Below are 54,199 nucleotides of genomic sequence, written 5' to 3'. Positions count from 1 at the left end.
CCAAGGCGGCCGGGCTGCACGTCATGGCGCACGCCCAGGCCACGGCCGGCATCAAGGCCGCGATCCGCAACGGCGTCCGCTCCATCGAGCACGGGATCTACCTCGACGACGAGGCCATCGACATGATGCTCTCGGAAGGGACCTACCTGGTGCCCACGCTGTCGGCGCCACGGGCGGTCCTGGAGCAGGCCGAGGCCGGCGCGGTCATCTCCGACCGGGTGATCGAGAAGGCCCGCATGGTCTCCGAGGTCCACGACGACAGCTTCCGACGGGCCGTCGAGGCCGGGGTCCGGGTGGCGATGGGCACCGACTCCGGGGTGGGGCTGCACGGCACCAACCTGGAGGAGGTGCGGCTCATGGCCGAGCTCGGGATGAGCCCGCTGAAGGCCTGGGAGGCCACCAGCCGTCAGGCCGCGCGCCTGCTCGGTGTCGACCCCGACCACGGCACGCTCGAGGAGGGCAAGGTCGGCGACGTCGTCGTGCTCGACGGCGCCCACGACGACCTCACCGACCTGCGCGAGCGCGTCCGCTCGGTGCACCTGGCCGGCGAGCAGGTTTTCGCCCGCCCCGCCTGACCGCCCTCCCGTCAGCCGAAGGCCGCGGCCAGCCCCCGCTCGAGATCCTCGCGGAGGTCCTCGACGTCCTCCAGCCCCACCGAGAGCCGGATCGTCCCGTCGCTGATGCCGCACGCCAGCCGCGCCTCCTCCGGCAGCCGCCGGTGCGTGGTGGTCGCCGGGTGGGTGGTCAGCGACTTGGAGTCGCCCAGGTTGTTGGAGATGTCGACCACGCGCAGGGCGTTCATGAACCGGAAGGCAGCATCCTTGTCACCGTCCAGGGTGAAGGTCAGGATCGTCCCGCCCCCGCTCATCTGACGCCGCGCCAGCTCGTGCTGGGGGTGCGAGGGGAGCCAGGGGTGGAAGACCCGGGTGATGCGGGGGTCGGTCTCCAGCTGCTGGGCCAGGGTCAGTGTCGTGTCGGCCATCCGCTCGACCCGCAGGCTCAGCGTCTCAAGGCCCTTGAGGGTCACCCAGGCGTTGAAGGGTGACATCGACGGTCCCGTGTGCCGCAGCAGCGTCCGGATCGGCCCCTCCACGTGCTCGGCGGCGCCCACGATCGCCCCACCCATGACCCGCCCCTGCCCGTCCATGTGCTTGGTCGTGGAGTAGACGACGATGTCGGCCCCCAGGTCCAGCGGCCGCGAGAAGACCGGCGTCCCGAAGACGTTGTCCACCACCACGACCGCCCCCGCCGCGTGCGCCAGCTCGCTGACCGCCGCGATGTCGACCAGCTCCTGGGTGGGATTGCTCGGCGTCTCGAAGAAGACCGCGGTGGCCGGGGTCGAGAGCGCCTCCGCCCAGGCGTCCAGGTCGGTGCCGTCCACGAAGGTGCTGTCCACACCCCAACGACGCAGCACCTCGTCGACGATGACGAAGCAGGAGCCGAAGAGTGCCCGCGCAGCCACGATCCGACCACCCTGTCCGCACAGCCCGCCCAGGGCCGTGAAGACCGCGGACATCCCGGAGGCGGTGGACTGACAGGCCTCTGCGCCGTGCATGAGCCGGATGCGCTCCTCGAGCATGGCCACGGTCGGGTTGCCGTAGCGGCTGTAGACGAAGCGGTCGATCTCCTCGGCGAAGGCGGACTCCGCCTCCTCGGCGCTGCCGTAGACGTAGCCGGAGGTCGAATAGAGCGCCTCGGACGTCTCGTCGAAGGAGCTGCGCATCAGCCCGCCGCGGACGGCGAGGGTGTCTGGGCGCAGGTCGACGTGAGTGCTCATGAGGTGGAACTCTAAGCGCACCACCCGAGATTTTCCGAATGATCATCTGTAGTGTCGACGTGCTGTGCAGCATAGTCGAAGAATCCGTGACCTAAGTCTATTCCTTGGTGGATCATGCGGTGCAAGACCCTCGTTGTCGAACCGTACCCCCCTGGCGTGCCCGGCCAGGGAACGAAGAAGGGGCGGGTCCAGATAGACCCGCCCCTCCTCATACCTGATCCTCAGCGGGGTGCCGAGGGTGAGGTGAGATGCGTGCTCAGGCGTCCGGCTCCAGGAAGACCGGCAGCTGCGCCTCGAAGCGCTCGTAGAGCTCGTCCAGGCTCAGGACGTGGCCCTGCTTCTGCGCAGCGATGGCCAGGTCGGCGCCCCAGGCGGCAGCGGCGAGACGCTGATTGGGGGTGCCGTGGTGGCCGGGGCTCTCGAAGCTGCAGTCGCCGACGTTGTAGAAGGACTCCTGGACCTGCAGGATGACGTCCTTGCGCAGGTTCAGGCCCTTGCGGTGCGCAGCGAAGTAGGACGCGTAGGCGTCGGCCATCAGCTCGGTGCGGCGGGTGGCCTCGTTCTCGGGCAGGTCGGAGTCGAAGAGGCCCTCCTCGAACTGCACGTGGTGGGCGAACTCGTGCGCCAGGATCGCCTGGGCGCCCGTGCTGCCCAGACCCATCCACTCGGTGGCCTTGATGATGCCGTCGCCCATGACGATCTTGTCCGGGATGGTGGAGATCAGCGGGTCCGTGGAGCCGTCGGCGCTGAACGCGAAGGCGTTGAGGCTCAGGATCGGGTGGTTGCCGCCATCCATGGCCGGGTCGTCCAGCACGACCTCGGCGATCAGCTCGGCGAGATCGTCAGCACTTGCCTCGTCATAGCCGAAGACCGTCTCGAGGGTGCGCGACGAACGGTCGATGTCGACGATGGTCTCGCCGTACATGCCGATCAGCTGGATGTCGCTGGAATCGATGTCCCAGAACTTCTGCGCCTTGCTGAAGGCCTTGTTCAGCCCCTTGGCGTCGCCCGGGAGGGCGTAGTCGGGGTCGCCCTCGGTGCCGTAGACCAGGGCGTCGTAGGTCGGGATGTCCAGCCCGCCGGTGAGGCTCAGGATGAGGATCGTGAGGAAGTCGACGTCCTCCAGGATCTCGTCGACGTAGGCGTCCAGCGGCGTCGCCCCGCACTCGTAGTCGTCCGGGTTGATCGCGCGGTTGAGGGCGTCACGCAGAGCTGCCTCACCGGGCCGGTCCAGAGCCGGGTCCGCCAGGCGCTCACGCCACTGCGGGTCGATCGCGTCCAGCTGCTCGAACACGGCCTCGGCGCGAGGGTCGTCGGTGGTGAGGTTGAACAGGTCGTAGGTGTAGTCGTCCTGCGACTCCTCAGACTCCGACGCGACTGCTGGTGACGCGAGGCTCATCCCCGCCACCATCCCCAGACCGCACACCGCTGACACGAACTTCTTCATCACATTCCTTTTGATCGTCCGGGGACTGCCCTCCGCAGCCCCCTGGTCCGACCAATCCTGCGTCAGGCTCCTCCCGGCAGCCAGGGGTGGCGCGCAGACTTTAAGCAAACGTTATGTCACGGTCGAGCGCCCCGTCCCGAGGGTGCCTCAGTAGGACTTGGGCAGCCCCAGGACCTTGGTCGCGACGAAGGACCGGATCATGTTGCTGCTCACCGGCGCGATGCCGTAGACGCGGGTCTCGCGGAACTTCCGCTCCACGTCGTAGGTGTCCACGAAGCCGAAGCCGCCGTAGGTGTCCAGGCACATGTTGGCAGCCTGCCAGCTTGCCTCGGCCGCGAGCCACTTGGCCATGTTGGCCTCCGCGCCGCACGCCTCTCCCGCGTCGAAGAGGGCGCAGGCCTCCCACCGGACACCGTCGGCAGCGCGCATCCGCATGTAGGCGTCCGCGATCGGGAACTGGATCCCCTGGTTGACCGCGATCGGGCGGTCGAAGACGACGCGCTCCTTCGAGTAGCTGACAGCGCGCTCCACGAACCACCGGGAGTCACCGATGGCCTCGGCCGCCAGCAGGATTCGCTCGGCGTTCCAGCCGTCGATGACGTGCCGGAAGCCCTTGCCGACCTCGCCCAGGACGGCGCTGCCCGGCACGCGGAGGCCGTGGTACTTCACCTGGTTGGTGGCGTAGTTGAACATGGTGCGCACCGGGATGACCTCGAGCTGCTCGGGGTGGGAGGCCCGGACCTCACGCAGGTCGACGAGGAAGAGCGTCATGCCCTCGGTGGGCCGCTCGCCGCGCGGTGAGGTGCGGGCCAGCACCAGAGCCAGATCGGACTCGCCGATCCGGCTCGTCCAGGTCTTGTGGCCCGTGATGACGTAGTCGTCGCCGTCCCGCTCGGCGACCGTCTCGATCCGGGAGGTGTCCGAGCCGGACGACTCGGTGATGGAGAAGGCCTGCAGCCGCAGGTCGCCGGAGGCGATGGCGGGCAGGTAGCGCTCCTTCTGCTCCTGGGTCCCGTGTCGCAGGACCGCGCCCATCGTGTACATCTGCGCGTGGCAGGCGGCGCTGTGACCGCCGCTGGCGTTGATCTCCTCCATGACGGCGGAGGCGGCTCCGATGCCCCAGCCCAGCCCGCCGTGGACTTCGGGGATCATCGCGGCGAGCAGCCCGGAGGCGCCCATCGCGTCGACGAACTCCTGGGGGTAGCGACGCTCGAGGTCTGCAGCGCGCCAGTAGTCGTCGTCGAACTGCGAGGTCACCTCGCGGGTGCGGGTGCGGGCCTCCTGGACGGTGGGGGAGGTGCTCATCGGCAGGTTCCTTCGTCGGTATGCGGTAGGTCAGGTGGAGGGGACCCAGTCGGGGGAGCGCTTCTCGGCGAAGGCGGTCAGACCTTCGCGTGCCTGCGGGGACTGGCGTCCGTCGCTGTGCTCGCGCACCAGCTCTGCGAAGTCCTCGTCGCCCACGCCGGACCACGACAGGCCTCGGGCCAGTCGTTTGGTGGTGGCGACCGCCGCGGGGCCGGACGCGAGGATGGCCCCGACGATCTGCTCGCCGCGGGTCTCCAGCTCCTCGCGGGGCACGACCTCGTGGACCAGGCCGATCCGCTGCGCCTCCGTCGCGTCGAAGCGCTCGCCGGTGAGGGCGTAGCGCCGCACCTGGCGTGGTCCAATGGCGTCGGCCAGCTGGGGCAGGATGATCGAGGCGTGCAGCCCCCAGCGCACCTCGGCGATGGAGAAGACGGAGTCCTCCCCGCAGACGACGACGTCGGCGGCCGCCAGCACCCCCGTGCCGCCACCGAAGCAGGCGCCCTGGACGAGCGCGACCACGGGGACGTCGAGCTGGGTCAGCCGGCGCACGGCGCTGCCGGTGAGCTCGGAGGCCGCGAGGTTGTCCTCCGGCGTCCCCGTCCGCACGGACCCCAACCACCCGAGGTCGGCCCCGGCCTGGAAGTGACGGCCGTTGGCGCGGATGACGACGCACCGGACCGGTGCCTCCGTCTCCTGGGAGGCGAGCGCCGCGTCCACGGCGGCGTGCAGCCCGCGCAGCATCGCCTCGTCGTAGGCGTTGTTGACCTCGGGCCGGTTGAGCGTGACCGTGGCCACGCCGCGGCCGTCGGCCTCCAGGAGGACCTCGTCAGCCACCGTGGCTCGCCTCTCGGGCCGCCGCGGCCTCGGGCGCCTCGGTGAGGGTGCTGACCGCGCAGATCGCGCCGGCCTCGGAGCGGGACTCGGCGCCGTGATCCAGACCCTCCTGGCCGGGCACGATGGTCAGGGTCTGGGGCTTGGTCATGGGCGAGACGAAGCGGTAGCCGTAGGTCTTGCCGACCAGGTCGACGCCCTCGCGGCGCAGGTGGTCGCCCATGAGCAGCGCCTGCAGCGGGCCGTGGATGACCAGCCCGTCGTAGCCCTCGTGCGCGGCCCAGCCCAGGTCGTAGTGGATCCGGTGCCCGTTGTAGGTGAGCGCGCTGAAGCGGAACAGCATCGGCTCGTCGACGTGCAGGCTCAGCGTCGGACCGGCCGGCGGCGCGGGTGGCTCCGGGGCCGGCGGCAGGGCACCGGTGCCCGGCGCGCGGTAGACGATGTCCTGCTCCTCGCGGATCGCGAGCTCGCCGTCCTGGCTGATCTCCAGCAGCACGGTGACGAAGGTCAGCGGGCCGGTGCGGCCCTCCTTCTCGACGGTCCGGGCGATCGAGGTCACCCGGGTGGCCTCGCGGCCGATGACGAGGGGGCGGTATGTGGTCACGCGCCCGCCAGCGAACATGCGCCTGCGTCCTGGGCCGGGTGGGGCGGGGATGCCGCTGGCCGGGTGGCCGTCGTCGCCGAGCTCGCTCTGGCGGCGGCGGTCCAGCAGGTACATCCAGTGCCACAGCGGCGGGACCGGGTCGCCGATCCCGAACGGGACGTCGATGTCGAGCATGGCGGCCAGCGCCTCGACGGGCTCGGCGGCGATGATCTCGGTCCGGTTCGTGGTTGCTGTGCTCATCGGGACTGCCTCCTGAGGATCTCTTCTGCGCGGGCGACGACGGGGGCGTCGACCATGGCGCCGTCGACGCGGACGGCTCCGCCGCCGGAGGTGCGGGCGGCGGACACGACCTTGTGCGCCCACGCCAGCTCTGCCTCGGACGGGCGGTAGGCGGCCAGGGTGGGGCCCACCTGCTTCGGGTGGATCAGCAGCTTGCCGCCCATGCCCAGCTCATCGGCGTGGGCCAGGTCGTCGGCCAGCTCGGTGGGGTCGTCCAGCGCCGTGGTCACACCGTCCACAGGCCCGGGGAGCCCGGCCGCGCGAGAGGCCATGACGAGGGTGGACCTCCCGTGGGTCATCGCCACGCGCGTGCTCTCGGAGCCGAGGTCGGCCGCGTAGTCGAGGTGGCCGAAGGCCAGCCGTGCCACACCTTCGGCACGCGCCAGCTCGACCGCGTTGACCATGCCGGCGGCGGACTCGACGAGGGCGATGACCGGCGCGCCGACCCGTGAGGCGATGGCGCTGACCGTGCCGGGGTCGGCGGCCTTGGGCACGACGACGCCGACCAGACCGGCGTGCTCGCCGGTCCCCGCTCCGGTGCCGGCACCGGGGCGCAGGCCCTCGAGGGCCTCCAGATCGGCGGCGTGCTCGGGGGAGTCGACCGCGTTGATCCGGACGGCGGCCCGGTGGCCGTCGGCGAGCCAGCCCACGACCGCCTCCCGGGCCGTGCCCTTGTGGTCGGGGCCGACGGCGTCCTCCAGGTCGAGGATCACCACGTCGGCACCGGCCGCGGCCGCCTTGGCGAAGCGGTCCGGACGGTCACCGGGCACGAAGAGGAACGAGCGCGCCGACCGGAGCTGCTCCATACCTGCCGCGTCGGCTCCGCCCGAGGTGACGTGCGAGGGGTCGGTGGGTGGCGTCATACCGGGTTCACGTTCCCGCGCTTGACCAGCTGACGTGCGATGACGTTCATCTGGATCTCGTTGGTGCCCTCGCCGACGATCATCAGCGGCGCGTCACGGAAGTAGCGCTCGACGTCGAACTCGGTCGAGTAGCCGTAGCCGCCGTGGATCCGGATGGCGTCCAGGGCGATCTCCATGCCGACCTCGGAGGAGAAGAGCTTGGCCATCCCCGCCTCCATGTCGGCGCGCTGACCGGCGTCGAAGGCGCGCGCGGCGTGCAGGGTGAGCTGGCGGGCGGCGGTCAGCTTGGTCGCCATCTGGGCCAGGTAGTTGCCGATCGACTGGTGCTTCCAGATCGGCACGCCGAAGGACTCGCGCTCCTGGGCGTAGCGCAGGGAGTCCTCCAGCGCCGCGCGGCCCACACCGAGAGCACGGCTGGCGACCTGCAGACGACCGACCTCCAGGCCCTTCATCATCTGCGCGAAGCCCTTGCCCTCCTCCTGCCCGAGCAGCGCCGAGCGCGGGACGCGCATCCCGTCGAAGGCGATCTCGCAGGACTCCACGCCCTTGTAGCCCAGCTTGGGCAGGTCGCGCGACAGGTGGAAGCCGTCCAGACCGTCCTCGCCGTCCTTCTCCACGAGCAGGATCGAGACACCCTTGTGCCGAGGCTCGGCCTGCGGGTCGGTCTTGACCATCAGCGCGATCAGCTCGGCCTTGCGGGCGTTGGTGATCCACGTCTTGGAGCCGTTGACGACATAGTCGTCGCCGTCCTGACGGGCGGTGGTGCGCATCGCCTGCAGGTCGGAGCCGCCGCCGGGCTCGGTCAGCGCCATCGTGGCGCGCAGCTCGCCGGTGGCCATCCGCGGCAGGTAGCGGTCCTTCTGTTCCTGGGTGCCGAAGGACAGGATCAGCTTGGCCACGACCGTGTGACCACCCATCGCCCCGGCCAGGCTCATCCAGCCACGCGCGAGCTCCTCGGTGACGAGGCAGTAGGCCGGCAGGCTGACCTGCGCCTCGCCCCACGGCTCGGGGATCGCCAGCCCGAAAATCCCCATCTGCTTCATCATCTCGATGAGGTCCTCGGGGTAGGTGTTGGCGTGCTCGAGCTCGCTGGCGACGGGCTTGACCTGCTCGTCGACGAACTCGCGGACCAGGCGGACGATCTCAACCTCGTCCTCGGAGAGCATCTCGGTGGTCATGGCGTTCCTCTCGGTTCTTCTTCGGTATGTGGCGTGCTCGGGTCAGCGCGACTCGGCGCCGAGGTGGGTGGTCAGCAGCTCTGCTCCGCGGGCCCAGGTGAGGTCGTCGGGGGTGAGGTCCTGGATGCCGCCCAGGTCCAGGCAGTCGCGGACCTTGGCGTCCATCTCCTGGGGCGTGGGCGGCTTGCCCGGCGAGCCAGGAGGGAGGTCGAGCGAACCGGCGCGGGTGCTGCCGTCGGCGAGGTCCACCTCGACCTCGACCGCGCCGTCGAGCAGCCCGTCGCCCGTGCCGTCGGTCAGCGTGATCGCGGTGAGGTCGACCAGCCGCTCGGCCTCCGGGCGCTGGACGGCCTCGTCGTCGAAGGCCCAGAAGCCGGAGTGGTCGTCCAGGAGGGCGGTGGCGGCGGCGTACTCGAGGCTGAACTTGCCCTCGAGCCCTGTCCTGGGGTTGTGGTGGACCAGCGGGGTCACGGTGCCGAGCGGGGTGGTGAGCCGGATGGCGCGGACCTCGTCGGCGGACACGGTCCGGCCCACGGTCTCCCGGAGCGCGCCGATGGGGCGCTGCAGGGCGTAGCAGGCCGGGTAGACCTTGATGGCCAGACCGCCGGGGACGGTCGCGGCGTCGCTGGATGGGTCGGTGACGAGGGGGTGGGCGGGGTCGCCCCCGAGCAGGCGCAACCACTCCTCGACCACGCCGGGGTCCGCGGTCGCGCCTGCGGCGGCCAGGCGGGCGGCGCGCACACCCGCGGCCGCCGCCATCCCGACCTGGAGGCTCTTGGCGTCGGTGCCGAAGGCTCGCTGTACACCCCCGGCAGCGGGGATGCTCAGCGCGATCGCGGTCGCGAGCTGCTCGGCGTCCAGACCGAGCGCGACGCCGGCCGTGACCGCGGCAGCAGGTGCCCCGGAGGTGGTGGTGGCGTGCCACCCGGCGGTGTAGTGCCCCCAGCCCAGGGCCATGCCGAGGCGGGCCATGACGCCGGCGCCGGCGAGGTAGGCGTGCCGCGCCCGGTCGGGGTCGGTGTGACCGGTGGTGGCCAGAGCGACCGGCACGCAGACCGTGGAGATGTGGGTCGTCGAGGGCAGGTGCAGGTCGTCAAAGTCGATGACGTGGGCGAGCAGTGCCCACCGGGCGGCGTCAGCCTCGGGTCCCTGTGGCTCGGGGGAGAGGGCGTCGGCGATGGGCCGGATCGGGTGGGTCGCGGCGGCCAGCGCGACGGCCATGGTGTCCAGCAGGCTCCGGTCGGCCAGGGCCAGGTCGTCCTGCGAGGGGGCCAGGTCGGCGGCCCACCGGGCCAGGGTGAGGGCGATCGTCATACCTCTGCTCCAGGGGTGGGGGTGAGGCCGAGCTCGGCCAGGATGGCGTCGGTGTGCTGTCCGACGGTGGGGATGGGTCCCATGACGGGGGTGCCGCCGACAGGGGTAGCCGGTGGCAAGAGGGCCCGTAGGGTCCCGACGGGGGAGTCGTAGTCGACCCAGCGCTCCCGGGCCTTGAGCTGGGGGTGGTCCGCGAAGGCGTGCATGTCGCGCAGGAGGGCGTTGGCGATGCCGACCTCCTCCAGGCGGTCGGCGGCCTGCTCGGCGGTGAGGTCGGCGAAGGCGGCTTCGATCTCGGTGGTGAGCTCGGACTCGTTGACGACGCGGAGGGAGTTGCGCTCGAAGCGTGGGTCGGTGGCCAGGTGTGGCAGGTCGAGGACCTGCTCGCAGAACTTCGCCCATTCGCGCTCGTTCTGGATCCCGAGGAAGACCTGCTTGCCGTCCCCGCACGTGAAAGGGCCGTAGGGCCCGATGGCAGCGTGCCGGGCACCGGAGCGCGGCGGGGGAGTGCCGCCATACATCGCGTAGTTGAGCGGGAAGCCCATCCACTCCCCGAGGGCCTCGAGCATGGAGATCTCCAGGGTCGCGCCCTCGCCGGTGCGGCCGCGCTGGATGAGGGCGGTGAGGATGCCGGTGTAGGCGTACATCCCGGCGGCGATGTCGGCCGCGGAGATGCCCACCTTGGAGGGCTCCTCGGGAGTCCCCGTAATCGACACGAGGCCGGCCTCGCACTGCACGAGCAGGTCGTAGGCCTTCTTGGTCGTGTAGGGACCGCCGGGGCCGTAGCCGGAGATCGACACATGGATCAGGCCCGGGTTGGCAGCACGCAGCTCCTCGGCGCCCAGGCCCAGCCGCTCGGCGGCACCCGGTGCGAAGTTCTGGACGAAGACGTCGACGCGGGCGGCGAGCTCCTTGATCGCGGCTTGGCCCTGCTCGCTCTTGAGGTCCAGGGCGATCGACTCCTTCGAACGGTTCAGCCAGACGAAGTGGCTGGCCATGCCCTTCACCGTCTCGTCGTAGCCTCGGGCGAAGTCACCCGGGCCCGGCCGCTCGACCTTGATGACACGGGCACCGAGATCGGCCAGCTGGCGGGTGGCGAAGGGCGCGGCGACCGCCTGCTCAAGGGAGACGACGGTGATGTCGTCCAGTGGGTTCATCGGTGGCTCCTCTGGCAAAGTGAAGCTATTTTTTCGAAAGGGCCGTACATTTGTCAAGAAAGGGACGGGGTATGACGTGGGTCGGACCGTTCGGCCCCCGCGGCCCACGTCATACCCCGGTCGCTATGGCACGAGCACCAAGGCGATGTAGGGGATATAGGTGACCAGCATCAGCGCGGTGATGAGGACTGCCGCGCTCGGCAGCGCGGCCTTGGCCACCTGGAGCACGCTCATCCCTGACAATCCGGAGGCCACGAAGAGGTTGAGGCCGAGCGGTGGTGTGATCATCCCGATCTCCAGGTTCATCACCATGATGATGCCCAGGTGGACAGGGTCGACCCCCATCTGCAGCGCGACCGGGAGGAGGATCGGCGCCAGGATGAGCAGGGCGCTGCTCGTCTCCATGAAGCAGCCCACGATCAGCAGCAGGATGTTGACGATGAGCAGGAACTGCCACGGCTCGAGGTTCATCGCGGCGATACCTTCGGTGACCTGAAGCGGGATCCGCTCGGCCGCCAGGACGAAGGTGAACAGGATGCCGTTGGCGATGATGAACATGATCATCGCCGAGGTCTTGGCCGACGCCAGAAGCACGCTGCCGAGGTCCTTCACCTTCAGCTCGCGGTAGAAGACCATCGAGACGAGCAGGGCGTAGGCCACCGAGGCCGCCGCCGCTTCGGTCGGGGTGAAGAAGCCGCCGTAGATGCCACCAAGCACGATGACGGGCAGCATGAGCGACAGCAGCGCGTCACGCAGGGCGCGGCGCCGGTAGCCCTTGGGCAGCTCCCCGTCCGTGCCGGAGCTCCCGTAGTTCTTGCGCCGCGAGACGAGGATGGCCATCCCGAGCAGCATCAGACCGGCCATGATCCCGGGGAGGATCCCGGCCACGAAGAGGTCGCCGATGCTGGTCTCGGTGGCGATGCCGTAGACGATCAGGGGGATCGACGGCGGGATGAGGATGCCCAGCGAGCCCGATGTGGCGATGAGTCCGGTCGAGAACTCCTTGGGATATCCCGCACGGATCATCGCGGGGATCAACAGGGTCCCGACGGCGACCACGGTGGCCGGAGAGGACCCCGACACGGCCGCGAAGAACATGCAGGCCAGGACGGCCGTCATCGCCATGCCGCCCCGGTACTGGCCGACGAGGGCGTTGCCGAACTCCGTGAGCCGTCTGCTGATCCCGCCCCTGGTCATGATGTTCGCTGCCAGGACGAAGAACGGGATCGCCATCAGGGGGAAGCTGTTCAGGGCGTTGAAAAGCCGTTCGACGACCTGGGTGAGTGGGATCGTGGTGAAGTAGAACAGGTAGATGAAGGACGTCAGGCCCAGGGCCATCGCGATCGGCGTCGAGCTGAAGAGCAGCAGGAAAAGGATCACGGCGAGGGCGATCACCTCGGTGCTCACCGCTGCTCCTCCTCGTCATCGCCACGCAGACCGGTCCGACCGTCCGGCCCGTCGTACTTGTGCGGATCGACCGCCTCGTGGCGGTGGAACTCCTCGTCGTGGATGAGGACCTCGCGGAGGCTCTCGCCCTCACCGCCGGCGATGGCGGCGTGGGAGGCCTTGATCTCGTCGAGGGTCAGGCCCGTCGCTTCCGCCTCGGCGGCCAGGACCGCCTCCGGGTCGTCGTCCGCGCTGCCGTACTTCCAGGTGCGCCAGAGCATCTCGATGGCGCGCAAGAACATCAGGGTCATGCCGATCGGGACTGCGGACTCGACGACCCACAGCGGGAGCTTGAGCACCGGGGTCACGGTGGTGGAGGAGAACGGCTCGAAGAGCAGCATCCAGCCCAGGTAGGACATGATCCCCAGGTAGATGAGGGTCACGACGCCGGCCAGGAGCGCGAGCCACTTCTTGCCGCGCTCCTTGAAGAAGACTCCGAGGATGTCGACGCTGACGTGCTCGTTGTGGCGCAGCGTGATCACGGCGCCGATGAAGGTCGAGAAGATGATGAGGTAGATCACCGCCTCCTCGGTCCAGAACCAGGCCTGGCCGAACTGCCGGATGATGATGTTGATGATCGAGATCAGGGCCGCGAGGCCGAGCGCGGTGGCCGCGAGGACGTTCTCGACGGTCGAGAGCGCGCGGTCGAACTGCTTCACGATGGATCCCCCTTCGCAAGGGTGGCGCCGGGCGGCGGTGGGTCCGCCGCCCGGCGGGTGGACTAGGGGGAGGGTCAGCCCTGGTTGGCCAGGAGCTCGTCGATGATCTCGTCACCGATCACGGAGCGGTACTGCTCGTAGATCGAGGGGACGACCAGGTCCTTGAAGCCCTGGCGCTGCTCGTCGGTCCAGACGTTGATCTCGGTGCTGCCCTCGGCCTCGATCGCCTTCTTGGACTCGTCGTTGACCGCCGTGGCGTTGTCGCGGTTGTAGACCGAGGCGTCCTCGGCGGTCTTGTCGAGGATCTCCTGCAGGTCCGCGGGGAGGCTGTCGTAGAAGTCCTTGTTGACCACGAGGATGTAGCCGATGTAGCCGTGGTTGGACTCGGCGATGTTGCTCTGGACCGTGTGCATCTTCTGGGACTCGATGTTGGAGTAGGTGTTCTCGCCACCATCGATGACGCCCTGCTGCAGCGCGGAGTAGACCTCGGCGAAGGCGATCGCCTCCGCGTGACCACCCCAGGCCTCGATCTGGCTCTTGAGCACGTCGGAGGGCTGGATGCGGTACTTCTTGCCCTTCATGTCCGAGGGCTTCTCGGTGAGGTTGTTGGAGTGGATCTGCTTCATGCCCGAGTCCCAGAGGCCGAGGACCTTCATCTTCTTGGCCTCGAGGTCCTTGTTGGCGTAGATGGCCTTGCCGACCTCGGTCTCCGGCGCCGCGACCGAGGGGATGTCGTCGGGGCTGTCGAAGAGGAAGGGCAGGTCCAAGACCTGCAGCGCGGGGGCGACGGTGGTGAACTTCGCCGAGGCGGGGGCGAGCATCTGGACGGAGTTCTGCTGGATGGCCTGCATCTCGTCCTTGTCGCCGTAGAGCGAGGAGTTCGAGTAGACCTCCACGTCGATCCGGCCCTCGGATCGCTTCTCGAGCTCCTCCTCGAACCACAGGGCGGCCTTGCCCTTGGGCGTGGCATCCGTGGTGACGTGGGAGAACTTGAGGGTGAACTTCTGCTCGGCGTCGCCGGAGGCGCCACCGCCGTCTCCGCCGCTACGGGCGCCGCCGCAGCCGGCTAGCGTGATGGCCGCGACGGCGGTGACTGCCGCCAGGGTGCGCAACGAGGAGCGCTTGGTCATGAGGGTGTTCCTTTCCTAGGGGTGTGTAACGCCGCCGTCTGTGACGGGACTGGGACCGGGCGGCGTCCAAGGTGGAGCCGGTGGGTGTAGTGCTCGGGCAGGAAGTCGGAGACTGCCCATTCGACGGGACGTCCGCTGACGGAGACATAGAGACGTTCGACGTGCAGCAGCGGGTGACCGACCTCGCACCCGAGACGGAGCCGGTCCTGCTCGGTGGCCGCCTTGGCCGTCATCGACTGCTCGGCTCCGCTGATCTGAACCCCTCTGGCCGCCAGTGCACCGATCACCGTGGTGGTGCTCGTGGAACCGGCGTGCAGGAAGTCCTCCTCGTCCTCGACGAGGCCTCCCGCGTCGGGCGGGAGGTAGACGGTGGTGTGGCAGAAGACCTGCCCCTGGTGCCTACGGATGAACTCCAAGCCGTACATGAGCCGGCCCTCCAGCCGGAGTTCGGCGGAGGCCTGCTCGTCGTAGGTGCCGCTCAGGGGCCGGGTGATCTCGAGCTCGGTGTCGTCCGAGAGTGCCAGCAGGTCGTCGACGGTCTCGAAAGGCCGGTGGTAGCGCAGGTGGTTGGGCGTGATGAACGTGCCACGGCCGGGCACCCGGTAGACGAGACCTTCGTTGACCAGCTCGAGGTAGGCGCGGCGGACGGTCTGGCGGCTGACGCCGAACTCCTCACCGAGCTCCCCGTCGGTGGGCAGTGTTTCTCCCTCTGCCCACCGCTGCGCCTTGATGTCGTCCCGCAGAGAGGTGGCCAGGCGCCGGTAGCCGGGCTCATCGACGCGACGAACGCGGTCAGGTGAAACCATGACCTCTCCCTTCCTTGGCGATCCGGTTTCCGCAGCATGGCAAATGGCCCTACATTTGGTCAATAGGCCGATAGATCACGATCTGGTCACAGGTTGCTTGGCACAACGCCACGATGAGAGAGAGGCAGGACGTCATGCCCGTTACGCGCCGCCCCCGCCTCATCGGTCCCTCAGGCCGGCTGATGCTGGCGGCCAGCTCGCTGACCACGCTCGGGGCGATCCCGCCGTTCCTGCTCGGCTCGCAGGCGGTGTTGATGAAGCGCGATCTCGACTTCGGCGCTGCGGGTCTCGGCATCGCGGTGTCCACCTTCTTCGCGGTCGCCGCAACCTGCACGATCCTGGCTTCCACCCTCCTCGACCGGTTGGCCGGACGACCGGGGAGGGCCCTGTCGGGGGGCGTGGTGGCAGCCGGGGGTCTGGGCCTGGCGCTCCTGGTCAACGACTGGCCGAGCCTGGTCGTGGCAATGGCGGTCCTCGGCGTCGGCAACGCCCTGTGCCAGGGCACGTCCAACAAGACCGTGGCCACCGTCCTGCCACCGCACCGGCGTGGCCTGGGCTTCGGCATGAAGCAGAGTGCGGTCCCGGCAGCGATCATGCTGGGCGGTCTGGCAGTACCGACCACCACCGAGCACCTCGGGTGGCGCAGCACCTTCGTCATCACCGGCGTAGTAGGTCTCCTCGTCCTGCTCACGGCACTGCTGCGCACCGGGGGGACCGTCCTGGGCAGCGGGACGACGGATCGCGCCGAGCCGGACAGGGCTCCTGACCGGGCCCCGTGGGGGCCGCTGCTCCTGTGCGGGGCAGCCATCACCTTCGCCAGCATGGCGGCGAACTTCATCGGGGCGTACCTGGCCAGCTGGGCACACCACGTCGGCCTGACGATCGGTCAGGCCGGCCTGCTCATGGCCGCCGGGTCCAGCATGTCGATCCTGGTCCGCATCGCCAGCGGGTTCCAGGCAGACCGTCGCTACGGCGGCAACCTGTCGGTGGTCGCCACGATGATCGCGATCGGCGCGGCATGCCTCGCGGCCATCGGGACCTTCCCCGCTCCCTGGGCTGCCGTCGTCTTCGGCGTGCTCGCCTTCGCGGGCGGCTGGTCATGGCCCGGTCTGATGCTCTATGCGGTGGCGCGGGTCGGGCGTGAAGCCCCGACACAGGCCTCCTCCGTCGTCCAGGCCGGCGCCTTCACGGGTGGTGCACTGGGCCCGGCAGTGCTCGGACTGGTCGTGTCCGAGGTCAGCTTCCAGTCGGCCTGGTTCGTCGCATCCGCCCTCTTCGTCGTGGCCTTCACGCTGACACTCGTGGCCCGAGCGGGCTTCCGTCGTGACCTGGTGCGCCGACCACCACGCCAGCGATTCGGCTACGGCGGTGGACAGTTGTCTCCGAAGTATGTGGCCGGTGGAGAGAACTGATCAGGGCCACCGCCACAAGGCCGCGAGTCCTCGGGCGTTCCTCGTCACGACCGTCGGTCCCGCAGCGTCACAGACAGGCCTGGTGGATGCCCGCATTCCTGGCCCGCACGAATCGGATGCTGTTCTCGCGATAGGCTGTGTCCTACCTGTTCGGGACGGTCACCATCGCCGCCTCCAGCAACCTGCTGGTGAGCATGGCGGGCTGGGGGTCCTGCCGCCTGACCTCAGACCATCATCCCGCGCAGCGCGAAGTAGAAGAGTGCCGCATCTGCCGCTTGGCCTCGGCACCGGCGTTGACGAAGGTGTGCAGCACCCGCTCGACCTCGGCGATGTGCTCGTCGCCCTGGTGGCTGTGCAGGACGTTCTCCACCGTCCGGGCCATCCGCTGGTCGAGGTACTCGCGGAGGAATCCGACGCCGAAGATGCCGCCGAGGGCCACGTGGGTGGAGCTCACCGGCAGCCCTAGCTGGCTGGCCACGATCACGGTGAGCGCGGCCGCCAGCGCGATGCAGAAGGCGTGGGAGCGGTCCAGCTCGGTGATCTCCGAGCCGACGGTCCTGATCAGGCGGGGGCCGAAGAGCGCCAGCCCGAGGGAGATCCCGATCGCGCCGACGAGACGACGTTGTTCAGGCCCTTCATCGCGATGTATGCGGTGAACGCCCACGCCATCAGCCCGAGCAGGTAGGGGACGTAGCGCTCGGCGGCCTCGATCGGGTCATCCTTCCACAGCACGCCCCGCGCCAGCAGGTAGAGCAGGCCGGCCGCGATGAGCCCTCCGGCGACGGGGGAGATCACCCAGCTGGAGACGATCGCGCCCATGACGGGCCAGTTGACGACCGCGGTCCCGGCCGCGGCGATCCCGGCCCCCATGACGCACGATCGAGTGCGTCGTCGAGACGGGGGCCCCAGCCAGGTCGCGATGTTGAGCCAGATCGCCGCGCCCAGGAGCGCCTCGATCATCACCCACACGAAGACCATCGGGTCCTCGATGTCGGCGGGGTCGATGATGCCGTTCTTGACCGTGCTCACGACGTCCCCGCCAGCGATGATCGCACCGCCCGCCTCGAAGACGGCGGCGATGATGATCGCGGTCGTCAGCGTCATGGCCTTGGAGCCGACGGCGGGCCCGACGTTGTTGGCGACGTCGTTGGCCCCGATGTTCATCGCCATGTAGCCGCCGATGAGGGGGGCGCCGATGAGCAGCCAGGCGTGGTCGAGATGACCGAACTGCGACCGGGTGAAGATGAGGACGGCGGCCAGGAAGACGGCCGAGAGGGCCAGGCGGCCCAGCTTCGCCGGTCCTTCGGTGGTGAGCTTCTCGATCTGGGGTATTCCGTCAGCTGCACGCGACGAGGCCTTCGTGCCCTCGCAGGGTCGAGGGCGCGGGGCCGGGCTCCAGGGTGACGTGGACACCTGACGTTAACGGGGCGGCCACCATCCGGACAACTTCCGCGCCGGTCGCCGTATCGCTCGGACGTGCGCCGGACTCTCCGGTCAGAAGCCGGCGGAGGCCTCGTCCAGCTCCGCCACGTCCTGCTCGGTCAGCGCCAGACCGGGTGCCGCCATGAGGGCGTCGAGCTGCTCCGGGCGGGAGGCAGAGGCGATCGGGGCGGTCACGCCCTTCGCCAGGAGCCAGGCCAGCGCGACGGTCGCGGGCTCCGCGTCGTGACGCGACCCGACCTGCACGAGGGCGTCGACGACGCGCAGACCGCCAGCGTCCGCATACCCCTTGGCGGCGGAGCCGCGGGCGACCCCCTCGAAGTCGGCCTCGGTGCGGTACTTGCCCGTGAGGAAGCCGGAGGCGAGGGCGGGGTAGGGGAAGACGCCCGCGCCGAACTCGGCGGCGATCGGGGCGTAGTCGCGCTCGAAGACCTCGCGGGAGACGAGGGTGTAGCGCGGCTGGATCGCCTCAGGGACGGTCATGCCCTGTCGGCGGGCGGTCTCGAACCATTCGCGCATTCGCTCCGGGCTGAAGTTGGACAGGCCGACCGCGCGGATCTTGCCGGCCTCGACGAGGGAGTGGAAGGTCGCGACCTGGTCGGCGATCGCGACGTCCTCGTCGTCGTAGTGCGCGTAGTAGAGGTCCACGTGGTCCGTGCCCAGGCGCTCGAGCGACTCGTCCAGGGCAGCGACGACGTTGGCGTGGGCCAGGCCCTCCCGGTCCGGCTTCTTGCAGACCTTGGTCGCGATGACGACGTCGTCACGGTTGCCGCGCTCGTGCATCCACTCGCCGATGAGGCGCTCGGACTCGCCACCCTCGTGCCCGTCGACCCACGCGGAGTAGGAGTCGGCGGTGTCCACGAACGTGCCGCCCAGCTCGACGAAGCGGTCCAGCACGGCGAAGGTCGCGTCGCGGTCGGCCGTCCAGCCGAAGGGGTTTCCGCCCAGGTTGAGGGGCAGGAAGGGACGATCGGTGCTCAGGAAGGCAGGCAGGGTCATGCTCCTGACGCTACAAGGCGGTCAGCCGACGACCAGGTGCTGCTTGCCGTCCAGCAGCTCGCGCGCCACGTCGAGGTGTCCGGCGTGGGCGGTCGTCTCCACGACCAGGCGCCACGCGGCCAGCGCGGCCTGCGGGAACGCCGGGAAGGGGAAGACCTCCGGGCCCGGCCACCAGCGCGGCGGGGCGTCCAGGTCGACGGCGGCCAGGTGGGAGTCGGTGCGGGCGCACCATCGCGCATACCTCGCCAGGCTGTGCTCGCCGCTCTCGACCGGCACGGACCAGCCGTCCTGCACCAGCGCGATGGCCTCCTCGTCACCACCGATCACCGCGCAGCCCCAGAAGATCTCGTCGTCGAAGGTTAGGTGGTTGACCATTGCAGCCATGGACCAACCGGAGGGGACGACGCTGCGGGTCAGGTCGCTCTCGGTGAGCCCCTCGCCGGCGACGGTGACGTGAGCGCGCTCGGCGCGCAGGTGGGCGAGGACGCGGTCGAGCTCGGTGGCCATGGTCAAGGGTTGCACGCCGTCGTGCCTCGCTGAGGGGGTCGTGGTTCACCGCTCCAAGCCGGCGCCGACGAGGCATGCTGGGCAGATGCCCCGTGACCACGACCTCATCCTCTTCGGCGCGACCGGATTCGTCGGCCGACTCACCGCCGAGCACGTCGCGGCGCACGCACCCGCCGGGGCGCGGGTCGCGCTCGCCGGGCGCTCGCCGCGGCGCCTGGAGCAGGTCCGCAGCTCGTTCGGACCCGTCGCTGCCGATTGGCCCACGCTCGAGGCGGACGCCAGCAGCCCCGCCGACATGCGCCGCCTGGCCGGCTCGACCCGTGCGGTGGTGAGCACGGTCGGGCCCTACCTGCGCCACGGCATACCTCTCGTGGAGGCGTGCGCCGAGGCCGGCACCGACTATGCCGACCTGACCGGGGAGGTCCTCTTCGTCCGCGAGATCGTCGATCGCTTTCACGAGACGGCCCGGGGAAGCGGGGCGCGGATCGTGGTGTCGTGCGGCTTCGACTCGGTGCCCTCCGACCTGGCTGTCCACCTGCTCCACCAGCAGGCGGCGGCTGACGGGGCGGGCGACCTGACCGACACGACGCTGCGGGTGAAGGTGCTCAAGGGTGGCCTGTCCGGCGGGACGATCGACTCGATGCGCCTCCAGCTGCGCGCCGTCGCCGAGGACCCCGCGCTGCGGCGGTTCGCGGCCGACCCCGAGGCGCTCAGCGGGGCTGTGCCCGGTGCGCCCGGCCAGCGGGACGTGTGGACGCCCTTCGTCGACGCCGAGACCGGCCGCTGGGACGCCCCCTTCGTGATGGCGCCCTACAACACCCGTCTGGTGCGGCGGTCCAACGCGCTGCTCGGACGAGGCTACGGCGAGGCCTTCCGCTACCGCGAGGTCACGCCGACCGGGGTGGGCCTCAAGGGACGGCTGCGGGCCCAGGCGCTGACCGCCGGCCTCGGGGCGCTGATGACGGGCATGTCCACGCCGGGCCTACGGTCCGTGGTCGACCGGGTGCTTCCCTCACCGGGCCAGGGTCCGTCGGAGGAGGCACGCCGGGCTGGCCGCTTCCGGATGGAGACGAGCACGCGCACCACCTCCGGTGCCCGCTACGTCGCCACCGTCGCCGCCCAGGGTGACCCCGGGTATTCGGCCACCTCCGTCATGCTCGGGCAGTCCGGTCTGGCGCTCGCCGTGGACAGGGACCAGTGCTCGCCCGAGGGAGGCGTGCTCACGCCGGCGGTGGCGATGGGGGACGTGCTCGTCGAGCGGCTGCACGCGCAGGGGTTCGGGCTGTCGGTGCGGGAGGTGGAGTGAGCAGGTCAGGATGCGAGTTCGGTCGGCCCTGCTGTCCCCATCTCGGTGCGGACCTCGTATCTCGGTGCGGACCTCGTCGAGGGCCGCGAGCACGCCGGCAGAGGTTTACGTCTGCGGGAGCCGGTCCACGGGTGATCTGCTCGTAGAGCCCGCGACGGCGCTCCGCCGCGGATCGGTCCGCGACCTCCTCAGCCGTCATGCCCTCCATGAAAGGTGAATGCTAGCCGCAGATTTCTGAAGTGCGGATGGCTTGGAGAAGGTGCAGTCGCCACCATCTCCCACGATCCCACGGAGGACCGGGGGCCGATGACCAGCCGGAGGCTGCCGCCGGGCTTCGCGCTGCTCCTGGTGCTGGCGGCGCTGAACCTGAGGCCGGCGATCACCAGCCTGTCGCCGATGCTGCCCGAGCTGCGGGCCGACTACGGGCTGGGCGAGACGGGGTCGGCGATGGGTGGATGGCTCAGACGGGGTGGATTGCGGCGATCGTGCAGGTCACGGTGACGACCTCGGACGAGAGCCAGAGCACGTCCACGCCGGAGTTGAAGGCGTCAGGGGGGCAGGACATGGGCTCGATCGCGACGGCGGACCGGGCCCCGGGAAGTGGCGCCCAGTCGGAGGTGAACACCTGCAGCCAGCGCAGCCCTTGCCCCCAGGAGATCGCCACCCCTTCCCCCGACTCACTGGTCAGAGTTGCTGTCCCGCCCTCGGGGACGGTGAAGGCGTGGTCGAGGCGGAGCGGGCCTAGCGGCACACCCCTCTCGAGCAGCGCCTGGGGGACGGATGCGGGCGGGCCGGGAAGCAGCCTCGGCCCCACGGTGGTCAGCATCGAGGTCACGGGTGCCTCGAGGCGCCAGCCATCGATCGGCCCGGGACCAGCTACCAGATAGGGATGGAAGGTCGCGCCGTAGACCCCACGACCCTCGTCAGCGCCGTGCTCGAGGACGGCTTCTCCCGCATCGAGGAGGGGGTGCGTGCCGTCGTCGACGGCCTGCGTGCAGAGGACCTCACGTGGGTGCCGGAGGGCGCGACGAACTCCATCGGCTGGCTCCTCTGGCACCTGTGCCGCCAGCAGGACGCCCAGCTCTCGCACCTCGCGTGGGAGGAGGAGGCCTGGACCGCGCAGGGGTGGGCCGACCGCTTCGACCTGCCCTACGACCGGGAGGCGATGGGCTACGGGCAGGACGCCGTCGACGTGCGTGCCTTCCGCGTCGCCGACTCTGAGTTCTTCACCGGCTACGCCCGGGACGTCCACGCCCTGACCGTCCGCCTCGTCCGTGGCCTGGGCGCGCGGGACTATGGCCGCGTCGTGGACACCTCCTGGGACCCGCCGGTGACCATGGGCGTCCGCGTCTACTCGGTGCTCGAGGACAGCGCCAAGCACCTGGGCCAGGCGGAGTACCTCAGGGGCATGCTCGACCACCGGTAGGCCGGCCCGACGCAGGGGTCTGATCCGCGCCGCCTTCACCCGGGACGCGAGGGGGCTGGTCCGGATCGGGCCGGCGCCGTCAGGCACCATGGACCGATGAGGCCGCTGACGGACGAAGTGACGGCGCAGATCGAGGCACCGCCGGAGCAGGTGTGGGCGCTGGTCAGCGACGTGACACGGATCGGCGAGTTCAGCCCCGAGACCGTGGCCGGCCGCTGGACGGGCGGGTCGACAGGGCCGGAGGTGGGGGCCACCTTCGCCGGCAAGGTCGTCCGCAACGGGGTCGGCCCGACCTACTGGGCGCGCTGCCGGGTCACCCGTTCCGAGCCGTCCCGGCGGTTCGAGTTCGCCGTCGGCACGACAAGCCGGACGGTCAACACCTGGGGCTACCGGCTCCAGCCCTTCGGCACTGGCACGCAGGTCACCGAGTACTACCGGCTCGAGCCGACCTGGCCCGTGCGCCTCTACTGGGCGCTGCTCGGCCGGCTGCGCTCCCGCACCAACCGCCGGGGCATGGCGACCACGCTGGAGCGGATGAGGCAGGTGCTGGAGGAGCGCTGAGCTGCGGAGGTGCTGGCCGTCCGTGCCTCAGCCACCCAGGAAGGCGTCGGCCAGGACGGGTATGTCGCGCACCCGCACCCCGGTCGCGTGGTGGGCGGCGTTGGCGATGGCGGCGGCGGCGCCCACGATGCCGATCTCGCCCATGCCGCGGGCGCCGACCGGGCCCATGCTCGGATCGTCCTCGTCGAGCCAGTGCACGTCGATCTGCGGGACGTCGGCGTGGGTGGGGATGTGGTAGCCGGCCAGGTCGCGGTTGACGACGTGCCCGAAGCGCGGGTCGAGCTCGCTCTTCTCATGCAGGGCCATCCCGATCCCCATGGTGATGCCGCCGATGAGCTGGGAGCGCGCCGTGCGGGGGTTGACGACGCGCCCGGCAGAGAAGACGCCGAGCATCCGGTCCACCCGGATCTCGCCGGTGCCCTCGTGCACGCGGACCTGGGCGAAGTGGGCGCCGAAGGAGTGCATCGAGAGCTTCTCGGCCGCAGGGTTCTTGCCCGCCGTGCCCTCGGCGGAGTCGCCCGCCGCAGGGTCAACGCCGTGCTGCGCCCGGAAGGCCTGGGCGGCGGCGACGACCGCGGCGCCCCAGCTCGCCAGGCCGGTCGAGCCGCCGGCGACGGTGGCCCGAGGCAGGTCGCTGTCGCCGATCTGCATCCGCACCTGGTCGACCGGCACCTCCAAGGCGTCGGCGGCGATCTGGGCGAGGACGGTCCAGGTGCCGGTGCCGAGGTCCGCGGCGGCGATCGACACGTCATACCGCTCACCGGTGAAGTGCACCCGGGCCTGGGAGAATGGCTGGCGGTTGGCGGGGTAGGTCGCCGAGGCGACCCCGGTGCCGACCAGCCAGCCGCGCTCGCGGCGGGTGCGCGGGGCAGGGTCGCGGTCGCGCCAGCCGAACCGCTCCGCACCCTCCCGGAGGCAGTCGACCAGTCGCCGCCGGTTGAACGGCAGGCCCGTGTCCGGGTCGACCTCCGGCTCGTTGCGGACCCGCACCTCGATCGGGTCCACCCCGGTGGCGACGGCGAGCTCGTCCATCGCGATCTCCATCGCGACCATCCCGGGCGCCTCGCCCGGGGCCCGCATCCATGACGGCACCGGGACGTCCAGGGGGACGAGGCGCTGGGTGATGAGGCGGCTCGGCGCGGCATACATCATCCGGGCGGGGCTGGAGGCGGTCTCGGGGAACTCCTTGGTGCGCGAGGACATCGCCACCGATTCGAAGGCCAGCGCGGTCAGGGTGCCGTCGGCGCGGGCGCCGAGGCGCACGCGCTGCTCGGTCGCCGCGCGGTAGCCCGTGATCGCGAACATCTGCTGCCGGGTCACGGCATACTTCACCGGCCGTCCCTCGCAGGCGATCGCCGCGAGCGCGGTGAGCACGAGGTCGGCGTGCGGGACGCCCTTGGAGCCGAAGCCGCCGCCGACGTGCGGGCTGATGATCCGCACCTGGTCGCGCTCCAGCCCGAGCACCGGCGCCAGCTCCTTGCGGGCCGGGTGCACGCCCTGGGAGGACATCCACAGGGTGAGGGTCTGGCCGTCCCACAGCGCGATGGTGGTATGCGGCTCCATCGGGTTGTTGTGCTCGACCGGCGTGCGGTAGGTCGCGTCGACGACCACCTCGGCCTGCTCCAGCTGCGCCTCGACGTCGCCGGTGTCGACGTCGTCCTCGCCCTCCTCGGGCTCGCGGCGGCCCCGGTGGTCGGGGCGGAAGTCGGCGTCGTGGTCGTCCTGCTCGTAGCTGACCTCGACCAGGCCGGCGCCCTCGCGGGCGGCCTCTGGGGTCTGCGCGACGACGGCGCCGAGGTACTGGCCACGGAAGCCGACCGTGCCGTCGCGCAGGACCGCCAGCTCCTTGTCCTCGGTGTCGGCGAGCGGTGGGGCGTTCTCGTGGGTGAGGACCATGAGGACCTCGTCGAGCTTCTCCGCGGCCTCGGTGTCGATCTCGACGACCCGGCCGAGGGCGATCTCGGCCTGGACGGGGAAGAGGTAGAGCGGGTCCTCGACCGGGTGCTCGTAGGCGTAGGGGACGCGCCCGCGCACCTTGTCCGGTCCCTCGACGCGGGTCGGGTCGGTGCCGATCGCCCGGGCGGTCAGCAGCTCCTGGTCGTGCTCACTCATCGATGGCCTCCTCGGTCGTGCCGCCCGCGTGGTCGGTATCGGTGGCGTCGCCGTCCGCCTCGACCCCGTCGTCAGGCAGGCCGGTCAGCTCGGCGAGGACGGCGAGCACCGCACCCCGGGCCATCGGCACCTTGAACTCGTTGCCCGACACGGGATCTGCCTGCTCCAGCTCGGCGTCCACCGCCTCGCGGAAGGCCGCGAGGGAGGCCTCCCGCCCGCGCAGCAGCTCCTCGGCGCGACGCGCACGCCACGGCTTGTGGGCGACGCCGCCGAGCGCGATCCGCGCCTCCCGGACCATCGGGACGTCGCCGTCGTCGTCGACCTCGAGGACGACGGCGACGGAGACCAGCGCGAAGGCGAAGGACGCGCGGTCGCGGACCTTGCGGTAGGTCGAGCGGGCCCCCGGCGAGGGGGCCGGCAGCTCGACCGCGGTGATGAGGTCGGCGTGCTCCAGCACCGTGTCGCGGTGCGGCTCGTCGCCGGGCAGCCGGTGCAGCTCGGTCACCGGGATGCGCCGCTCGCCGCCAGGGCCGAGCACGACCACGGTCGCGTCGAGGGCGGCCAGCGCGACGGCCATGTCCGAGGGGTGGGTGGCGATGCAACTGGGGGAGGCGCCGAGGATGGCGTGATAGCGGGTCCACCCGCCGACCGCGGAGCAGCCGCTGCCCGGCTCCCGCTTGTTGCACGGGGTGGTGGGGTCCTGGAAGTAGACGCAGCGGGTGCGCTGGAGCAGGTTGCCGCCCGTGCTCGCGGCGTTGCGCAACTGACCGGATGCGCCGGACAGCAGCGCCCGGGACAGCACGGGGTAGTCGGGGCGGACGCGGGGGTGCGCGGCCAGGTCGCTGTTGCGCACCATCGCCCCGACCCGCAGCCCGCCGTCCGGCAGGTCCTCGACGTCCGCGAGGTCGAGGTGGCTGATGTCGACCAGGCGCTGGGGCGCGGTGATCCCGAGCCGCAGGTGGTCCACGAGGTTGGTGCCGCCGGCGAGGTATGCCGCGTCGCCCGCCTCCGCGAGTGCGGCCACGGCCTGGGCCGGGTCGTCCGCCCGCTCGTAGCTGAGCTGCCTCATCGCCCGCCTCCCGTCGCGCCCGCGCTGCCGGCGGACCGCTCCTCCGCCGCCTGCAGCGCGGCGGCCACGATGTTGACGTAGGCCCCGCACCGGCACAGGTTGCCGCTCAGCCGCTCCCGGACCTCGGCCTCGGTCAGCTCGACCGGGCCGTCGAGGTCCTCGGTGACCACGCTCGGTGCACCCGCGGCGAGCTCGCGCAACATACCCTCCGCCGAGCAGACCTGCCCGGGCGTGCAGTAGCCGCACTGGAAAGCGTCCTGCTCCACGAAGGCGCGGTGCAGGTCACCCAGCTCACCGTCCGGCGCTAGGCCGTCGGAGGTGGTCACCTCGGCGCCGTCGTGGGACAGCGCGAGCGCCAGGCAGGCGTTGAGCCGCCGGCCGTCGACGAGGACCGTGCAGGCCCCGCACTGGCCGTGGTCGCAGCCTTTCTTGGCCGACATCACGCCCAGCCGGTCTCGCAGCAGGTCGAGCAGCGTGGTGCGCGCGTCGATGTCGAGCTCGTGCTCCTCACCGTCGACGACGAGGCGCATCGGGTAGGCCATCGGGGTCCCTCTCGGTCGGTCGGTCGCGGTCTGGTCAACCTATACGCTGCCGCCGACAGTCGCACGGCAGCGAAGGATCAGCCGCGGCGCCGCACCTGGGAGAGCGGGACGCTGTTCTTCGGGCGCCGAGGATCTCTTTCGTAAGCCTTTCAGGAGGAGCGGGCCGAGCGGGGCGCGCTCCGGCCCGCCTCAGCCGGAGCCACCCCCTGGCGAGCCGGCTGCGTCAAACCTCCGTCTCGAGCAACTCCTTGAGGTGAGCGTCGAGCTCGTCGAGGTAGGTCTGCTCGAACCCGAACAACCCGAAGTGGCCCGCGATCGAGTGCAGCACCCGCAGCTCGCTGCCCGGGATCATCCGCTGCTCGGCCTCGCAGTCGCGAGGCGGGAAGAACATGTCCTCGTCGAAGGGCATGACGTAGGTCTTGGCGGTGATCCGGCCCAGTGCGGCGGCCAGGTCGCCGCCGGTGTTGCGGGCGACGTCGCCGCGCTGCCACTTCCAGCCCATGGTGAGCAGGGCGTTGGGGTCCATCATCCCGAAGACGGTGCGGATGAAGCCCTCCTGGAAGTCGCCGAAGTCGTCCCAGACCTGGCCCTCGACCAGCGGCTGCACACCCCGCCAGAACTCGGTCTTCCAGAACTCGGTGGACAGCCCCATGACCGCCCAGATGTCGGCGTGCCGACGCAGCCCGTCGGCGACGTCGGTGGCCGCGGCATACTCCCCGCCGTTCCAGCCGGGGTCGGAGGTGATGGCATCCATGAGGGTCTGGGTGTAGAGGAAGTCGTGCGGGGTGTTCTGCGCGGTGCCGGCGATGGGGGCGGCGCGGAGCACCTTGTCGGGGAAGCGGACGGCCCACTCGTAGGTCTGCTGGGCGCCCATCGAGCCGCCGACGACCAGCGCGAGCCGTTCGATGCCGAAGACCTCGCGCAGCAGCTGCTCCTGAGCGCGCACGTCGTCGCCGACCCAAACCTTGGGGAAGCGGGACATCGCGATCTCGGGGTCGTCGGTGGTGTGCGGGGAGGTGGAGAGCCCGTTGCCGATCTGGTTGACCACGACGATGAACCACTTCGTGGGGTCCAGGGCGCGTCCCTCCCCGAGGTAGACCTGCCACCACGTCGCGTGCGTGCCGGAGAACCAGGTGGGGACCAGGATCGCGTTGGACCGGTCCTCGTTCAGCTCGCCGTAGGTCGCGACCGCCAGCTCCAGGTCGGGAATCACGCCGCCCTCCTCCAGCTCGAAGCGTCCGAGGGAGTGCAGCTCGTACGGCCCCTGCATCTCGGCGGTGTAGAACGGGTTGTCCAGCGGCATCGTGGTCTCCTCGGCGGTGAGGGTGGTCTTCTCACGGTATGGCGTGCGCTCGCCGGCGGTCAACGGGTCACCGGCGGCCGCGGCTCAGCTGCTGCCAGCGGCCCGGTTGAAGGCCCGCCAGGCGGGCAGGTGCCGCGCGTCGGGCTGCCGGGCGTAGGCGTAGAGGTGGTCCACGGACCGCCAGTACTGCACGACCCACGGGCCCTTGACGCCGATCAGGGGTGTCGGCCCCGCCCAGGATCACGACGAGGTGGAGCACGGCGTCTCCCGGGCCCGCGACCTGGTCCGGACCCGCGGCTGGCAGGTCGACCTGCGCGACCCTGTGCTCGACCGGCTGGACGCTGCCTGGCTGGCCTGCGACCACGCGGGCCTGGGGCTCGACGAGCGACGGATGCACGGGTATGCCGCCGCCGTCGAGCGGGTGGCCGAGACCGACGTGGACTCGGTGCCATCGGAGCCGCACGCCGCCGTCCGCCACGTCGTGCTCGGCACGGTCCTGGTCGACCCCGTGCTCGCGGCGCTGCGCCGGCTGGCCCAGCAGAATGTCGCCGTGAGCAGGCACCGCACCTCACGGCCGGAGTCGACGTAGGCTCTTCGGGTGGCTGACGACGACCGGATCGCCCAGATGCGCGAGTGGGTGCAGGGACTGTCCCCCCAGGACCTGCAGACCGTGCTGACCCAGATCACCGGTGGGGGACTGCCGGGGGCTGCGGCACCGCATACCCCGAAGATGCCCGACCTGCCGGAGCCGCCCGAGGAGACGTGCGCGCTCACGGTGCGGGTCGACGTGGACAACACCGCCCCGCCCGTGTGGCGCCGGCTGGTGCTCCGCGGCGACCTGCTCCTGGACGAGGTCCATGCGATCCTCCAGGCCGCCTTCGGCTGGGAGGACTACCACCTGCACAAGTTCTGGCCGGGCCCGGAGAAGAGGATCTGGCAGGGGCCTTCGTTCCTCACCGAGCAGGACCTGGCCGAGGGCGAGGAGGGGGTGCTGGAGGCCGAGGTGCAGCTCGACCAGCTGCTCCGCAAGCCAGGCGACCGGCTGTTCTACACCTACGACTTCGGTGACGACTGGCACCACACGATCAAGGTCGAGTCGACCGGCCCCCTCGACCCCGACCAGCCGCGCGCCGTCTGCACGGGCGGGCGGATGGCCGGCCCGCTGGAGGACAGCGGGGGGCCGTGGGGGCACAACGAGCTGGTCCAGGCCTACCGGTCCGGTGGCGGGCTGGGCGGCCTCGAGGAGGAGCAGCGGGACTGGGTCGGGCCGCAGTGGGACCCCACCGCCTTCGCCACCGACCAGGTCAACGAGCGGCTCTCCCTCGTGGGGTTGACCACCGACGAGCTGCTCGCGCGGCTGGCCGCGTCGGACCAGTCCGGGGGCGAAGTGTCCTGGCCCGACGCGCTGCAGCCGCTGCTCGATCTGGCGCTGCCGCCCGTGCTGACCGAGCTCGCCGACCTGGTCCGTCGGGCCGGCGCCGAGCGGGAGGAGGCCACGCCCGAGGACTGGGCGGGCATCGCCCGCCCCTACCGATACTTCGTCGACCTCGCCGGCGAGGAGGGGATCCCGCTGACCGCGGCGGGCTGGATGAAGCCGGCCTACGTTGAGCGGATCTACACCGACCTGGGGCTGCAGGCGGAGTGGATCGGCAAGGGCAACCGGGAGGACCAGACGCTGCCGGTGGCCGAGCTGCGCACTGTCTGCCAGGAGGCCGGTTTGCTGCGCAAGCACAAGGGGCGGCTGCTGGCGACCAGGCTCGCCCGCTCGCTGACCACCGACGAGGAGTATGCCGCGGCCGTCGCCGCGCGCCTCCTGGACGACCGCAACGAGCACGTCCGGTCGGCCAAGGCCCTCCTCGCCCTGCTGACCGTCACGACGGGGCGACCCGACCTCGGCCACGCCGAGGCGGTCGCGCAGATGCTGACCGGCTGCGGCCTGAGCACCACGCCTTTCGGCGTGGATCGCCACCACGCTTCCCGCTGGGTGTGGCCGGTGTGGTTCGTCCTGCAGCACGCCGCGGGAGAGCGCTTGCTCGACCAGGGCGGGGGTCCGCACCCCGGCCGGGCCGTGCTGCTGGCGCGCACGGCGCTGTGGTCGGAGGGTCGGTAGCGTCGCCGAGGGTCAGCTGGTCTTCCGCGGGTTGCCCTTGCACGCGTTGTCGGTGACGACCTTGCCCCGTGCGTCCAGGTCGAGCGTCACCACGTCGTCGTAGACCCGCCGCTCGGTGCCGGTCACCCCATACTCGGAATCCATGAGCGGGAAGAGGTAGACGGGCGTGAGCGTCAGCTCGGTCCCGCAGCGGGTGCGGGTGAGGTCCATCTGCAGGTGGCCGTAGTGCAGGCCGCCGTCGACCAGCTGGGGGTTGCCGTTGGCGTCGAGTTCCCACAGCTCGGGGGCGTCCTTGGCGGCCATCCACTCCGAGTGGGTGTTGAAGCGGATCGGCGCATACGTGCCGTCCTCGGTCTGGTAGAGCTGCTCGCCGCGCAGACCGTCGGCGGCCACGCCCACGTCATAGATCTGCACGCCGATGCCGTCCCCGTCGCTGTCGACGAAGGACCGCTCGAACATCTCGTCGTGGCCGCTGATGACCGCGGCGACGCCGTACTCCTCGAACATCGGGGTGTAGGCACGCATCGCGACGCCGGACTGGTTGTCGGGGTGCTCGTGGTTGGGCGGGGTGCCGTGGACGCCGTTGGAATAGGCGGCGTGGTGGAACTGCACGATGATCATCTGCCCGGCGGCGCGGGCGTCGGCCAGCTGCTCCTGCGCCCAGCGCCACTGCGCCTCACCGGGGGTGAAGCCCGGCAGGTCGGTCTCGTCGGTGCCGAAGACGCTCCGGTATGCGGTGTCGTACTGCTCGGCGGTGAACTCGCCCTGGGTGTCGGTCGACATCCGCTCGGGGGTCAGGTTGGTGTCGTCGCCGGAGAGCAGACCGGTGCGGGTGTCCTCGTCGGGTAGGCCGTTGGTGGAGTCCAGGGTCAGGACGGTCACCGGGCCGTGGTCGATCCGGTAGTAGGAGTCCTTGAACTGCGGGTTGTCCGCGTCGCCGGGGGTGACCATGTAGTCGTGGTAGCGGTTGCGCGCGACGACCGGGGGAGTGCGGTCGGCCGCGGTGCCGTAGCCGCCGCTGATGCCGGCGTAGGTCTCCCAGTTGCCCAGGGCGGTGACGATCGGGACGGTGGAGGCGATGTCGCCGAACTCGCCGGCGAAGTGCCGCCAGAACTCGTCCCACCCGGGTTGGTAGCCCGAGCCCTGCGCCAGGTCGCCGGCGACCATCAGCAGGTCCGGCTCCTGGGCGGCGATGGTGTCCAGGTTGGCGATGAGGGCGTCGTGGCCTGGGCCGGGTCAAGGCTTCGATGTCCCTCAAGCCCACGCTCATCGACATCCACTTCGACGACCTCACCGATGCCTGGCAGATCGAGCTGATGTGGAACCGCTACCGCGGCGGGATGCTCGCCGGGGTGGTGTGGGCGGCGCGGATGGACGCACCTTTGCCGGAGCGGGTCGCGATGGCCAGGCACATCGTGGGCACCGCGTTGCACCCGCTGCAGGACTTCTACTCCCACTCCAACTGGATCGACCACCCGGGGCGACGGGACCAGCTGTGGACGGATGCCCCTACCTGAGCCGTCTTCGGCTCTACACCGGCAGTTACGAGCACCCCTACAAGGCGGGCATCGTGCACCACGGCAAGCTGGCGCCCGAGTGCAGCCTGTTCCAGCTCGACCCCGGCTGCTGCCGGTCATGTGCCATCCGGCCTCGCCGATGAGCGACTCGGCCGTCTGCTAGGCCTACCGGTCCTGACTGGACGCGGTCCCGCTCGGCAGGCGGGACTTGAAGATGCCCCTCGGCCCGCTGGGCGATCTGACGGTGCCGGTGCCGAAGGGACTGGTCTGGCCGTCAACGAGTGGAGCGTCGCGGCCATCAACGTCGAGTCCGCTACCCCGGACGTCGTCGCCCGGGCCTCCCACGGTTGAGACACCGGTGGGTGGGTGGTCGACACCCGGCGCAACGCTTTCCAGTGAGGCTGGCCGCAGAAACGGTTGTCATGCGCTTCGTGTCTCTGGGGGCGGAGCGGCACGAGGAGCCACGACGGTAAAGGCCGGCGGGGGGCTCAGCGCCGGGGTGGACGGCTGGTGGCGTGCTCGACGCAGGTGCGGGCGGTCGGTCGGGCCTCAAGGCGCGCGGCCGGGATCGGCTCGCCGCCGACCTCGCAGAGGCCGTAGCTTCCGTCGGCGACGCGGCCCAGTGCGGCGTCGATCTCGGTCAGCTGCTCCCTCGCCCGGTCGGTGAGCGCGGCGAGCTGGGCGCGCTCGAAGGCGATGGTCTGTCCCTCGGGGTCGTGCTCGTCGTCGGCGTTGGAGTCGCGGGAGGCGTCGAACAGCTTGGTCATATCCTCGGCCATCCCGGCAACGCTGGCGAGCAGGGTCGCGCGCTCCTCGCGGAGGCGGGCTGCAGCTGCTGCGAGCTGGTCGTCGTCGTACGTGTGCTCGGGCATGCCCCATCATCGGCCACCTGCGCGCATTCGACCTGGGTGGGGCAGCCGATCAGCGGGCGCTGAGCTCCTCCTCCCGGGGTGCGCCGCGCCCCGGCTCGACCCGGTCCAGGGCCACCAGCACGGCCGCGGTGAGGGCGAGCCCGACCAGCGGGTGGAGCGGACCGCCGACGGCGGCCAGGAGGAGAAGCAGCCGCGGCACCCAGCCGCAGGTGGAGGCGGGCGTCGACGGCCCGCCAGGCTGCCGCATACGTCCCGATCAGGAAGAGCGCGAGGCCCGAGCCGAGTGCGGAGGAGCGCGAGCCCCTCTCGACACGGCGTCGCATTCCTGCCAACGCAGGCACGGCTGGGGACGCTGTGGTGGCGGCGTGGTGGCGGGCCGGTGCGCTTCGAGCACTCACGCGAGGGGCAGGTCCCGTCTGACAGAGCCGGGCCACCGTCCGGGTCACGGTTGCCGGGCTGCCAGCGGTTCATCGCCATGAGCACCAGGTCGGGCCCGTCCTCGAGGTAGGCCACGGCCACGCCCCGGGTCTGGCCCGAGCGTCGGCCGGTCGTGGTGAGATCCTCGGAGGGGCCCTTTCGCTCACGGGACGATCACGGCGAAGGCTGGTCGCACGGGCCAGACCTTCCGGTGTCAAACTGCTGTCAACCCCGGCACGACGATGACCGGCACGGGGGAGTGGCGCAGGATCTTGGCGGCGCTGGAGCCGAGGAAGACCTGGGCGAGGCGGTGGCTGGAGCTCGAGCCGAGGACGAGGAGGTCGCCACGTCCCCAGTCCAGCCGGTCCATGGCGCCGCCCCAGCTGCCCGCCACCACGGTCAGGCACTCGACCTCGTCGTCGGTGAAGCCTTGCTCGGTGAGGTGGTCGCGGGCCCGGGCCTGCTCCTCCTCGGCGCGGGCGACCCAGGACCGCAGCACCGGGTCCTCCGCGCGGGGGACGCCGGAGGTATACATGCCGCCGCGGCGGATGGCGAAGGTGACGACCCGGATGGACGACTGGGTCTCGCGCACGATGCCGGCGACGCGGTCGAGCAGGTTCCAGGTGGTGTCGTCGCCGCGGAAGGCGACGGTCGCCCTCGTGACCGTGGCAGCTTCGCCGGCGCGGTAGCCGCGCGGGGCGATCGCGACCGGGACGGGGGAGGAGTGCAGCAGTCGGTCGGTCTTGGACGTGACGGCGACCTGTCCGGTCGCCACCTCCTCCCCGGAGCCGACCACGACGAGACCGGCGTCGAGGGCGTCCACCCGGTCGAGCAGGGCCTGCGGCACGGAGCGCGCGCTCACCCAGCTCGCGGTGGCCTCGACGTCGGGGTGGGCGGCCAGCCGCTCCAGCGCCTCCACCGCGCACGCCTGCCCCTCCTCGACCGCCCAGCGGCGGAACTCGCGGTCGGTGTCCCCGGCGACGGCGGTCGGCCAGCCCTGCGGCACGACGGTCAGCGCCTCGACGGGGGAGCCGTAGGCGCGAGCCAACTGGCAGGCCAGCTCCAGCGGCCCCTCGTCGTCCTTGTGCGGCCGGTAGCCCACCACGAAGGCCGGAGAATCAATCGTCCGCACTATAGCCATAGTGGCCCAGGAGGACACTCCTGAGCATGGGACCACTGACCTGGATGCGGTTGGTTGGGGAGCAGGTCCTCATGGCTCAGGCTCCCGTTGGGGTGGCGCTTGGGCGCCGACCCCCGGCACGCGTGACGGCCCGGTCCGGGCCATGACCGGCGGAGCGGACTGCGTGCTGGCGGTCAACGGCTGGGGCATCGCCTTCATCTCCGTCGAAACCGGTGACCCCGACGTGGTCGCGCGTGACTGCCAGCGCCTTCGTGTTCTTGAGGTCGGATGGATCAGGGGGGCTAGCACAAGAAGGTGCTGGGAGAGCCTCGGCGAGGCGGCGCGTCAGTCGCCGAGCCAGTCCGGGTTGGCTCGCCGCTCCTCGAGGATCTGCTCGGCCCATCGGTCGTCGTCGTCGCGCGGCATCCCCATGCCGTCGCGCATCCGGAGGCGGACGACGTAGAGCGACTGGCCCTCGAAGCTGTCCTCGATCCCGAACTGCTCGGCCACCAGGATCCCGCGGGTGATCCACGCCAGGGCCTGCCGGTCCTCCTGCGCCTCCTCCATGATCTCGGCCATTCGCAGGTAGGTGTCTAGCTCGGCACTGTCGGCCCTGCGCAGCTCGTTGGCCCTGACCATCGCCTCGTCGCGGCGGCCGGCCTTCATGAGCAGGGCGACGGTCTCGGCGCGCGGGTCGGGCTGGACGATGTTGTCGCCGGCGGCCCAGGCCTGCTCAAGCAGCTCCAGCCCGCGGTCGAGGTCACCGGCGTGCTCAAAGCACTCGGCCGCGCAGATCAGCATGTCCGCCACCCCGTAGACGTCCTCCGCGTGAGGGTCGCGGCTCAGCTGGACGAAAGCCTCGCCCAACCGGCGCTCGCTCTTAGGGTCACGGATGTCTCGCCCCGCCTCGAGCGCGTCGAGGCGGTCGTCGGTCAGCGGCTCACGGCTCATGCCTCCAGTATCCTCCCCCCGTGACGACCCGCCACGGTGACGCGACCGGATCGCCCGTGGCACCGCATACCCGATCGGTCCCCGCCCGCGCCCGGAGCATCCTCGACCTCGACCCGCCCATCCTCGAGCTGGGCGGGCCCGACCACCGCGCCTACCTGACCTTCTACCTGACCCTGCTGGTCCTGCTGGTCAGCAAGCGCGACTGGGTGCGGCGGCGGCGCGAGCTGATGGACCGGATCCTGACCGGCACGATCGTGGTGCAGCAGACCACGCTCTACGGCTGGCACCTGGCCCGCGGCGACAGCTGGGACGAGGCCCTGCCGCTGCATATCTGCCGCATCTCGACCCTGCTCGGGCTGGCGTGGCTGCTGACCGAGAACGACGACTCCATGCAGCTGCTCTTCTACCTGGGCCTCTACGCCTACCCGAGCCTGCTGGTGCCGCTCGACATCGCCACCGCCGACACGATGGCGGGGTGGAACTTCGCGGTCAACCACGTCATGACGGTGCTCCTGCCCATCTACGCGTGCATCGTCGACGGCTGGGTGCCCACGCGCGCCGGGGCGGTCAAGGCGTTCGCGGCGTTCGTCGCCTACCTGGGCGTGGCCGAGGCGACCAACCGGCGCACCGGCGGCAACTACTACTACCTGCGCGACAAGCCGTTCCTGCGGCACTGGTCGCACCGGCGCTACCTGGTGACCGCGGCGGGCGTGGGTGCCGGTCTCTTCGGGGCGGCGTATGCGGTCTCCCGGCTCGTCCTTCGCCGTCGCCACGGGCTCGGGCCGGCTGTCTGACCCCGCGGCCGCCGGCCCGCCGCTGCCTGCTTTGATGGGCCGGTGACCCTGTCCCTGACCGCCGCCGCCCTGGTGCTGTTGGCGGTCTTCGTCGGGGTCGGGCTGCAGCGGGTGTCCGGGACCGGGGCCGGGCTGGTGCTAGCGCCGATGCTGACCCTGATCATCGGGCCGGCCAGCGGGGTGCTCATTACGAATATCACCACGGCCATGTCCTGCGTGCTGCTGACCTGGGCGATGCGCCGGCACATCGAGTGGCGCAGGGCGCTGTGGATCATCGCCTTCGTGCTGCCCGGGGCGTTCCTGGGGGCGTGGGTCGTCGGCGAAGTCTCGCTGGCGTGGCTGCAGGTGCTGGTCGGCGGGCTGGTGCTCCTCGCGATCGGGACCATCGTGCTGGTGGCGTGGCTGGGACGGCTGCCGCACTACGACCGGCCGTGGATCGGGCCGGCGTCCGGGCTGTTGGGCGGGGCGCTCAACACAGTGGCCGGCGTCGGCGCACCCCCGATGGTGATCAACGCCCAGCTGACCCGGTGGGAGCACCGGTCGTTCGCCGCGACCGTGCAACCGGTCTTCCTGACGATGGGGATCTCATCCGTCGTGGCCAAGCTGACGATGGACTCGGTGCGCGCCGAGCTCCCGCCGGTGTGGCTGCTCCCCGCGGCCCTGGTGGCCGTCCTGGTCGGCATCGGGGTGGGCGCGCTGGTGGCGCGCAGGGTCAGCGGTGTCGTCGCCGGCCAGGTGGCCCTGGCGCTGGCCGGTCTGGGCGGGGCGATCGCCCTCGTGCGCGGCCTGCTGGAGCTCTTCTAGCCGCGGCCGGCTCCTGCGAGTCCGACCTGGAGGTCAGGAGCGCAGCACCTTCTCCATCGGCCGACCCTTGGCGAGCTCGTCGACGAGCTTGTCCAGGTAGCGGATCTGCTGCATCAGCGGGTCCTTGACCTCCTGCACCTTCACCCCGCAGACCGAGCCGGTGATCAGCGAGGCGCCCGGGTTGATCGTGGCGTCGGCGAAGAAGTCCTCGAAGGTCGTCCCCTGCTCCAGGTGCCGGTCCAGCTCCGCCTCGTCGAAGCCGGTGAGCCACTCGATGACCTGGTGCAGCTCGGCGGTGGTGCGGCCCTTCTTCTCGACCTTGGTCACGTAGTGCGGGTAGACCGAGGCGACGCTGGTCGTGAAGATCCGGTGCATGACGGAAGCGTAGACCAGCGTCCCGGAGGTGGGGTCTGACCAAATCTTGACCTTCCGCATACCCGCACCTGACCCTGCCCGCCTAACATGGCACGAGCACCTCGGAGCAGCGGCGCTCACGGCTCCACGCCCGGCTCCGGAGGGTATGCACCCCCTCGGCGGCTGTCTCGGCCGGCGGTCGGAGGGGGCCGGCCGAGCAGCCGACGGCGGTGAGATACCTTCCACCTGCGGTCCCGATCGTGGGGCCGGTGAACCCCGAGTGAAAGGTGTGGCTGATGTCGCACGGCCCTGGTGGGCGCGTGATGCGTGCGGTTGGTGGAGACTGGGGTATGGCCCCGCGCACCCTGATCCTCATGCGGCACGGCAAGTCGGACTGGTCCCAGCCCGTCTCCGACCGTGAGCGCCCGCTGAACGAGCGTGGCTGCAGGCAGGCCGGCGAGGCCGGTCGCTGGCTCGAGCACAACATCGGCCGGATCGACCTGGCCGTCGTCTCACCCGCCCGCCGCGCCGCCGACGCCTGGGAGCGGGCCTCCGCGCAGCTGAGCTCCTCGCCGCCGGTGCGGGTCGAGGAGGCTGCCTACACCTTCGACGGGCTCGACCTGCTGGCCCTGGTGCGGTCGCTGGGCGAGGAGCAGACGGTCGTGCTGGTCGGGCACAACCCCGCCTGCGAGGAGCTGCTCGAGCTGCTCTCGGGCGAGGGCGCGGTGATGAAGACCTCAGCCCTGGCCGTGATGGAGATGGCCAGTTGGCGCTCGTCCGGGCATCTGGTCACCCACGGGCGGCCGCCGCAGCGCCGCGCCGTCTGACGCGGCGCAGGACGAACGCCAGACCGGCCAGCGCCGCCAGCGCCAGGCCGCCGACCGTCCACGGGAGCCAGCCGGAGGCGCCGTAGTCGGGGTCACCGGCCTCGCGCGTCTGGACCGGGGTGGACAGGTCGGTCGCGATCGAGGCCTCCAGGACGGTCTGCCCGTCCTCGGGCGTGAGCGTGGTGACCGGGGTGATGGCGCGGGTCGCGAGGTCGAGCTCGTCGAGCCGCCAGGTGCCGTCCTCGGCCGTCGACGTGACCAGGACCGTCTCGTCGTCGAGCCAGGAGTGCACGGCCAGGTCACCTTCGACCTCGATCCGCTCCGGCTCGGCGTCGGGGTCGGTCAGCGAGGTGATCCGCACCGTGTCCCGGCCGCTGGTCACGACGCGCTCACCGTCCGGGCTCACCGCGGCGGCCCCCAGGTCCCCGGAGAGGGAGATGGGGTCACCCACCTTCTCCAGCGTCTCCGTCGAGAAGCGCTGCGCCTGGGACTGGCTAGCCTTGACCAGGACCTCCTCGCCGTTGGGCACGACGGTCAGCCCCATGGCCCGGTCGAACGAGTGCACCCGGATCGCGGTGGCGTCCTCGAGGTCGACCCGCTGCCACTCCCAGTCGTCGAAGGTGGTGCTGCCGGAGTCGTTCGGCGCGGCGGCCCGGGCCATCACCCACAGCCAGCGGCCCTGCGGGTCGAAGGCGACCGGGATGCCGGAGGTCACGTAGGACAGCGAGGCCTCCCGCTTCTCGCCGGTGCCCAGGTCGATCAGGGCGATCGTGCCGTTGCGGTGCCGGGCGCCGACGGCGAGGGTGCGGCCGTCGGGGGACAGCAGCATCGGGGCGGGCCGGCCCCGGTCGGCCGAGGTGCTTCGCGCCGCCGCCTCGTCAACCGTCCGGTAGACGTCCTCGCTCGCGGCCAGGACGAGCGGCGTGCCGCCGGGCCTGGGGCCCTCGGTCGTGCCGACGGTGTAGGCGATCGCGGCTGCACCCACCGGCGACCTCTCGACCGAGACCGTGCGGTCCGGCACGGTGGCCATCGTGTCAGGCCACACCGCCCCATCGCCCGCCGTGTCCTCTGCCGTGCCCGCCGCTGTGTCCGCCGCTGCCGCCGCCACCGTTGAAGATCCCGCCAGGAGCAGGACGAGGGCCAGAGCGAGCAACCGGTGCAGGACGGGCGGTGCGGCGGAGGACATGTGCTTGTTTGTATCAAAGGTGCGCCAGACCTTCGCCTCGGGCGCACGAAGGTGCCTGGCACCGCATACCGTCGACAGGAGGTGGCTGTGGGACAGTTGGAGGCATGCAGCTGCCCCGCCCCGAGATCGACCCTGACGGCCTCCTCGAGTACTCCGTGGTCTTCACCGACCGCTCCCTCAACCACATGTCCCAGCGCTTCGTCGGCGTGATGCAGGAGCTCCTGGAGATCCTGCGCAGCACCTACGGCGCGCGGTCGGTGGCGCTGGTGCCGGGTGGCGGGTCCTACGCGATGGAGTCGGTCGCGCGCCAGGTCGCCACCGACAAGCGTGTGATGATCCTGCGCAACGGGCTGTTCTCCTACCGCTGGACCCAGATCGTGGAGGCGGGGCGCGTCACGCAGGACGTGACCGTGCTGCAGGCGCGGCCGGTCGACGACTCGCCGCAGTCCGCGTGGGTGCCGGCGCCGATCGAGGAGGTCACCGCCCGGATCGAGCAGGTGCGCCCCGAGGTCGTCTTCGCCCCGCACGTGGAGACCGCCTCCGGGATGGTCCTGCCGGACGACTACCTGCGCGCGGTGGCCGAGGCCACGCACGCCGCCGGTGGCATCTTCGTCCTCGACTGCGTCGCCTCCGGGCCGCTGTGGGTCGACATGGCCGAGCTGGGCATCGACATCCTGGTCAGCGCGCCGCAGAAGGGCTGGAGCGGCAGCCCGAGCACCGGCTACGTGATGCTCGGGGACGCCGGGCTGGAGGCCGTGCGGGCCGGGACCTCGACCAGCTTCGCGCTCGACCTGGCCGCCTGGCTCGACGTCAGCGAGGCCTATGTCGAGGGCAAGGCGCCCTACCGCGCGACGCTGCCCACCGACGCGATCCTGCACAACACCGAGATCGCCCGCGAGACCGTCGAGCGCGGCCTGGACACCCTGCGCAAGTCCCAGGAGGACCTGGGCACGGCCGTGCGCGCGCTGCTCGCCGAGCGCGGGTTCGCCTCGGTGGCCGCGCCGGACTACGCCTCGCCGACCGTCGTGGTCGTGCACGCCGACGACCCCTCGATCCAGACCGGTGCCGCCTTCAAGGAGGTCGGCCTCCAGGTCGCCGCCGGCGTGCCGCTGTTCTGCGGCGAGGGCGAGGAGTGGTCGACCGTGCGCCTCGGCCTCTTCGGCCTGGACAAGCTGGACGACGTCGACGGCACCATCGAGCGTCTGGCGGCCGCGCTGGACACGATGGGGCGCTGACCGCACCCCTTCCCGGAGCGTCGACACGGTCTGCTCCCCACCGGCGACACGGTCCGCTCCCCACCGTCGACACGGTCTGCCGCCCGTCAGGGCAGGGGCTGGCCCTTCATCAACGCCGACTTGTAGACGTTGGTGATGATCGCCCCGTCGAGCCAGGCCGTGAGCCGGTCGGCCTGGACCTGGAGCGCGGCCCGCGCCTCGTCGCCGGGATCGGCGCCGGGCACGAGGACGACCTCGACGACCCCGTCGGGATCCTGCAGCCACGCGCCCACGATCTGACCGTCCCACCACGCGGTCGTCCCGCCGTTGCCGTTGGTGTCGAAGAGGTAGGGCCGCCTGGCCGGGTCCAGATAGAACTCGCGCTCCTTCCAGCCCATCGTCGTCGGGTCCAGCGTCGGCAGCAGAGCGGCCCACGGCTCGACGGTGGGCGTCGGCTCGAGGTCGTCGGCCAGGGCCCAGCCGGTCCGGCCCCGCTCCAGCGAGACCTCGACGGCACCGACGTCGGCCAGCGCGGCCCGCACGGCCGTCTTGGTCGAGCCCAGCCACCACTGGATGTCCTCGGTGGTGCCGGGGCCGTAGGTGTGCAGCCAGGAGGTGACGAGAGCGGCATAGCCGACCTCCTGCGGCAGCGGGTCGGGCCGCTCGCCGAGCCAGGTGCGCATGAGCGTCCACGTGGGCCGGGTCGTGCGCCAGTGCCCCTCGTTGTGGGCGCGGGTGAGCAGGCCTTCGGCGCCGAGGGTGGTCAGGACGCGCGGGCCGATGCTCGTCGTGCCGGACCACTTCGTCCCCGCGCCGTAGCTCATGCGCCCCTCCAGCTCGGGCAGCTCCTCGCGCAGCTGGCGCGCGGTGCGAGGGGTGCCGTCGGCGAGCCGGTCGAGCACGGCGGCGGCCGCGGTCGCGAGCCAGGCTGCTCCGTCCTCGGCGATCCCGTGGGCCTGGACGTCCTTGGCCAGCAGCCGGCGCTGCTCGGTCGCGACGCGTGCCGAGGCGCTGCCCAGCGCAGCAGGCAGCAGCTCGCGCGGGAAGGCGAAGAGCGTGCGGCGCATCGCCAGCTGCTTGACGATCGAGCGTTCCTCGTAGAGCTCGCGGTCGACGTCTGCCGGGCCCGCCAGCCCCGTGCGGGCGTGCACCGACAGGTGGACCGTCGAGGCCTCGGTGGCGTGCAGGACCGTCATCGCCCGCGCGGCGTCCAGGGCCGTGCCGAGGCGGTGGGCGGGGTGGATCGCGTGCCGGACCGCCAGGCGGTGGCGGCGCTCGCGGTCGTCGAGGTGGGGGAGTGTGGCCATCGCTGCGTGCTTCCTGGACCTCAGCGTCCGCGGAGGGCGCGGCGGACTTCCTTGACCTGGGATCCGGCCACGCCCGGCAGCTCGACGCGCCGACCGTTGCGCAGGACCGCGACGGCGCCGTTGCGGGCGGGATCCTCCTCGACCTTGCTCACGTCGGCGGCGGGGAGCTGGTGCTGGCGGACGCCGTCGTGCACGGTCAGGCCGTCGCGGGAGGCGCTGGTGCTGCCCCCGGAGCGCAGGTAGATCCCCACCAGCAGCGCCACCACGACCACCCGCAGCACCAGGCCAAGCAGGTCCTGCTCGGGCGGAACCCCACCGCGGGTGTAGCGCCACAATCCCTGCCCGACGATCAGCAGCAGCGCGAACAGCACGGTCCAGGCCAGGCCTTTCGGTCGGTGGCGCACCCAGGTCATCCCGCAAGACTAGATGGGCGGGGGTGTGAGGGTGGGGGCGACTAGGGTCGGTCTGACATGGACGGACCGGACCGGGCGCGGCTGCGCGAGGCGTTGGAGGCGGCCGAGGCGCTGGTGCCCGGGGCGCGGGAGGTCCATGCCCACCGGGCGGCCACCCACGCCGCCGCCGCGGAAGCCGCCTCGGTGCTGCGCGCGCGGCTCGCGGACCTGCATCTTCCGGGTATGCCGCATCTCCAGGCGGTCCCGCTCGGCACCGGGGACGACGACCGGCTGGGTCACCTGACGGCCGCGGCGACGCTGCTGCCGCTCTCTGCCGACCAGGACGCCCTCCTGCGCGACCTCGCCGAGCAGGTGCCCCGCGACATCGCCTCGGCGCGCCGCCTCGGCCTGCTGCGCAGCCTGTTCCTGGGCCGCCGTGGGCGGGAGGACGCGGAGGGCGCCGCGCGTCGGTTGATCGCCGGCAACGCCCGGTGGGGCGACGACATCACCGCCCAGCTCCTGGGCCAGCTGCGGGGGCAGACGCGCGAGCCCGCCCTGCCCGTCCCGGTCGAGCAGATCTTCGGCGGGCGGGTGGCGCTCGGCGACCACCTGCGGCTGATCAGCCCGTCGGGTGACCTCGTGCCGGTCTCCGACCTCGCCGGCCTGCCTGCCGCGGTCGGGCTGCTCGCGGGCCTGATCACCGACGAGCAACGGGCACGCCAGCGGGTGCTCGACGCGGCGGAGGCCGTCCGCTCGGCCGAGGCCACCAGGCTCCTGGAGGGTATGCCGCTCGACCGCCTCCGCGAGGCCACGCGCGAGCGGTTGCGGGTCGGCGCCCTGACCGAGGCCGGACTGCGCACCGTCCAGGACGTGCTCACCTGGGGCGAGCGGATCCGGGCGATCCCCGGCGTCGGGGAGGTCACTGGTCTGCGGATGCTCGGTGCGGCCGCAAGCCTGCACCGGATGGCTCGGGAGGACGCCAAGGTGGAGCTCGACCCGCACCGCAGGAGCGGTGAGGGGGCGGAGCTGCTGGCGGCACTGCATACCTGGGAGGTCGTGCGGCAGGGCGCGAAGGCGACGGATGTCGTCGGGATGGCCCAGGCACTGCAGCCGCTCACCTCACGGATCGGGCCGGCGACGACGCACGTCGCGGTCGTCGGGCCGGGCTCGCCGGGGCAGCTGCTGCGCGAGGTGGCCGGCCCGTTGCTCGAGCGGGCGGCCGAGCTGCGGGGCTCCCTCGACGAGGCGGGGCGGGCTGACCCGTGGGACGACTTCGTGGCCCGGCCGACCGACTACCTGGCGCTGCTGTCCGAGCTGGGGCTGATCGAGGAGACCGGTGTCGCCGGCGACCTGCCCGAGGACCTCATCGAGGCGGTCCGGGCGCAGGAGCTGGATGCCACGCACCTCACCGTGTCGCTGCGCGGCTACCAGAGCTTCGCCGCGCGCTTCGCCCTCGTCCAGCGCAAGGTGCTGCTGGGGGACGAGATGGGGCTGGGCAAGACGATCGAGGCGTTGGCGGTGCTGGCGCACCTGGCCGCGGAGGGCTCGCGGTGGTTCCTCGTCGTGTGCCCAGCGGCCGTGGTCAGCAACTGGGTGCGCGAGATCGACCGGCGCACGACCCTGCCGTCGCGGCGGTTGCACGGGGCGCTGCGGGAGGAGGCTCTGGAGGCGTGGCGGCGCGAGGGCGGGGTGGCGGTGACGACCTACTCGACGCTGCGGACCCTGGGCGAGGGGCTGGCCGGGTTCGAGCTGGACGCGCTGGTCGTGGACGAGGCGCACTACGTGAAGAACCCGTGGGCCAAGCGGTCCCAGAGCGTGGCCGCCCTGGCCCGACGCACCGGGCAGGTCGTGCTGCTGACCGGGACGCCGTTGGAGAACCGGACGGGGGAGTTCGCGGTGCTCGTGGACTATCTGGACCCCGAGCTGATCGCGGGCAGGGAGCTGGGGCCGGCGGAGTTCCGCAGTGCCGTGGCGCCGGTCTATCTGCGGCGCAACACCGAGGACGTGCTCGTCGAGCTGCCCGACCTGGTCGAGGTCGAGGAGTGGATCGAGCTGTCCGCGGCGGATGAGCAGGCCTATCGGGACGCCGTCGCGGAGGGGAACTTCATGGCGATGCGTCGGGCGGCGTTCGTCGCCGGGATCGGCACGGGGACCGGCACCGGCACGGGCACCGGCGACATCGGCGAGGGGCCGGGGTCCGTGGTCGGGTCCGCCAAGCTGGAGCGGCTGGTCGAGATCGTGCAGGAGGCGGAGGAGAACGGTCGGCGGGTGCTGGTCTTCTCCTACTTCCGCGACGTGCTGGACCGGGTGGTAGAGGCCCTGCGGGCGGCGGACGACTCCCCGATCTTCGGGCCGCTGACCGGGTCGGTGCCGGCGGCGGAGCGGCAGCTGGTGGTCGACGAGTTCAGCGCCGCGCCGCACGGGGCGGCGCTGGTCGCGCAGATCCAGGCCGGTGGCGTCGGGCTCAACATCCAGGCCGCCTCGGTCGTGGTGATCTGCGAGCCCCAGCTCAAGCCGACCACGGAGTGGCAGGCGATCGCCCGGGCCCGGCGGATGGGGCAGCTCGAGTCGGTCCAGGTGCACCGCCTCCTGGCCGAGGACAGCGTCGACGAGCGTCTGGTCGAGCTGCTGGCCGGCAAGACCGAGATCTTCGGCCGCTACGCCCGGGTGAGCGAGACCGCGCAGGCCGCCCCGGAGGCCTACGACATCAGCGAGGCGGACCTGGCGCGGCAGGTCATCGAGGCCGAGCGGCAGCGGCTGTTTCCGGGGGACACGGTCACCGAGGCCGAGCGGCGGCGACTGTCTCCCGAGGGGGCGCCCGCCGAGCCGCCCTCTCCATCGTCGGCCTGAGGAACGCTCCGCCCTCACCGCCGACACGGCTCCGCCATCACCACCGGCAGGGTCATGTGAAGTCAGGGTTGTGCGGGGAAATCCACGTCGAAAACGTGGATCTCGCAGCACAACCCTGACTTCACCAGCCGCACAACCCTGACTTCACCCAGGACGAGGCATCCGCCCGGTCCTGACCGCGATCCGCCCGGTCGTGAACGCGCCAAAGGGTCAGCCCAGCGGACACAGCCCAGGAGCACGCCGTCCCGGAAGGGCGGCCCACCCAGCCCCGGACCCCACGTCCTCCGCCGCCAGCACGTGCACGTCCTTTCGCGGCGTTTTCCCTGGAAACCCACGAAAAGTGGGGCACGGGTCGACTCGCGAGGGGGTCTCAGCGCACCGCGCTGGCCACTCCGGCGAGAGAAAAGTCCTGACCCACGAAGAGGAGTGGCAGGCCGGTCTGGCGATGCAGCGCGTAGGCATAGCAGTCACCCATGTTCAGCTTCGCGGGGTGGCCGCTGCCCTTTCCGAAGTCCCGGTAGGCGGCGCGCGCGATCGCCCACTGCTCCTCGTCGAAGGGGACGACGCGGACCTCCAGCGCGGCCAGGAGGTCGTCGAGGCGGCGCTGCTGCTGAGGGGCGTGCCGGCTGTCCAGGACGATCGAGGCCTCGAGAGCCGTGCCCGCGCTGAGCTGCAGGTCGTCGCTGGCTGCGGCTGCGGCAAGGAGGCCCTCGCCCTCCGGCTCGCGGAGCAGGATCGCGACGAGGGCTGAGGTGTCGAGGATCACCGGGGGAGTCCGTGCTCGTCGTAGAGCCACTCATCGGCGTTGAGGATGCGCTCGCGGTCCTCCGGCCGCAGATCAGCCGCGTAGGCCGCACAGATGCCGGTCACCAGGTCGATGCGGGCCTTGGCGGCAGACCCGGCACCGCCCCGCTCCCTGGCGAGCTCGTCGAGGCGGCGGCGGACAGCGTCCTCCACGGCCGAGGTCTGGCTCTGGCCGGTCTGCTGAGCCAGCTGCCGCACCAGCTCGTGGGTGCGTGGATTCTTGATGTTCAGGCTCATGGTAGAAGTCTACCCTGGCGGACTGATGCATCTACCGTCGCACTTGGCCGGTCACCCGTCCCATCGTCTAGGCTCCAGTCGCGGGCCCGGATGACGCCGGCTCGCTTGGAGCTGACGGTGAGCTCGGGGTGGAGCACCCGGTAGCTCGCATCGTCGCGGTCGCGCCAGCCGAGGCTGTGCAGGAGCAGGTTGCCGCGGTCGGCGACGGTGCCGCTGACGCCGACCCGCTCGAGCAGGTCACCGACTGACATCTCGCCGCGATAGCCGGCGAGCTCGTTGATGCCCGTCATCACCCACAGGAGGGCCCCGGCCGTCCGCCCCACGACCTTGGCCCGTGAGAACAACCTCGGGTCGGCCTCGCAGAGCTTCCTGGTCATCCGCCGCAGCGCGGTGCGGGCCTCGGTGCCACCGACCTCCATCGCGACCGGCTCGGCGAGCTCCAGCGCGGCCTCGAGGTGGTCGCGGACCCGGTCGGGCAGGTCCTCCGGCAACGACCTTGGCTCGTCGGGCAGGGGGTCGTCATCGAGGTCCTCGAGGATGGCCGGGTCGCTGAAGCGCTCTGCCAACCAAGGGCTGCCGTCCCCGAGCCCACTTCCGGCCAGGAGGCGCGCCATCGTCTCGGCGACCCCCGGCGGCGGCTCACCCGCGAGCAGCTCCCTCAGCTCCGGCTCGTGGAGATCCACCGCGTCGAGGGTGTCCTGGGTGAGCTCGTCGGGGATCCCGGTGACGCTGTGGATGTGCCGGATCCAGCCGCGCAGCACGTCGGGCAACAGCTCCCGGCTGCGCTCGCCGATCGCAACGGCCTTGCGCGGCCACAGGTCGAGCATCACGATCTCGACGGTGGTGGGAGACACCCGTTGGATGCCGTCGTTGCCGAAGAAAGAGTCGTGGATCCACAGCAGCAGGTCCGCCACGTCCAGCTCGGCGCCGTCCTTCGCCCAGGCCCAGTGATCGCTGGCCACGAAGTTGGCGAGCAGGCTGTCGCGCCGCGCGTCCGCCTCGGCGGCCCACGCCTCGAAGTCCTCCTCGGCCAGCGGGGCTTCGGCCTCCGCCGGTGCCGCCGGCAGCTGCGACAGGACGTGCTCGAGCAGGGTGAGCGTCGCCGGCCAGGTGTCGCCGTCCGGCCGCGGCACCATCATGAGGGCGTGCTGCACGGCGGCGTCGAGGATGCGGCCTGCCTCGGCCAGGTGGAGGGGCGAGATCGACAGCCACGTCCCGAGATCGATGCTCTGCATGTGCCCCGAGTAGCCCTCCAGGCCCACCGGGACGGTGAAGGCGTCCTTGACCCAGCTGCCCGCGTTGTGGTCGACGAGCACCACCAGCACGCTGGTCCCGCCACCGGGCATGGCCAGCTCGAGGGCGACGTTCTCCCCGTCACCTAGGGGGTCGCTGAGGAGTGCGGCACGCACCGGCGCGAGCGCCTCGAGGTCGTCCACCCACGCCGGACCAGGTATGTGGCGGGGCTGCCTCCGGCGGACCCGTCGCCGCAGCGCGTCGTCGGGGCTGAGGTGCGCCATCACGCGGCACAGGAGCTGCGTCTCCCAGGCGGGGATGCTCATCAGCGCCTCGACGAGCTCCTCGGTCGGGGCGCTCGGCTCCTCCCGGGAGAACGGGTCCTGCAGCCTGGCGTCGCCGGTGACGTGGATGGTGCTCGCGAGGGAGATCAGGTCGAGCGGCTCGGGTGAGGACGCCGCCGCGCGCACCGCCTCGACCAGCGAGCCCGGCCCGTCCAGCTCCGGCGGGATGGTGCGGCTGGGCGGCGGGAGGCCCGGCCCGACGGAGCGCTCGCCCGCCGTGCCACCGACAGCGTGGAGGTGTCGCCCTCCGGCTCCCGCCCGACGCCGCTGCCGGCGCGCGTTCTTGTCAGCTCGGCGTCTGCTCATGGTCCGAATCTAGCCGGGCCGCCGCCACGGCAGCCTCGTCGCGTGCGAGCAGGGCGCGACGATGGCCGTCGAAAGGCTCTTGCCGTCCCCTCGCCCCGGCCTGGGAGGATGGGCAGGTGAACGAACCGACCGACTACCTCCAGCTGGTGGAACGTGTCCGCGCGTGGGCTGATCGCAAGAAGTTGACGCTGGACGATGACCTGCTCGAGGAGATGGTGAGGCTGCGCGAGACCCACGACGGGCTGGCGCCGGGCGTGTGGCCGGCCGGCAGCGTGGAGCACCTCCTGCTGGTGCGCTGGCCCGGCCACGGCAGCCGCGAGCCGGACCCGGAGGCGATGGGCACCACCCTGGAGACGCTGTGGCGCTATCTGCGCGGCCACGGTCAGATGGCCTTCGAGTCGGCGCCGCCGAAACGGCTCGCGCTGGAGTTCCGTCGCGCCGTTCCGCGGATGGGGGAGCGCTACGACGACCCCCAGGCGCAGGGCATCAACCGGCAGCTGCTCGCCTTCGGCAAGGAGCTCGGCCTCGACGCGACGAGCGCCGGATCTGCCGAGGAGCTGCAGCAGATGCTCGACCGGATCGTCACGGCGTGGAACGCGCAGTCGATCGACGAACGGCTGGAGCGTTCACCCCGCGGGTCGGGACCCGCGCCCTTCGGAGCCGAGCAGCTCCTCCTGTCTGCCGCGGGGCAGGAGGTGCAGCGCGACGAGCGGATCATGATGTCCGACCCGGCGGCGTCGGCGCCCTACGCGAGGTCGGCGCCCTTCCTGCGCCGTGCCCTCGAGCTGGCCCGGTGGATCGGCGAGGGCAAGGAGACGACTGCCAAGGAGGTGCTCCGACCCCAGGTGGCTCGAGCGGCATACCGCGAGCTGGGGTTGGTGGGGACCTGTCGGGGGGTATGGGGCATGCCCGCCGCCGAGCGGGCGGCGGCGATGGCCGACCCGGCACGGCGCGCCGAGATCGAGGGCGAGCAGCTCGACGAGCGGTGGCGCCGCAGCGCGATGGACATCCCCGAGCTAGACCAGCTGTGGCTGGCGGCGATGGCCGGGCGGCTCGTCGAGGTGCGCGGCCGCAAGGCCGTGGGTCTGCCGGAGCTGCCGCAGGACGCCGAGGAACTGGTGCCGCTCGTACTGCACATGGCCGCCACGGTGCTGATCCAGCAGCGGCCGCGATGGGACCTGCCGGAGATCATCTTCGTGCTGCTGCCGCTGGCCATGGACGATGCCGAGTGGACCACCCGCGAGGAGCTGGCCGACGCCTGGTGGACCAACCCGCGCAACACCATCTTCGGCGAGGCCAGCGCCTATCCGAACCGTGAGCAGAGCGACGAGGGCATCCGCTGGGCCGTCGCGTTCCTCATCGACCTCGGTGCCATCGTCGAGGACCGGGAGCGGCTGGTGCCCACCCCGCTGGGGCACGACCTGGCGCTGGTGATGGTCAAGATGCTGGAGACCGGGGATCTGGAGACCTGAGGTGAGGGAGGCGGAGCCCGGACCTCGGGCTCGCCCCGGTGGTCACACGCCGGTGCCCAGCAGCAGCATCGCGCCCACAAAGACGACACCCGTGGTCAGCATCACCATGACGGTGTAGCCGAGGATGTCGCGGATCTTCAGCTTGGCGATCGCCAGCAGCGGCAGGGCCCAGAAGGGCTGGATCATGTTGGTCCACTGGTCGCCGTAGGACAGCGCCATGATCGCGACCTCGGGGTCGACTCCCAAGGTCTCGGCGGCCTGCAGCAGGACCGGCCCCTGCACGGCGACCTGGCCGCCTCCGGACGGGACGAAGAAGTTCACCAGGCCGGCGGACAGGAAGGCGAGGACGCCAAAGGTCGCAGGGGAGGCCACCGCCACGATCGACTCGGACAGGATCGTGATGAGGCCGGTGCCGCCCATGATGCCCATGATTCCGGCGTAGAGCGGGAACTGGAGGAGGATCTCACCGACGTTGGAGGCGGCGCGCTTGGTGAGCTCGATGATCTCGAAGGGATTGCGCACCATCAGCAGGCACAGGGTCAGGAAGGACCAGTTGACGATGTCGAGCGTGACAGCGCCGCCGTCACGGAAGTGCAGGAAGAGATAGGCCAGGAGCAGCAGGCCGGGGATCAGGGTGACCAGGCGGGAGGCGTCGAGCCGGTCCGCAGGGGTGTCCACGTCGTAGACGATCTCGTCCTCGGCCATCTGGTGCTCGGGCATCTCGATGACCGAGGCGGGGCTCTTGGGAGCCATCATCGCGATGGTCGCCGCGACGACGATCACGGCCACCAGCGCAGTGATCATGTTCCACGCGGAGAACGTCGTCTGGGTGATGGACAAGGGGGTGCCCAGCTGCTCGGCGACGAAGCTGTCGGGCGTCGCGGCCACGAGGGGGGCCGACCCGGAGTAGCCCATGTGCCACACGACCATCCCGGTGTAGCCGGCTGCGACCAGCAGCGGGAAGTGCCGGGGCTCGCCGCGGCGACGGCCCTGCGCGGCCACCTCCTTGGCCAGCAGCGCGCCCACCACCAGGCCGAGGCCCCAGGTGAAGAGGGCCGCGATGCAGGTGACGAGCGCGACGAAGACGTAGGGCATCACCCGGCCGCTGGGGATGGCGGCCAGCCGACGCAGCCCGGCACGCACGGGGCCGGTATTGGCCAGGATGTAGCCCAGCAGCAGGATCAGGGCCATCTGGGTCATGAAGGCCAGCAGTCCCGAGAGCCCGTCGCCCCAGGCCTTGACGATGTCGCCGGGGCCGGAGTCGGTCAGGATCAGCGCGCCGGCCATCACCACCACAGTCAGGACGATCGCGAAGACCAGGGCGGAGGGGATGAACCGCTCCACGAGGGTGTTGAGCGGGCGCATGAACCGGGCGCCGCCGCCGGAGGATCGGTCCTGCGTGGTCGGAGTGCTCATCGTCGAGTCCTTCGGTCTGGGTCGGGTTGGCCTCTGGCATATCAGGTATGCGGTGCCAGGCCCAGTCGCCGCGCCGCGATCGGCCAGTCCACCGGGTCGTCACCCACGGCCGGCCGACCCGCGGCGCAAGGGGAGAGTAACCTGCGTTCCCTGAGTCTCGGGCCTGGATCTTGGTGACGGCGCATTCGCAGGGCGGGGGCCGACGCCCGGGTGTAGCGTCGGCAGCGTCCCTCCACCCCTGACGGAAGGCCCGATGATGTCCCACCCCACCCCCGGCCCGGCCCACGATCGCGATGACGACCACGACCACGGCACCGAGCCCCACCACCAGCAGGATCACGCGCAGCACGACGGGGACAAGGGCCACGGCAAGCACGGCTCCTACCTGCGCTTCTTCGCCATGATCCTCTCGGCGGCGGTCGTCATGTATGTCGTGATGTACCTCAACACCTACTCCTGGAGCCACGCCTACTGGAGCTGGACGAGGTTCTTCATGACGATGATGTCGACCGCCACGATGATGCTCATCATGCTGGGCTTCATGATCCACATGTACAAGGACAGGGCCAAGAACCTGGCGATCGTGGCCGGCGCGGTCGTGCTCTTTGGGGCGGGGCTGCTCCTCGTGCGGTCCCAGGCGACCGTCGGCGACGACGCGTGGATGCGCGCGATGATCCCGCACCACTCGATCGCGATCCTCACCAGCGAGCGGGCCGACCTGGAGGACCCGCGTGTGCAGCAGCTGGCCCAGGAGATCATCGAGGCCCAGGAGCGTGAGATCGCGGAGATGAAGTCCTACCTGGACGAGTGAGCCCAGGCGTGCTCACCCTGTCAGCACGCTGATCGAGCCGCCCGACTCCAGCACCGCGAGGCGCACCCCGCCCACGTCGTCGAGGCCGGCCTGCCGCACGTGCTGGTCGAGGATGGCCCGCGACACCCGCGCTCTGCGCATGGCGCGTTCCTGGATCACGCCGCGCTCGACGAGGACCACCGGGTCGTTGTCGGCGGCGTCCTGCGCTCCTCGCCAGCGGGCGCTCCCCCCGGACACGACGAACTGGAGGAGCACCAGGACGAGCAGAGCCAGCGAAGCCTCCACGATGCTTCTGCCGAGGATCGCACTGGCCACCAGCGACCCCGCAGCCACGTTGGTGAGGAAGTCGTAGGAGGTGAACGAGGCGAAGGTCCGCGTCCCGAACGTCCTGGCCAGCACCAGGATGAAGGTGAAGAGCAGAACAGTGCTGAGCGTCACCCTGACCACGAGCTGCGCGCTCCACCCCGCCTCGGGGGTGAGGATCTCGAGCAGGGCAGAGGCGATGGTGTCCATGGGTCCTCACGCTGCCAGGACGGGGGAGACGGCGCAGGCCGAGCGTGAACCACATGACCGAGCGCTGGGGCCAGCGAGGGCTCGGGTGCCGACGGCCTGCTGGTTCTCTCCGGCACCTCATACCTGTAAGTGGGTAGGTGTGCTCAGTCGATCTGCAACTCGCCCATCCCGTCCCCCCGTCGCCGTCGACCTGGCGGGAGACGATCTTGGGGGTGGCGGTGATGCGCGGGCGCATCGTCTAGATCCCCTCCTTGAAGTGGGGGCTGGCATCGTGGTGACACCGGCGCACCACGTCAAGCGGCGATGAGTTCACGGCGCTGAAGCGGTCGAACCCTGCATGAGGACACTCGCGATCACCCAGAACATGACCCTCGACGGCCGCATCGAGATGCTTGGTGAGTGGTTCGACCCCGGCGACCAGGATCCGGATCTGATCGCCGCCACCTCGGCGCTGGCCGAGCGGGAGGAGATCCTGCTGCTCGGCCGTGACGGCGCTCAGGTGAATCTCCCCAGTTCTGCTCACTGAAATTCCCCACCCTGTGGCCCCATCCGGGGACGGGCGGGGCTCCTTCGATGATGGCGGTCTCTGACCACACGCCTACTCGAAGGAGCCCCTCGTCCCATGCTGTCACGGGAGGAAGACATCGAAGTTCACGCGTTGGCCCGGCAGGGCTGGACGATCTCAGCGATCGCCCGGCATCTGGGTCGGGACCGTAAGACCATCCGCGCCTACCTGCGCGGAGACCGGGCCGCGGGCGTCCGCAAGCCGGCGGGGCAGGACCCGTTCGAGCCGTTCGTGGACTACGTCCGCGCCCGGCTGGCCGAGGACCCGCACCTGTGGGCGATGACCCTGTACGACGAGGTCGTCGAGCTGGGGTACGACAAGGCCTACTCCACCTTCACCCGGCAGGTCCGCACCCGCGGGCTGCGCCCGCACTGCGAACCGTGCGCCGGCACGAAGGGCCGCCCGGCGGCGGTGATCGAGCACCCACCGGGTGAGGAGACCCAGTGGGACTGGGTCGAGCTGCCGGACCCGCCCGAGCACTGGGGCTGGGGCACCAAGGCGTTCCTGCTCGTCGGTGCCCTGGCCCACTCCGGCCGGTGGCGCGGCGTGCTGTGCCCTTCGATGGACCAGGCTCACCTCATCGGCGCCCTCGACCGCGTGACCAGAGCGCTCGGCGGGCTCACGCGCTCGTGGCGGTTCGACCGGATGGCCACCGTGTGCCACCCGGCCACCGGGCGTGTGTCCGCGTCGTTCGCCGCGGTGGCCAAGCACTACGGCGTCGGTGTGGAGATCTGCCCGCCGCGGCGCGGCAACCGCAAGGGCGTGGTGGAGAAGGCCAACCACACCGCCGCCCAACGCTGGTGGCGCACCCTGGCCGACGAGGTCACCGTGGAGCAGGCGCAGGCGTCGTTGGACAAGTTCTGCACCACCCGTGGCGATGCCCGCATGCGGCCCGGCGGCCCCGACGGGAAGGCCTCCGTGCTCACCCTCGCCGCCAAGGAACCGCTGGCCCCGGTCCCGACCGTCCCGTTCCCCGCGTCGATCACCGAGGAGAGGGTCGTCTCGGCGCAGGCGCTGGTGGCCTGGCGCGGCAACTTCTACTCCGTCGCCCCCGAGCTCGCCCGTGCCCAGGTGACCGTCACCTGGCGCCTGGGCAGCACGCGCATCGACATCGCCACCACCTCCGGGACGGTGATCGCCCGGCACGAGCTCGCCCCCGACGGTGCTGGCGTCATGGTCCGCGAGCACGCCCACGTCACCGCGCTCGAGGCGCGCGTCCTCGCCGGGCACGACGCCTCTGTGCCGCACCGGCGCAAGGAACGCATCCCACCCGGCCCCGCAGCCCAGGCAGCCGCGCAGGCGCTGCGCGCCCGCCACCAACCCGAGCCCGCCACCACCGCGGACGTGGTCATCGACCTGTCCGCCTACGACAAAGCAGCCCGAGGAAGGAACACCCTGACCCGATGAACACCACACCCACGACCGCGACGACGACCGAGGCGCTGCCGGCGCCGATGATCACCAGCCAGGCGTCGACCTACCAGCAGCTGCGCTCCCACCTGGCCGCGTTGAAGCTGCACGCCGCCGCCGAGCACCTGCCCACCGTCCTGGCAACCGCCGCCGAGCAGGGGTGGTCGATGACCGCGACGTTGGAGCACCTGCTCGCCCGCGAGGTTGAGGCGACCGAGGCCCGCAAGCTCGCCGGCCGGCTCCGGTTCGCCTCACTGCCCACCCCGGCCACCCTGGCCGACTTCGACTTCGACGCCGCCCCGAACGTCGACCGCAAGCTCATCGACGAACTGGCCACCTGCCGGTACCTGGAGTCGGCGACCAACGTGCTGCTCATCGGCCCGCCCGGCGTCGGCAAGACGCACCTGGCCGTCGGCCTGGGCCGGGCCGCGGCCGAGGCCGGGTACCGCACCTACTTCACCACCGCCGCCGATCTGGCCGCCCGGTGCCACCGCGCCGCGATCGAAGGACGCTGGGCCACCACCATGCGCTTCTTCGCCGGCCCAACCCTGCTCATCATCGACGAGCTGGGCTACCTGCCGCTGCCCGGCGAGGCCGCCTCCGCGCTGTTCCAGGTCGTCTCCCAGCGCTACCTCAAGACGTCCATCGTGCTCACCACCAACCGCGGCGTCGCATCCTGGGGCGAGGTCCTAGGCGACAGCACCGTCGCCGCAGCCATGCTCGACCGGCTCCTGCACCGCTCCGTCGTGCTCAACCTCGAAGGCGACTCCTACCGGCTGCGCGACCACCACGCCCGCCAGGGCACCCTGCGAGCCGCCACCCGCCAACCCCTACACTGACCACCGCCCAAGGTGGGGAAATTCAGTGAGCATCACTGGGGAACTTCGACGAGCCTCGTCA

The 54,199-nt window shown here is 71.1% G+C and carries 55 protein-coding genes and 1 pseudogene (1 of these 56 cut by a window edge); 19 read left to right on the top strand and 37 right to left on the bottom strand.

Going from position 1 to position 54,199, the window contains the following annotated elements; translation table 11 throughout:
• Positions 1 to 575, top strand: partial view of a metal-dependent hydrolase family protein gene (locus ACTMMA_RS14305; RefSeq protein ID WP_441190815.1) — the 3' end only. It extends 646 nt beyond the left edge of the window; 575 of the gene's 1,221 nt are visible here — the last part of the coding sequence; the start codon falls outside the window, past its left edge; the stop codon is at positions 573 to 575.
• A gap of 11 nt (positions 576 to 586) precedes the next feature.
• On the opposite strand, the gene ACTMMA_RS14300 is transcribed toward ACTMMA_RS14305, so the two are convergent.
• The 13 genes from ACTMMA_RS14300 to ACTMMA_RS14240 form a co-directional block, all read right to left on the bottom strand.
• Positions 587 to 1,777 carry an O-succinylhomoserine sulfhydrylase gene (locus tag ACTMMA_RS14300; protein WP_441190814.1) on the bottom strand — a complete coding sequence of 397 codons (1,191 nt, stop codon included), beginning with the start codon at positions 1,775 to 1,777 and terminating at the stop codon, positions 587 to 589.
• Positions 1,778 to 2,033: 256 nt separating this feature from the next.
• The gene (locus ACTMMA_RS14295; protein WP_441190813.1) at positions 2,034 to 3,224 is read right to left on the bottom strand and encodes a hypothetical protein; all 1,191 of its coding nucleotides are present in this window, start codon (positions 3,222 to 3,224) and stop codon (positions 2,034 to 2,036) included.
• 147 nt (positions 3,225 to 3,371) lie between these two features.
• Positions 3,372 to 4,529: an acyl-CoA dehydrogenase family protein gene (locus ACTMMA_RS14290; RefSeq protein ID WP_441190812.1), complete on the bottom strand. Its 1,158-nt coding sequence runs from the start codon at positions 4,527 to 4,529 to the stop codon at positions 3,372 to 3,374.
• Positions 4,530 to 4,559: 30 nt separating this feature from the next.
• Positions 4,560 to 5,363, bottom strand: coding sequence for an enoyl-CoA hydratase-related protein (locus ACTMMA_RS14285; protein ID WP_441190811.1), 804 nt, complete (start codon positions 5,361 to 5,363; stop codon positions 4,560 to 4,562).
• Positions 5,356 to 6,204: an HTD2 family dehydratase gene (locus tag ACTMMA_RS14280; protein ID WP_441190810.1), complete on the bottom strand. Its 849-nt coding sequence runs from the start codon at positions 6,202 to 6,204 to the stop codon at positions 5,356 to 5,358. Before ACTMMA_RS14280 ends, ACTMMA_RS14285 begins: the two co-directional genes overlap by 8 nt.
• Positions 6,201 to 7,106, bottom strand: coding sequence for an HpcH/HpaI aldolase/citrate lyase family protein (locus ACTMMA_RS14275; protein ID WP_441190809.1), 906 nt, complete (start codon positions 7,104 to 7,106; stop codon positions 6,201 to 6,203). The genes ACTMMA_RS14280 and ACTMMA_RS14275 overlap by 4 nt, the downstream gene beginning before the upstream one ends.
• Positions 7,103 to 8,284: an acyl-CoA dehydrogenase family protein gene (locus tag ACTMMA_RS14270; RefSeq protein ID WP_441190808.1), complete on the bottom strand. Its 1,182-nt coding sequence runs from the start codon at positions 8,282 to 8,284 to the stop codon at positions 7,103 to 7,105. The genes ACTMMA_RS14275 and ACTMMA_RS14270 overlap by 4 nt, the downstream gene beginning before the upstream one ends.
• Positions 8,285 to 8,326: 42 nt before the next feature.
• Positions 8,327 to 9,598, bottom strand: coding sequence for an MmgE/PrpD family protein (locus ACTMMA_RS14265; protein WP_441190807.1), 1,272 nt, complete (start codon positions 9,596 to 9,598; stop codon positions 8,327 to 8,329).
• The gene (locus tag ACTMMA_RS14260) at positions 9,595 to 10,755 is read right to left on the bottom strand and encodes a CaiB/BaiF CoA transferase family protein (protein WP_441190806.1); all 1,161 of its coding nucleotides are present in this window, start codon (positions 10,753 to 10,755) and stop codon (positions 9,595 to 9,597) included. The genes ACTMMA_RS14265 and ACTMMA_RS14260 overlap by 4 nt, the downstream gene beginning before the upstream one ends.
• A gap of 123 nt (positions 10,756 to 10,878) precedes the next feature.
• Positions 10,879 to 12,162, bottom strand: a complete 1,284-nt coding sequence (locus ACTMMA_RS14255) for a TRAP transporter large permease (protein ID WP_441190805.1) — start codon at positions 12,160 to 12,162, stop codon at positions 10,879 to 10,881.
• The gene (locus ACTMMA_RS14250) at positions 12,159 to 12,860 is read right to left on the bottom strand and encodes a TRAP transporter small permease (RefSeq protein ID WP_441190804.1); all 702 of its coding nucleotides are present in this window, start codon (positions 12,858 to 12,860) and stop codon (positions 12,159 to 12,161) included. Before ACTMMA_RS14250 ends, ACTMMA_RS14255 begins: the two co-directional genes overlap by 4 nt.
• Before the next feature lie 74 nt (positions 12,861 to 12,934).
• Entirely contained in the window at positions 12,935 to 13,990 is a 1,056-nt protein-coding gene (locus tag ACTMMA_RS14245; protein ID WP_441190803.1) for a DctP family TRAP transporter solute-binding subunit, read from the bottom strand.
• Positions 13,987 to 14,796, bottom strand: coding sequence for a GntR family transcriptional regulator (locus ACTMMA_RS14240; RefSeq protein ID WP_441190802.1), 810 nt, complete (start codon positions 14,794 to 14,796; stop codon positions 13,987 to 13,989). The genes ACTMMA_RS14245 and ACTMMA_RS14240 overlap by 4 nt, the downstream gene beginning before the upstream one ends.
• Positions 14,797 to 14,930: 134 nt before the next feature.
• Between ACTMMA_RS14240 and ACTMMA_RS14235 the strand changes: the two genes are divergently transcribed.
• Entirely contained in the window at positions 14,931 to 16,208 is a 1,278-nt protein-coding gene (locus tag ACTMMA_RS14235) for an MFS transporter (protein ID WP_441190801.1), read from the top strand.
• Between the two features lie 232 nt (positions 16,209 to 16,440).
• Here ACTMMA_RS14235 and ACTMMA_RS14230 read toward each other — a convergent pair whose 3' ends face one another.
• The 4 genes from ACTMMA_RS14230 to ACTMMA_RS14215 all read right to left on the bottom strand — a co-directional run bounded on the left by ACTMMA_RS14230 (position 16,441) and on the right by ACTMMA_RS14215 (position 19,169).
• Complete coding sequence (locus ACTMMA_RS14230) at positions 16,441 to 16,872, bottom strand: inorganic phosphate transporter (RefSeq protein ID WP_441190800.1); 432 nt, start codon at positions 16,870 to 16,872, stop codon at positions 16,441 to 16,443.
• Entirely contained in the window at positions 16,770 to 17,621 is an 852-nt protein-coding gene (locus ACTMMA_RS14225) for an inorganic phosphate transporter (protein WP_441190799.1), read from the bottom strand. Before ACTMMA_RS14225 ends, ACTMMA_RS14230 begins: the two co-directional genes overlap by 103 nt.
• A gap of 81 nt (positions 17,622 to 17,702) precedes the next feature.
• Positions 17,703 to 18,647 (bottom strand): aldo/keto reductase, encoded by a 945-nt coding sequence (locus ACTMMA_RS14220; protein ID WP_441190798.1) that lies wholly within the window; start codon positions 18,645 to 18,647, stop codon positions 17,703 to 17,705.
• A 21-nt stretch (positions 18,648 to 18,668) separates the two neighbouring features.
• Positions 18,669 to 19,169, bottom strand: coding sequence for a mycothiol transferase (locus ACTMMA_RS14215; RefSeq protein WP_441190797.1), 501 nt, complete (start codon positions 19,167 to 19,169; stop codon positions 18,669 to 18,671).
• Positions 19,170 to 19,239: 70 nt separating this feature from the next.
• On the opposite strand from ACTMMA_RS14215, the gene ACTMMA_RS14210 reads away from it, so the two are divergent.
• Positions 19,240 to 20,460 (top strand): saccharopine dehydrogenase family protein, encoded by a 1,221-nt coding sequence (locus ACTMMA_RS14210; RefSeq protein ID WP_441190796.1) that lies wholly within the window; start codon positions 19,240 to 19,242, stop codon positions 20,458 to 20,460.
• Between the two features lie 306 nt (positions 20,461 to 20,766).
• Positions 20,767 to 20,961 carry a hypothetical protein gene (locus tag ACTMMA_RS14205; protein ID WP_441190795.1) on the top strand — a complete coding sequence of 65 codons (195 nt, stop codon included), beginning with the start codon at positions 20,767 to 20,769 and terminating at the stop codon, positions 20,959 to 20,961.
• On the opposite strand, the gene ACTMMA_RS14200 is transcribed toward ACTMMA_RS14205, so the two are convergent.
• Positions 20,921 to 21,295, bottom strand: coding sequence for an aldose epimerase family protein (locus ACTMMA_RS14200; protein ID WP_441190794.1), 375 nt, complete (start codon positions 21,293 to 21,295; stop codon positions 20,921 to 20,923). The genes ACTMMA_RS14205 and ACTMMA_RS14200 overlap by 41 nt on opposite strands.
• Before the next feature lie 54 nt (positions 21,296 to 21,349).
• On the opposite strand from ACTMMA_RS14200, the gene ACTMMA_RS14195 reads away from it, so the two are divergent.
• Both ACTMMA_RS14195 and ACTMMA_RS14190 read left to right on the top strand, forming a co-directional pair.
• Positions 21,350 to 21,886 (top strand): mycothiol transferase, encoded by a 537-nt coding sequence (locus ACTMMA_RS14195; protein WP_441190793.1) that lies wholly within the window; start codon positions 21,350 to 21,352, stop codon positions 21,884 to 21,886.
• A gap of 96 nt (positions 21,887 to 21,982) precedes the next feature.
• Complete coding sequence (locus tag ACTMMA_RS14190) at positions 21,983 to 22,447, top strand: SRPBCC family protein (RefSeq protein WP_441190792.1); 465 nt, start codon at positions 21,983 to 21,985, stop codon at positions 22,445 to 22,447.
• A gap of 27 nt (positions 22,448 to 22,474) precedes the next feature.
• Here the strand turns inward: ACTMMA_RS14190 and ACTMMA_RS14185 are convergent, their stop codons facing one another.
• From ACTMMA_RS14185 to ACTMMA_RS14165, 5 genes are all read right to left on the bottom strand, one after another.
• Positions 22,475 to 24,559: a xanthine dehydrogenase family protein molybdopterin-binding subunit gene (locus ACTMMA_RS14185; protein ID WP_441190791.1), complete on the bottom strand. Its 2,085-nt coding sequence runs from the start codon at positions 24,557 to 24,559 to the stop codon at positions 22,475 to 22,477.
• Entirely contained in the window at positions 24,552 to 25,628 is a 1,077-nt protein-coding gene (locus tag ACTMMA_RS14180) for an FAD binding domain-containing protein (RefSeq protein ID WP_441190790.1), read from the bottom strand. Before ACTMMA_RS14180 ends, ACTMMA_RS14185 begins: the two co-directional genes overlap by 8 nt.
• Positions 25,625 to 26,170 (bottom strand): 2Fe-2S iron-sulfur cluster-binding protein, encoded by a 546-nt coding sequence (locus ACTMMA_RS14175; protein ID WP_441190788.1) that lies wholly within the window; start codon positions 26,168 to 26,170, stop codon positions 25,625 to 25,627. Before ACTMMA_RS14175 ends, ACTMMA_RS14180 begins: the two co-directional genes overlap by 4 nt.
• A 223-nt stretch (positions 26,171 to 26,393) precedes the next feature.
• On the bottom strand, positions 26,394 to 27,536 hold the full coding sequence (locus ACTMMA_RS14170) for an alpha/beta fold hydrolase (protein WP_441190787.1): 1,143 nt from the start codon (positions 27,534 to 27,536) through the stop codon (positions 26,394 to 26,396).
• A gap of 21 nt (positions 27,537 to 27,557) precedes the next feature.
• Positions 27,558 to 27,665 (bottom strand): monooxygenase family protein, encoded by a 108-nt coding sequence (locus ACTMMA_RS14165; protein ID WP_441190785.1) that lies wholly within the window; start codon positions 27,663 to 27,665, stop codon positions 27,558 to 27,560.
• 13 nt (positions 27,666 to 27,678) lie between these two features.
• Here ACTMMA_RS14165 and ACTMMA_RS14160 point away from each other — a divergent pair, with 13 nt between their 5' ends.
• A complete protein-coding gene (locus ACTMMA_RS14160) occupies positions 27,679 to 28,062 on the top strand; it encodes a hypothetical protein (RefSeq protein WP_441190783.1) in 384 nt (127 codons plus the stop codon).
• A 9-nt stretch (positions 28,063 to 28,071) separates the two neighbouring features.
• Entirely contained in the window at positions 28,072 to 29,583 is a 1,512-nt protein-coding gene (locus ACTMMA_RS14155) for a plasmid pRiA4b ORF-3 family protein (protein WP_441190782.1), read from the top strand.
• A gap of 12 nt (positions 29,584 to 29,595) precedes the next feature.
• On the opposite strand, the pseudogene ACTMMA_RS14150 reads toward ACTMMA_RS14155, so the two are convergent.
• Positions 29,596 to 30,798: pseudogene (locus ACTMMA_RS14150) on the bottom strand (metallophosphoesterase family protein); the annotation flags it as partial.
• Positions 30,799 to 30,830: 32 nt separating this feature from the next.
• Between ACTMMA_RS14150 and ACTMMA_RS14145 the strand changes: the two are divergent.
• Positions 30,831 to 31,100 (top strand): hypothetical protein, encoded by a 270-nt coding sequence (locus ACTMMA_RS14145; protein ID WP_441190781.1) that lies wholly within the window; start codon positions 30,831 to 30,833, stop codon positions 31,098 to 31,100.
• 488 nt (positions 31,101 to 31,588) lie between these two features.
• Here the strand turns inward: ACTMMA_RS14145 and ACTMMA_RS14140 are convergent, their stop codons facing one another.
• The 4 genes from ACTMMA_RS14140 to ACTMMA_RS14125 form a co-directional block, all read right to left on the bottom strand.
• Entirely contained in the window at positions 31,589 to 31,972 is a 384-nt protein-coding gene (locus tag ACTMMA_RS14140; protein ID WP_441190780.1) for a TraR/DksA family transcriptional regulator, read from the bottom strand.
• 49 nt (positions 31,973 to 32,021) lie between these two features.
• Positions 32,022 to 32,219: a hypothetical protein gene (locus tag ACTMMA_RS14135; RefSeq protein ID WP_441190779.1), complete on the bottom strand. Its 198-nt coding sequence runs from the start codon at positions 32,217 to 32,219 to the stop codon at positions 32,022 to 32,024.
• 384 nt (positions 32,220 to 32,603) lie between these two features.
• The gene (locus ACTMMA_RS14130) at positions 32,604 to 33,521 is read right to left on the bottom strand and encodes a universal stress protein (protein WP_441190777.1); all 918 of its coding nucleotides are present in this window, start codon (positions 33,519 to 33,521) and stop codon (positions 32,604 to 32,606) included.
• Between the two features lie 333 nt (positions 33,522 to 33,854).
• A complete protein-coding gene (locus ACTMMA_RS14125; RefSeq protein ID WP_441190775.1) occupies positions 33,855 to 34,460 on the bottom strand; it encodes a tetratricopeptide repeat protein in 606 nt (201 codons plus the stop codon).
• 20 nt (positions 34,461 to 34,480) lie between these two features.
• Between ACTMMA_RS14125 and ACTMMA_RS14120 the strand changes: the two genes are divergently transcribed.
• Both ACTMMA_RS14120 and ACTMMA_RS14115 read left to right on the top strand, forming a co-directional pair.
• The gene (locus ACTMMA_RS14120; RefSeq protein ID WP_441190774.1) at positions 34,481 to 35,254 is read left to right on the top strand and encodes a TMEM164-related integral membrane acyltransferase; all 774 of its coding nucleotides are present in this window, start codon (positions 34,481 to 34,483) and stop codon (positions 35,252 to 35,254) included.
• 42 nt (positions 35,255 to 35,296) lie between these two features.
• The gene (locus tag ACTMMA_RS14115; protein WP_441190773.1) at positions 35,297 to 36,058 is read left to right on the top strand and encodes a TSUP family transporter; all 762 of its coding nucleotides are present in this window, start codon (positions 35,297 to 35,299) and stop codon (positions 36,056 to 36,058) included.
• A gap of 33 nt (positions 36,059 to 36,091) precedes the next feature.
• On the opposite strand, the gene ACTMMA_RS14110 is transcribed toward ACTMMA_RS14115, so the two are convergent.
• Positions 36,092 to 36,433, bottom strand: coding sequence for a DUF2200 domain-containing protein (locus tag ACTMMA_RS14110; protein ID WP_441190771.1), 342 nt, complete (start codon positions 36,431 to 36,433; stop codon positions 36,092 to 36,094).
• Between the two features lie 329 nt (positions 36,434 to 36,762).
• On the opposite strand from ACTMMA_RS14110, the gene ACTMMA_RS14105 reads away from it, so the two are divergent.
• Complete coding sequence (locus tag ACTMMA_RS14105) at positions 36,763 to 37,239, top strand: SixA phosphatase family protein (RefSeq protein WP_441190769.1); 477 nt, start codon at positions 36,763 to 36,765, stop codon at positions 37,237 to 37,239.
• Here ACTMMA_RS14105 and ACTMMA_RS14100 read toward each other — a convergent pair.
• On the bottom strand, positions 37,202 to 38,425 hold the full coding sequence (locus ACTMMA_RS14100; protein WP_441190768.1) for a WD40 repeat domain-containing protein: 1,224 nt from the start codon (positions 38,423 to 38,425) through the stop codon (positions 37,202 to 37,204). The genes ACTMMA_RS14105 and ACTMMA_RS14100 overlap by 38 nt on opposite strands.
• 104 nt (positions 38,426 to 38,529) lie before the next feature.
• Here ACTMMA_RS14100 and ACTMMA_RS14095 point away from each other — a divergent pair, with 104 nt between their 5' ends.
• Positions 38,530 to 39,660 carry an aminotransferase class V-fold PLP-dependent enzyme gene (locus tag ACTMMA_RS14095; RefSeq protein ID WP_441190766.1) on the top strand — a complete coding sequence of 377 codons (1,131 nt, stop codon included), beginning with the start codon at positions 38,530 to 38,532 and terminating at the stop codon, positions 39,658 to 39,660.
• 86 nt (positions 39,661 to 39,746) lie between these two features.
• On the opposite strand, the gene ACTMMA_RS14090 is transcribed toward ACTMMA_RS14095, so the two are convergent.
• Positions 39,747 to 40,946 (bottom strand): winged helix DNA-binding domain-containing protein, encoded by a 1,200-nt coding sequence (locus ACTMMA_RS14090; protein ID WP_441190765.1) that lies wholly within the window; start codon positions 40,944 to 40,946, stop codon positions 39,747 to 39,749.
• 20 nt (positions 40,947 to 40,966) lie between these two features.
• Positions 40,967 to 41,359 carry a PH domain-containing protein gene (locus ACTMMA_RS14085; protein ID WP_441190763.1) on the bottom strand — a complete coding sequence of 131 codons (393 nt, stop codon included), beginning with the start codon at positions 41,357 to 41,359 and terminating at the stop codon, positions 40,967 to 40,969.
• A 57-nt stretch (positions 41,360 to 41,416) separates the two neighbouring features.
• Between ACTMMA_RS14085 and ACTMMA_RS14080 the strand changes: the two genes are divergently transcribed.
• On the top strand, positions 41,417 to 44,188 hold the full coding sequence (locus ACTMMA_RS14080; RefSeq protein WP_441190761.1) for a DEAD/DEAH box helicase: 2,772 nt from the start codon (positions 41,417 to 41,419) through the stop codon (positions 44,186 to 44,188).
• A 370-nt stretch (positions 44,189 to 44,558) separates the two neighbouring features.
• Here the strand turns inward: ACTMMA_RS14080 and ACTMMA_RS14075 are convergent, their stop codons facing one another.
• From ACTMMA_RS14075 to ACTMMA_RS14065, 3 genes are read right to left on the bottom strand one after another with little or no spacing between them, the layout of a single operon-like run.
• Positions 44,559 to 44,954 (bottom strand): type II toxin-antitoxin system VapC family toxin, encoded by a 396-nt coding sequence (locus ACTMMA_RS14075; protein WP_441190760.1) that lies wholly within the window; start codon positions 44,952 to 44,954, stop codon positions 44,559 to 44,561.
• A complete protein-coding gene (locus ACTMMA_RS14070) occupies positions 44,951 to 45,229 on the bottom strand; it encodes a type II toxin-antitoxin system VapB family antitoxin (protein WP_441190759.1) in 279 nt (92 codons plus the stop codon). The genes ACTMMA_RS14075 and ACTMMA_RS14070 overlap by 4 nt, the downstream gene beginning before the upstream one ends.
• Positions 45,226 to 47,112 (bottom strand): hypothetical protein, encoded by a 1,887-nt coding sequence (locus ACTMMA_RS14065; protein ID WP_441190758.1) that lies wholly within the window; start codon positions 47,110 to 47,112, stop codon positions 45,226 to 45,228. The genes ACTMMA_RS14070 and ACTMMA_RS14065 overlap by 4 nt, the downstream gene beginning before the upstream one ends.
• Positions 47,113 to 47,228: 116 nt before the next feature.
• Between ACTMMA_RS14065 and ACTMMA_RS14060 the strand changes: the two genes are divergently transcribed.
• Positions 47,229 to 48,584, top strand: a complete 1,356-nt coding sequence (locus ACTMMA_RS14060; RefSeq protein WP_441190757.1) for a hypothetical protein — start codon at positions 47,229 to 47,231, stop codon at positions 48,582 to 48,584.
• Positions 48,585 to 48,626: 42 nt separating this feature from the next.
• On the opposite strand, the gene ACTMMA_RS14055 is transcribed toward ACTMMA_RS14060, so the two are convergent.
• The gene (locus tag ACTMMA_RS14055) at positions 48,627 to 50,000 is read right to left on the bottom strand and encodes a short-chain fatty acid transporter (protein WP_441190755.1); all 1,374 of its coding nucleotides are present in this window, start codon (positions 49,998 to 50,000) and stop codon (positions 48,627 to 48,629) included.
• 256 nt (positions 50,001 to 50,256) lie between these two features.
• On the opposite strand from ACTMMA_RS14055, the gene ACTMMA_RS14050 reads away from it, so the two are divergent.
• On the top strand, positions 50,257 to 50,811 hold the full coding sequence (locus ACTMMA_RS14050) for a DUF305 domain-containing protein (protein WP_441190754.1): 555 nt from the start codon (positions 50,257 to 50,259) through the stop codon (positions 50,809 to 50,811).
• Positions 50,812 to 50,823: 12 nt separating this feature from the next.
• Here the strand turns inward: ACTMMA_RS14050 and ACTMMA_RS14045 are convergent, their stop codons facing one another.
• The gene (locus ACTMMA_RS14045; RefSeq protein ID WP_441190753.1) at positions 50,824 to 51,324 is read right to left on the bottom strand and encodes a DUF421 domain-containing protein; all 501 of its coding nucleotides are present in this window, start codon (positions 51,322 to 51,324) and stop codon (positions 50,824 to 50,826) included.
• A 337-nt stretch (positions 51,325 to 51,661) separates the two neighbouring features.
• Here ACTMMA_RS14045 and ACTMMA_RS14040 point away from each other — a divergent pair, with 337 nt between their 5' ends.
• From ACTMMA_RS14040 to istB, 3 genes are all read left to right on the top strand, one after another.
• Entirely contained in the window at positions 51,662 to 51,850 is a 189-nt protein-coding gene (locus ACTMMA_RS14040; RefSeq protein WP_441190752.1) for a hypothetical protein, read from the top strand.
• 96 nt (positions 51,851 to 51,946) lie between these two features.
• A complete protein-coding gene (locus ACTMMA_RS14035) occupies positions 51,947 to 53,296 on the top strand; it encodes a Mu transposase domain-containing protein (RefSeq protein WP_441188762.1) in 1,350 nt (449 codons plus the stop codon).
• A complete protein-coding gene (gene istB, locus ACTMMA_RS14030; RefSeq protein WP_441188763.1) occupies positions 53,293 to 54,138 on the top strand; it encodes an IS21-like element helper ATPase IstB in 846 nt (281 codons plus the stop codon). The genes ACTMMA_RS14035 and istB overlap by 4 nt, the downstream gene beginning before the upstream one ends.
• Positions 54,139 to 54,199: the final 61 nt, after the last annotated feature.

This window comes from Ornithinimicrobium panacihumi, from assembly GCF_052073805.1.
GTDB classification, from domain to species: domain Bacteria; phylum Actinomycetota; class Actinomycetes; order Actinomycetales; family Dermatophilaceae; genus Ornithinicoccus; species Ornithinicoccus panacihumi.
This window is presented reverse-complemented; position numbering and strand designations above follow the sequence as displayed.

What these genes read in the sequence shown, in the direction of transcription:
- ACTMMA_RS14300 (WP_441190814.1), bottom strand. Translation starts at nt 1,777, where the DNA reads ATGAGCACTCACGTCGACCTGCGCCCAGACACCCTCGCCGTCCGCGGC.
- ACTMMA_RS14295 (WP_441190813.1), bottom strand. Translation starts at nt 3,224, where the DNA reads ATGAAGAAGTTCGTGTCAGCGGTGTGCGGTCTGGGGATGGTGGCGGGG.
- ACTMMA_RS14290 (WP_441190812.1), bottom strand. Translation starts at nt 4,529, where the DNA reads ATGAGCACCTCCCCCACCGTCCAGGAGGCCCGCACCCGCACCCGCGAG.
- ACTMMA_RS14280 (WP_441190810.1), bottom strand. Translation starts at nt 6,204, where the DNA reads ATGAGCACAGCAACCACGAACCGGACCGAGATCATCGCCGCCGAGCCC.
- ACTMMA_RS14275 (WP_441190809.1), bottom strand. Translation starts at nt 7,106, where the DNA reads ATGACGCCACCCACCGACCCCTCGCACGTCACCTCGGGCGGAGCCGAC.
- ACTMMA_RS14270 (WP_441190808.1), bottom strand. Translation starts at nt 8,284, where the DNA reads ATGACCACCGAGATGCTCTCCGAGGACGAGGTTGAGATCGTCCGCCTG.
- ACTMMA_RS14265 (WP_441190807.1), bottom strand. Translation starts at nt 9,598, where the DNA reads ATGACGATCGCCCTCACCCTGGCCCGGTGGGCCGCCGACCTGGCCCCC.
- ACTMMA_RS14260 (WP_441190806.1), bottom strand. Translation starts at nt 10,755, where the DNA reads ATGAACCCACTGGACGACATCACCGTCGTCTCCCTTGAGCAGGCGGTC.
- ACTMMA_RS14245 (WP_441190803.1), bottom strand. Translation starts at nt 13,990, where the DNA reads ATGACCAAGCGCTCCTCGTTGCGCACCCTGGCGGCAGTCACCGCCGTC.
- ACTMMA_RS14240 (WP_441190802.1), bottom strand. Translation starts at nt 14,796, where the DNA reads ATGGTTTCACCTGACCGCGTTCGTCGCGTCGATGAGCCCGGCTACCGG.
- ACTMMA_RS14235 (WP_441190801.1), top strand. Translation starts at nt 14,931, where the DNA reads ATGCCCGTTACGCGCCGCCCCCGCCTCATCGGTCCCTCAGGCCGGCTG.
- ACTMMA_RS14220 (WP_441190798.1), bottom strand. Translation starts at nt 18,647, where the DNA reads ATGACCCTGCCTGCCTTCCTGAGCACCGATCGTCCCTTCCTGCCCCTC.
- ACTMMA_RS14210 (WP_441190796.1), top strand. Translation starts at nt 19,240, where the DNA reads ATGCCCCGTGACCACGACCTCATCCTCTTCGGCGCGACCGGATTCGTC.
- ACTMMA_RS14205 (WP_441190795.1), top strand. Translation starts at nt 20,767, where the DNA reads ATGACCAGCCGGAGGCTGCCGCCGGGCTTCGCGCTGCTCCTGGTGCTG.
- ACTMMA_RS14195 (WP_441190793.1), top strand. Translation starts at nt 21,350, where the DNA reads ATGGAAGGTCGCGCCGTAGACCCCACGACCCTCGTCAGCGCCGTGCTC.
- ACTMMA_RS14190 (WP_441190792.1), top strand. Translation starts at nt 21,983, where the DNA reads ATGAGGCCGCTGACGGACGAAGTGACGGCGCAGATCGAGGCACCGCCG.
- ACTMMA_RS14185 (WP_441190791.1), bottom strand. Translation starts at nt 24,559, where the DNA reads ATGAGTGAGCACGACCAGGAGCTGCTGACCGCCCGGGCGATCGGCACC.
- ACTMMA_RS14180 (WP_441190790.1), bottom strand. Translation starts at nt 25,628, where the DNA reads ATGAGGCAGCTCAGCTACGAGCGGGCGGACGACCCGGCCCAGGCCGTG.
- ACTMMA_RS14175 (WP_441190788.1), bottom strand. Translation starts at nt 26,170, where the DNA reads ATGGCCTACCCGATGCGCCTCGTCGTCGACGGTGAGGAGCACGAGCTC.
- ACTMMA_RS14145 (WP_441190781.1), top strand. Translation starts at nt 30,831, where the DNA reads ATGTCCCTCAAGCCCACGCTCATCGACATCCACTTCGACGACCTCACC.
- ACTMMA_RS14140 (WP_441190780.1), bottom strand. Translation starts at nt 31,972, where the DNA reads ATGCCCGAGCACACGTACGACGACGACCAGCTCGCAGCAGCTGCAGCC.
- ACTMMA_RS14135 (WP_441190779.1), bottom strand. Translation starts at nt 32,219, where the DNA reads ATGCGGCAGCCTGGCGGGCCGTCGACGCCCGCCTCCACCTGCGGCTGG.
- ACTMMA_RS14125 (WP_441190775.1), bottom strand. Translation starts at nt 34,460, where the DNA reads ATGAGCCGTGAGCCGCTGACCGACGACCGCCTCGACGCGCTCGAGGCG.
- ACTMMA_RS14110 (WP_441190771.1), bottom strand. Translation starts at nt 36,433, where the DNA reads ATGCACCGGATCTTCACGACCAGCGTCGCCTCGGTCTACCCGCACTAC.
- ACTMMA_RS14105 (WP_441190769.1), top strand. Translation starts at nt 36,763, where the DNA reads ATGGCCCCGCGCACCCTGATCCTCATGCGGCACGGCAAGTCGGACTGG.
- ACTMMA_RS14100 (WP_441190768.1), bottom strand. Translation starts at nt 38,425, where the DNA reads ATGTCCTCCGCCGCACCGCCCGTCCTGCACCGGTTGCTCGCTCTGGCC.
- ACTMMA_RS14095 (WP_441190766.1), top strand. Translation starts at nt 38,530, where the DNA reads ATGCAGCTGCCCCGCCCCGAGATCGACCCTGACGGCCTCCTCGAGTAC.
- ACTMMA_RS14090 (WP_441190765.1), bottom strand. Translation starts at nt 40,946, where the DNA reads ATGGCCACACTCCCCCACCTCGACGACCGCGAGCGCCGCCACCGCCTG.
- ACTMMA_RS14085 (WP_441190763.1), bottom strand. Translation starts at nt 41,359, where the DNA reads ATGACCTGGGTGCGCCACCGACCGAAAGGCCTGGCCTGGACCGTGCTG.
- ACTMMA_RS14080 (WP_441190761.1), top strand. Translation starts at nt 41,417, where the DNA reads ATGGACGGACCGGACCGGGCGCGGCTGCGCGAGGCGTTGGAGGCGGCC.
- ACTMMA_RS14070 (WP_441190759.1), bottom strand. Translation starts at nt 45,229, where the DNA reads ATGAGCCTGAACATCAAGAATCCACGCACCCACGAGCTGGTGCGGCAG.
- ACTMMA_RS14065 (WP_441190758.1), bottom strand. Translation starts at nt 47,112, where the DNA reads ATGAGCAGACGCCGAGCTGACAAGAACGCGCGCCGGCAGCGGCGTCGG.
- ACTMMA_RS14055 (WP_441190755.1), bottom strand. Translation starts at nt 50,000, where the DNA reads ATGAGCACTCCGACCACGCAGGACCGATCCTCCGGCGGCGGCGCCCGG.
- ACTMMA_RS14050 (WP_441190754.1), top strand. Translation starts at nt 50,257, where the DNA reads ATGTCCCACCCCACCCCCGGCCCGGCCCACGATCGCGATGACGACCAC.
- ACTMMA_RS14045 (WP_441190753.1), bottom strand. Translation starts at nt 51,324, where the DNA reads ATGGACACCATCGCCTCTGCCCTGCTCGAGATCCTCACCCCCGAGGCG.
- ACTMMA_RS14040 (WP_441190752.1), top strand. Translation starts at nt 51,662, where the DNA reads ATGAGGACACTCGCGATCACCCAGAACATGACCCTCGACGGCCGCATC.
- ACTMMA_RS14035 (WP_441188762.1), top strand. Translation starts at nt 51,947, where the DNA reads ATGCTGTCACGGGAGGAAGACATCGAAGTTCACGCGTTGGCCCGGCAG.
- istB (WP_441188763.1), top strand. Translation starts at nt 53,293, where the DNA reads ATGAACACCACACCCACGACCGCGACGACGACCGAGGCGCTGCCGGCG.